The 53,659-nt window shown below is 65.2% G+C and carries 62 protein-coding genes and 1 tRNA gene (2 of these 63 only partly in view); 32 read left to right on the top strand and 31 right to left on the bottom strand.

The features are described 5' to 3' along the window. A protein-coding gene (locus C0V78_RS13605; protein ID WP_101798465.1) for a hypothetical protein crosses the window boundary here: on the top strand, nt 1-277 show its 3' portion. 113 nt of this gene lie to the left of the window's left edge; 277 of the gene's 390 nt are visible here — the last part of the coding sequence; the start codon falls outside the window, past its left edge; its stop codon occupies nt 275-277. Between the two features lie 252 nt (nt 278-529). Further along, on the top strand, nt 530-1,798 hold the full coding sequence (locus C0V78_RS13600) for an MFS transporter (RefSeq protein ID WP_101798464.1): 1,269 nt from the start codon (nt 530-532) through the stop codon (nt 1,796-1,798). On the opposite strand, the gene rsmD is transcribed toward C0V78_RS13600, so the two are convergent. Continuing rightward, nucleotides 1,770-2,324 carry a 16S rRNA (guanine(966)-N(2))-methyltransferase RsmD gene (rsmD, locus tag C0V78_RS13595; RefSeq protein WP_173843452.1) on the bottom strand — a complete coding sequence of 185 codons (555 nt, stop codon included), beginning with the start codon at nt 2,322-2,324 and terminating at the stop codon, nt 1,770-1,772. The two genes, C0V78_RS13600 and rsmD, sit on opposite strands and share 29 nt — an antisense overlap. Further along, nucleotides 2,321-3,274 (bottom strand): pseudouridine synthase, encoded by a 954-nt coding sequence (locus C0V78_RS13590; RefSeq protein ID WP_101798463.1) that lies wholly within the window; start codon nt 3,272-3,274, stop codon nt 2,321-2,323. The genes rsmD and C0V78_RS13590 overlap by 4 nt, the downstream gene beginning before the upstream one ends. Nucleotides 3,275-3,374: 100 nt before the next feature. On the opposite strand from C0V78_RS13590, the gene C0V78_RS13585 reads away from it, so the two are divergent. Further along, nucleotides 3,375-4,943 carry an MFS transporter gene (locus C0V78_RS13585; RefSeq protein WP_144039921.1) on the top strand — a complete coding sequence of 523 codons (1,569 nt, stop codon included), beginning with the start codon at nt 3,375-3,377 and terminating at the stop codon, nt 4,941-4,943. Here the strand turns inward: C0V78_RS13585 and C0V78_RS13580 are convergent. Genes C0V78_RS13580 through trpB form a run of 4 tightly spaced genes read right to left on the bottom strand, consistent with a single transcriptional unit; the run spans nt 4,921 to nt 9,075 of the window. Beyond that, nucleotides 4,921-6,225, bottom strand: a complete 1,305-nt coding sequence (locus C0V78_RS13580; protein WP_101798462.1) for a folylpolyglutamate synthase/dihydrofolate synthase family protein — start codon at nt 6,223-6,225, stop codon at nt 4,921-4,923. The two genes, C0V78_RS13585 and C0V78_RS13580, sit on opposite strands and share 23 nt — an antisense overlap. Next, complete coding sequence (gene accD, locus C0V78_RS13575; RefSeq protein ID WP_101798461.1) at nt 6,222-7,070, bottom strand: acetyl-CoA carboxylase, carboxyltransferase subunit beta; 849 nt, start codon at nt 7,068-7,070, stop codon at nt 6,222-6,224. Before accD ends, C0V78_RS13580 begins: the two co-directional genes overlap by 4 nt. A gap of 8 nt (nt 7,071-7,078) precedes the next feature. Then, entirely contained in the window at nt 7,079-7,864 is a 786-nt protein-coding gene (gene trpA / locus C0V78_RS13570) for a tryptophan synthase subunit alpha (protein ID WP_101798460.1), read from the bottom strand. Next, on the bottom strand, nt 7,861-9,075 hold the full coding sequence (trpB, locus tag C0V78_RS13565; RefSeq protein WP_101798459.1) for a tryptophan synthase subunit beta: 1,215 nt from the start codon (nt 9,073-9,075) through the stop codon (nt 7,861-7,863). Before trpB ends, trpA begins: the two co-directional genes overlap by 4 nt. A 231-nt stretch (nt 9,076-9,306) precedes the next feature. Here trpB and C0V78_RS13560 point away from each other — a divergent pair, with 231 nt between their 5' ends. Further along, a complete protein-coding gene (locus C0V78_RS13560; RefSeq protein ID WP_101798458.1) occupies nt 9,307-9,768 on the top strand; it encodes an outer membrane protein in 462 nt (153 codons plus the stop codon). Between the two features lie 53 nt (nt 9,769-9,821). On the opposite strand, the gene C0V78_RS13555 is transcribed toward C0V78_RS13560, so the two are convergent. The 5 genes from C0V78_RS13555 to purB form a co-directional block, all read right to left on the bottom strand. Continuing rightward, nucleotides 9,822-10,466: a phosphoribosylanthranilate isomerase gene (locus tag C0V78_RS13555; protein WP_101798457.1), complete on the bottom strand. Its 645-nt coding sequence runs from the start codon at nt 10,464-10,466 to the stop codon at nt 9,822-9,824. 26 nt (nt 10,467-10,492) lie between these two features. Beyond that, nucleotides 10,493-11,248: an SIMPL domain-containing protein gene (locus tag C0V78_RS13550; RefSeq protein WP_101798456.1), complete on the bottom strand. Its 756-nt coding sequence runs from the start codon at nt 11,246-11,248 to the stop codon at nt 10,493-10,495. Between the two features lie 72 nt (nt 11,249-11,320). Continuing rightward, nucleotides 11,321-11,998 (bottom strand): orotidine-5'-phosphate decarboxylase, encoded by a 678-nt coding sequence (gene pyrF, locus C0V78_RS13545; RefSeq protein ID WP_101798455.1) that lies wholly within the window; start codon nt 11,996-11,998, stop codon nt 11,321-11,323. A 10-nt stretch (nt 11,999-12,008) separates the two neighbouring features. Then, nucleotides 12,009-12,314: a lipopolysaccharide assembly protein LapA domain-containing protein gene (locus tag C0V78_RS13540; RefSeq protein WP_101798454.1), complete on the bottom strand. Its 306-nt coding sequence runs from the start codon at nt 12,312-12,314 to the stop codon at nt 12,009-12,011. Nucleotides 12,315-12,377: 63 nt separating this feature from the next. Next, nucleotides 12,378-13,691, bottom strand: coding sequence for an adenylosuccinate lyase (gene purB / locus C0V78_RS13535; protein ID WP_101798453.1), 1,314 nt, complete (start codon nt 13,689-13,691; stop codon nt 12,378-12,380). A gap of 75 nt (nt 13,692-13,766) precedes the next feature. On the opposite strand from purB, the gene C0V78_RS13530 reads away from it, so the two are divergent. Further along, nucleotides 13,767-14,570, top strand: a complete 804-nt coding sequence (locus C0V78_RS13530) for an alpha/beta fold hydrolase (protein WP_101798452.1) — start codon at nt 13,767-13,769, stop codon at nt 14,568-14,570. Here the strand turns inward: C0V78_RS13530 and C0V78_RS13525 are convergent. Beyond that, a complete protein-coding gene (locus C0V78_RS13525) occupies nt 14,567-15,292 on the bottom strand; it encodes an NRDE family protein (protein ID WP_101798451.1) in 726 nt (241 codons plus the stop codon). The genes C0V78_RS13530 and C0V78_RS13525 overlap by 4 nt on opposite strands. Nucleotides 15,293-15,308: 16 nt before the next feature. Next, complete coding sequence (radC, locus tag C0V78_RS13520; RefSeq protein WP_371514447.1) at nt 15,309-16,028, bottom strand: DNA repair protein RadC; 720 nt, start codon at nt 16,026-16,028, stop codon at nt 15,309-15,311. A gap of 68 nt (nt 16,029-16,096) precedes the next feature. On the opposite strand from radC, the gene C0V78_RS13515 reads away from it, so the two are divergent. The 10 genes from C0V78_RS13515 (at nt 16,097) to C0V78_RS13465 (ending at nt 24,143) form a co-directional block, all read left to right on the top strand. Further along, the gene (locus C0V78_RS13515; RefSeq protein ID WP_101798449.1) at nt 16,097-19,306 is read left to right on the top strand and encodes a YdbH domain-containing protein; all 3,210 of its coding nucleotides are present in this window, start codon (nt 16,097-16,099) and stop codon (nt 19,304-19,306) included. A 47-nt stretch (nt 19,307-19,353) separates the two neighbouring features. Beyond that, nucleotides 19,354-19,584, top strand: a complete 231-nt coding sequence (locus C0V78_RS13510; RefSeq protein WP_254049949.1) for a YnbE family lipoprotein — start codon at nt 19,354-19,356, stop codon at nt 19,582-19,584. After that, nucleotides 19,584-20,003, top strand: coding sequence for a YdbL family protein (locus tag C0V78_RS13505; protein ID WP_101798448.1), 420 nt, complete (start codon nt 19,584-19,586; stop codon nt 20,001-20,003). Before C0V78_RS13510 ends, C0V78_RS13505 begins: the two co-directional genes overlap by 1 nt. Nucleotides 20,004-20,198: 195 nt before the next feature. Continuing rightward, a complete protein-coding gene (locus C0V78_RS13500) occupies nt 20,199-20,519 on the top strand; it encodes an AtpZ/AtpI family protein (protein ID WP_101798447.1) in 321 nt (106 codons plus the stop codon). A gap of 93 nt (nt 20,520-20,612) precedes the next feature. Next, nucleotides 20,613-21,374 (top strand): F0F1 ATP synthase subunit A, encoded by a 762-nt coding sequence (locus C0V78_RS13495; protein WP_101798651.1) that lies wholly within the window; start codon nt 20,613-20,615, stop codon nt 21,372-21,374. Between the two features lie 48 nt (nt 21,375-21,422). After that, nucleotides 21,423-21,650: a F0F1 ATP synthase subunit C gene (locus C0V78_RS13490; RefSeq protein ID WP_101798446.1), complete on the top strand. Its 228-nt coding sequence runs from the start codon at nt 21,423-21,425 to the stop codon at nt 21,648-21,650. A gap of 80 nt (nt 21,651-21,730) precedes the next feature. Beyond that, entirely contained in the window at nt 21,731-22,222 is a 492-nt protein-coding gene (locus tag C0V78_RS13485) for an ATPase (RefSeq protein WP_101798445.1), read from the top strand. After that, a complete protein-coding gene (locus C0V78_RS13480; RefSeq protein WP_144039920.1) occupies nt 22,215-22,769 on the top strand; it encodes a hypothetical protein in 555 nt (184 codons plus the stop codon). Before C0V78_RS13485 ends, C0V78_RS13480 begins: the two co-directional genes overlap by 8 nt. Nucleotides 22,770-22,888: 119 nt before the next feature. Further along, the gene (locus C0V78_RS13470; RefSeq protein ID WP_144039919.1) at nt 22,889-23,833 is read left to right on the top strand and encodes a hypothetical protein; all 945 of its coding nucleotides are present in this window, start codon (nt 22,889-22,891) and stop codon (nt 23,831-23,833) included. Between the two features lie 10 nt (nt 23,834-23,843). Further along, on the top strand, nt 23,844-24,143 hold the full coding sequence (locus C0V78_RS13465) for a hypothetical protein (RefSeq protein WP_101798442.1): 300 nt from the start codon (nt 23,844-23,846) through the stop codon (nt 24,141-24,143). Between the two features lie 12 nt (nt 24,144-24,155). Here the strand turns inward: C0V78_RS13465 and gloB are convergent, their stop codons facing one another. The 5 genes from gloB to aroA form a co-directional block, all read right to left on the bottom strand. Next, nucleotides 24,156-24,917 (bottom strand): hydroxyacylglutathione hydrolase, encoded by a 762-nt coding sequence (gene gloB / locus C0V78_RS13460; RefSeq protein WP_101798441.1) that lies wholly within the window; start codon nt 24,915-24,917, stop codon nt 24,156-24,158. A gap of 100 nt (nt 24,918-25,017) precedes the next feature. Continuing rightward, nucleotides 25,018-26,724, bottom strand: a complete 1,707-nt coding sequence (gene rpsA / locus C0V78_RS13455; protein ID WP_101798440.1) for a 30S ribosomal protein S1 — start codon at nt 26,722-26,724, stop codon at nt 25,018-25,020. A gap of 262 nt (nt 26,725-26,986) precedes the next feature. Beyond that, nucleotides 26,987-27,334 (bottom strand): cytochrome c, encoded by a 348-nt coding sequence (locus C0V78_RS13450; RefSeq protein WP_101798439.1) that lies wholly within the window; start codon nt 27,332-27,334, stop codon nt 26,987-26,989. Between the two features lie 10 nt (nt 27,335-27,344). After that, entirely contained in the window at nt 27,345-27,971 is a 627-nt protein-coding gene (locus C0V78_RS13445; protein ID WP_101798438.1) for a d(CMP) kinase, read from the bottom strand. Continuing rightward, nucleotides 27,968-29,296 carry a 3-phosphoshikimate 1-carboxyvinyltransferase gene (aroA, locus tag C0V78_RS13440; RefSeq protein WP_101798649.1) on the bottom strand — a complete coding sequence of 443 codons (1,329 nt, stop codon included), beginning with the start codon at nt 29,294-29,296 and terminating at the stop codon, nt 27,968-27,970. The genes C0V78_RS13445 and aroA overlap by 4 nt, the downstream gene beginning before the upstream one ends. 188 nt (nt 29,297-29,484) lie before the next feature. Here aroA and C0V78_RS13435 point away from each other — a divergent pair, with 188 nt between their 5' ends. From C0V78_RS13435 to C0V78_RS13410, 6 genes are all read left to right on the top strand, one after another. Continuing rightward, entirely contained in the window at nt 29,485-29,799 is a 315-nt protein-coding gene (locus C0V78_RS13435; protein WP_101798437.1) for an FYDLN acid domain-containing protein, read from the top strand. A gap of 97 nt (nt 29,800-29,896) precedes the next feature. Then, nucleotides 29,897-29,972, top strand: a tRNA-Ala gene (locus C0V78_RS13430). A gap of 85 nt (nt 29,973-30,057) precedes the next feature. Next, entirely contained in the window at nt 30,058-31,545 is a 1,488-nt protein-coding gene (gene ffh, locus C0V78_RS13425; protein ID WP_101798648.1) for a signal recognition particle protein, read from the top strand. 41 nt (nt 31,546-31,586) lie between these two features. Continuing rightward, the gene (gene rpsP, locus C0V78_RS13420; RefSeq protein ID WP_101798436.1) at nt 31,587-32,060 is read left to right on the top strand and encodes a 30S ribosomal protein S16; all 474 of its coding nucleotides are present in this window, start codon (nt 31,587-31,589) and stop codon (nt 32,058-32,060) included. A 6-nt stretch (nt 32,061-32,066) separates the two neighbouring features. Beyond that, nucleotides 32,067-32,558 carry a ribosome maturation factor RimM gene (gene rimM / locus C0V78_RS13415; protein ID WP_101798435.1) on the top strand — a complete coding sequence of 164 codons (492 nt, stop codon included), beginning with the start codon at nt 32,067-32,069 and terminating at the stop codon, nt 32,556-32,558. Nucleotides 32,559-32,585: 27 nt separating this feature from the next. Beyond that, the gene (locus C0V78_RS13410) at nt 32,586-32,876 is read left to right on the top strand and encodes a hypothetical protein (protein ID WP_101798434.1); all 291 of its coding nucleotides are present in this window, start codon (nt 32,586-32,588) and stop codon (nt 32,874-32,876) included. Here the strand turns inward: C0V78_RS13410 and C0V78_RS13405 are convergent. Then, on the bottom strand, nt 32,873-33,721 hold the full coding sequence (locus tag C0V78_RS13405) for an N-acetylmuramoyl-L-alanine amidase (RefSeq protein WP_158241565.1): 849 nt from the start codon (nt 33,719-33,721) through the stop codon (nt 32,873-32,875). The genes C0V78_RS13410 and C0V78_RS13405 overlap by 4 nt on opposite strands. A gap of 80 nt (nt 33,722-33,801) precedes the next feature. Between C0V78_RS13405 and trmD the strand changes: the two genes are divergently transcribed. From trmD to C0V78_RS13385, 4 genes are all read left to right on the top strand, one after another. Beyond that, nucleotides 33,802-34,539 carry a tRNA (guanosine(37)-N1)-methyltransferase TrmD gene (gene trmD, locus C0V78_RS13400; protein ID WP_101798432.1) on the top strand — a complete coding sequence of 246 codons (738 nt, stop codon included), beginning with the start codon at nt 33,802-33,804 and terminating at the stop codon, nt 34,537-34,539. A gap of 6 nt (nt 34,540-34,545) precedes the next feature. Continuing rightward, a complete protein-coding gene (gene rplS / locus C0V78_RS13395) occupies nt 34,546-34,914 on the top strand; it encodes a 50S ribosomal protein L19 (RefSeq protein WP_101798431.1) in 369 nt (122 codons plus the stop codon). 122 nt (nt 34,915-35,036) lie between these two features. Continuing rightward, the gene (locus tag C0V78_RS13390; protein WP_101798430.1) at nt 35,037-35,648 is read left to right on the top strand and encodes a DUF1287 domain-containing protein; all 612 of its coding nucleotides are present in this window, start codon (nt 35,037-35,039) and stop codon (nt 35,646-35,648) included. 53 nt (nt 35,649-35,701) lie between these two features. After that, on the top strand, nt 35,702-36,727 hold the full coding sequence (locus tag C0V78_RS13385; protein WP_101798647.1) for an aspartate-semialdehyde dehydrogenase: 1,026 nt from the start codon (nt 35,702-35,704) through the stop codon (nt 36,725-36,727). Nucleotides 36,728-36,778: 51 nt separating this feature from the next. Here C0V78_RS13385 and C0V78_RS13380 read toward each other — a convergent pair whose 3' ends face one another. Further along, complete coding sequence (locus C0V78_RS13380) at nt 36,779-37,435, bottom strand: hypothetical protein (protein WP_101798429.1); 657 nt, start codon at nt 37,433-37,435, stop codon at nt 36,779-36,781. 115 nt (nt 37,436-37,550) lie between these two features. Between C0V78_RS13380 and C0V78_RS13375 the strand changes: the two genes are divergently transcribed. Both C0V78_RS13375 and C0V78_RS13370 read left to right on the top strand, forming a co-directional pair. Further along, nucleotides 37,551-38,306, top strand: a complete 756-nt coding sequence (locus C0V78_RS13375) for an alpha/beta fold hydrolase (RefSeq protein WP_101798428.1) — start codon at nt 37,551-37,553, stop codon at nt 38,304-38,306. 123 nt (nt 38,307-38,429) lie between these two features. Then, nucleotides 38,430-40,235 carry a M2 family metallopeptidase gene (locus tag C0V78_RS13370; RefSeq protein WP_101798427.1) on the top strand — a complete coding sequence of 602 codons (1,806 nt, stop codon included), beginning with the start codon at nt 38,430-38,432 and terminating at the stop codon, nt 40,233-40,235. 46 nt (nt 40,236-40,281) lie between these two features. On the opposite strand, the gene C0V78_RS13365 is transcribed toward C0V78_RS13370, so the two are convergent. Continuing rightward, complete coding sequence (locus tag C0V78_RS13365; RefSeq protein WP_101798426.1) at nt 40,282-41,715, bottom strand: AMP nucleosidase; 1,434 nt, start codon at nt 41,713-41,715, stop codon at nt 40,282-40,284. Between the two features lie 92 nt (nt 41,716-41,807). On the opposite strand from C0V78_RS13365, the gene C0V78_RS13360 reads away from it, so the two are divergent. Then, nucleotides 41,808-42,347 carry a pseudouridine synthase gene (locus tag C0V78_RS13360; RefSeq protein ID WP_101798425.1) on the top strand — a complete coding sequence of 180 codons (540 nt, stop codon included), beginning with the start codon at nt 41,808-41,810 and terminating at the stop codon, nt 42,345-42,347. A gap of 10 nt (nt 42,348-42,357) precedes the next feature. On the opposite strand, the gene C0V78_RS13355 is transcribed toward C0V78_RS13360, so the two are convergent. The 6 genes from C0V78_RS13355 to C0V78_RS13330 form a co-directional block, all read right to left on the bottom strand. Continuing rightward, complete coding sequence (locus tag C0V78_RS13355; protein WP_101798424.1) at nt 42,358-42,669, bottom strand: hypothetical protein; 312 nt, start codon at nt 42,667-42,669, stop codon at nt 42,358-42,360. Between the two features lie 134 nt (nt 42,670-42,803). Continuing rightward, nucleotides 42,804-43,412, bottom strand: a complete 609-nt coding sequence (gene rplI / locus C0V78_RS13350; RefSeq protein WP_101798423.1) for a 50S ribosomal protein L9 — start codon at nt 43,410-43,412, stop codon at nt 42,804-42,806. Nucleotides 43,413-43,426: 14 nt separating this feature from the next. Continuing rightward, nucleotides 43,427-43,651 carry a 30S ribosomal protein S18 gene (rpsR, locus tag C0V78_RS13345; RefSeq protein ID WP_101798422.1) on the bottom strand — a complete coding sequence of 75 codons (225 nt, stop codon included), beginning with the start codon at nt 43,649-43,651 and terminating at the stop codon, nt 43,427-43,429. Between the two features lie 3 nt (nt 43,652-43,654). Beyond that, nucleotides 43,655-44,017: a 30S ribosomal protein S6 gene (gene rpsF, locus C0V78_RS13340; RefSeq protein WP_101798421.1), complete on the bottom strand. Its 363-nt coding sequence runs from the start codon at nt 44,015-44,017 to the stop codon at nt 43,655-43,657. 228 nt (nt 44,018-44,245) lie between these two features. Beyond that, complete coding sequence (locus tag C0V78_RS13335) at nt 44,246-46,660, bottom strand: TonB-dependent receptor (protein ID WP_101798420.1); 2,415 nt, start codon at nt 46,658-46,660, stop codon at nt 44,246-44,248. A 159-nt stretch (nt 46,661-46,819) separates the two neighbouring features. Next, on the bottom strand, nt 46,820-47,341 hold the full coding sequence (locus tag C0V78_RS13330) for a hypothetical protein (protein ID WP_101798419.1): 522 nt from the start codon (nt 47,339-47,341) through the stop codon (nt 46,820-46,822). 240 nt (nt 47,342-47,581) lie between these two features. On the opposite strand from C0V78_RS13330, the gene C0V78_RS13325 reads away from it, so the two are divergent. Next, a complete protein-coding gene (locus tag C0V78_RS13325) occupies nt 47,582-48,256 on the top strand; it encodes a response regulator transcription factor (protein ID WP_158241564.1) in 675 nt (224 codons plus the stop codon). 77 nt (nt 48,257-48,333) lie between these two features. Beyond that, a complete protein-coding gene (locus C0V78_RS13320) occupies nt 48,334-49,281 on the top strand; it encodes a DUF808 domain-containing protein (RefSeq protein WP_101798417.1) in 948 nt (315 codons plus the stop codon). A 4-nt stretch (nt 49,282-49,285) separates the two neighbouring features. On the opposite strand, the gene C0V78_RS13315 is transcribed toward C0V78_RS13320, so the two are convergent. From C0V78_RS13315 to C0V78_RS13300, 4 genes are all read right to left on the bottom strand, one after another. Next, the gene (locus C0V78_RS13315; protein ID WP_101798416.1) at nt 49,286-50,365 is read right to left on the bottom strand and encodes an alpha/beta hydrolase; all 1,080 of its coding nucleotides are present in this window, start codon (nt 50,363-50,365) and stop codon (nt 49,286-49,288) included. A gap of 79 nt (nt 50,366-50,444) precedes the next feature. Then, complete coding sequence (locus tag C0V78_RS13310; protein WP_101798415.1) at nt 50,445-50,807, bottom strand: PilZ domain-containing protein; 363 nt, start codon at nt 50,805-50,807, stop codon at nt 50,445-50,447. A gap of 64 nt (nt 50,808-50,871) precedes the next feature. After that, nucleotides 50,872-51,312, bottom strand: a complete 441-nt coding sequence (locus tag C0V78_RS13305; RefSeq protein WP_101798414.1) for a hypothetical protein — start codon at nt 51,310-51,312, stop codon at nt 50,872-50,874. Next, nucleotides 51,312-52,727 (bottom strand): glutamate ligase domain-containing protein, encoded by a 1,416-nt coding sequence (locus tag C0V78_RS13300; protein ID WP_254049948.1) that lies wholly within the window; start codon nt 52,725-52,727, stop codon nt 51,312-51,314. Before C0V78_RS13300 ends, C0V78_RS13305 begins: the two co-directional genes overlap by 1 nt. Before the next feature lie 54 nt (nt 52,728-52,781). Between C0V78_RS13300 and C0V78_RS15190 the strand changes: the two genes are divergently transcribed. Both C0V78_RS15190 and fabD read left to right on the top strand, forming a co-directional pair. After that, complete coding sequence (locus C0V78_RS15190; RefSeq protein ID WP_254049947.1) at nt 52,782-53,606, top strand: LD-carboxypeptidase; 825 nt, start codon at nt 52,782-52,784, stop codon at nt 53,604-53,606. A 36-nt stretch (nt 53,607-53,642) separates the two neighbouring features. Then, a protein-coding gene (gene fabD / locus C0V78_RS13295; RefSeq protein ID WP_101798413.1) for an ACP S-malonyltransferase crosses the window boundary here: on the top strand, nt 53,643-53,659 show its beginning. The gene runs 919 nt beyond the window's last position; 17 of the gene's 936 nt are visible here — the first part of the coding sequence; its start codon is at nt 53,643-53,645; its stop codon lies off the right edge, out of view.

Genomic DNA, 53,659 nt, shown 5'->3' with positions numbered 1-53,659 from the left:
ATTGCCCCCGGTCCAGCCGGTTGAGCCGCCTGCGCCACCTGCCGCTCCGCCGGTGATCCAGGCCAACCCGACCGGCCCCGGTGTGCCGAGTGCGACCCCGCCCAATCCGGCAACGGCCAATTCGCCGGTTCCCCCGGCCATGCCGGCCGACCCGAACTATCGCGGCGGCCCCTATGTCGGTGCACTTACGGCGCCTCCGCCCGAGGCCTTCAACAAGGTCTACCCGGTCTGCACCCGCAATTTGCAGGATAATTGCCGCAATCCGGGCGGAAAATAGCAGGGCCTCGTGGTGAGGTTACGGGTGAACAGATTTACAACTTTCAACAAGCTGTTCTCTTACAATTCATCCGCGCGGCTTTATTGGGCCAATTGCCATCCGCGGATGGCCCGAGCCCTGAAGGGTCGCAAGGGAGGGGCGGGATCTTGTGGTCCCGCCCCTTCTTTTCGGGGGAGAGGGCGTCAGCCTTGGCTGGCGTCCTCTCATTCGTGCGGTTGACAGGTACGCGCCAAGCGGCGAGGCATCCGCGCCATGCAACCCGTCCGCCAGAACGCCCGCGTCCTTTCCGCCGCCCTTGCCGGGACGGCCGTGGAATTCTACGATTTCTACATCTATGCGACCGCTGCGGCGCTGGTGTTCGGTCCGCTGTTCTTCCCCGAACAGTCGCCCGCCGCGCAGCTTGCCCTGTCCTTCCTCACCTTCGGCATCGCCTTTTTCGCCCGTCCGGTGGGAGCCATAGCCTTTGGCCATTTCGGTGACAGGGTGGGGCGCAAGTCCACGCTTGTCGCCTCACTGATGCTGATGGGGGGCTCGACGCTCCTGATTGCCTTCCTGCCAACCTATGCGCAGGCTGGGTGGATCGCCCCGGCCCTGCTTTGCCTGCTGCGTTTCGGCCAGGGCTTCGGCCTCGGCGGCGAATGGGGTGGGGCTGCCCTGCTGGCCGTGGAGAATGCGCCCAAGGGCTGGGAAGCGCGCTTTGGCGCTGCGCCGCAGTTTGGCGCGCCGCTGGGCTTCCTGGCTGCGAACGGACTGTTCCTGGCGCTTGGCCTGTGGCTGCCCGAGGCGGAGTTCAAGGCTTGGGGCTGGCGAGTGCCCTTCCTGCTCAGCGCGGTGCTGGTCGGCCTGGGGCTGTGGGTGCGGCTGAAGATCGGCGAAACCCCGCAGTTCCGCGAGGCTCTGGAGCGCGAAGCACCGCCCGCCGTGCCGCTTGCCCGCCTTTTCGCGCGTCACGGCTGGGCCGTTATCGCGGGAACGGCAGGCGCCGTGGCGTGCTTTGCGATCTTCTATCTTGCCACTGCCTTCGCGCTTGCCGTTGGCACCTCGGCACTGGGTTACAGCCGCACCGAGTTCCTCTCCACCCAGCTGGTCGCCAACCTGTTCCTTGCGCTCGGCATCGGGGTCGCGGCATGGCGGTCCGACAGGAAGGGCAGCCGCTCGACGTTGGCCATCGGAGCGGTTGCGACAGTGGCGCTCGGCTTTGTGTTCGGACCCGGCCTGCAATCGGGATCGCTGCTCGCGGTTTTCCTTACGCTGTCTGCGGCGCTGTTTGTCATGGGCTATGTCTATGGTCCGCTGGGGGCCTGGTTGCCGACGCTCTATCCGCCGCTGGTGCGTTACAGCGGCGTTTCGGTGGCGTTCAACGCCGGCGGCATCGTGGGCGGTGCGCTCACCCCGCTCGTGGCGCAGGCGATGGCGACATCGGGCAACCTGATCTTCGTCGGCACGCTGATCAGCCTGGCCGGGCTGGTCACGCTTGTTGGCGTGCTGACCGCTAGGCAGCAGGCAGTCGCGCCAGCGTAATCCGCGCTTTGCCGACCTTGCGATCGGCCTCAACGGCAAAGTTCTTCAGCGCCGGCACTTCATCGGCAGCCGTTTCAAGACTGATCCAGGTGCCCGGGCCGATCCAGCCGAGGCGGCGCAGCTTGTCGAGCGCAACTTCACCCGCACCGGTGCCATAGGGCGGATCAAGGAACACAAGGTCAAGCGGAGCCTTGGCCGGTCCAAGGGTGAGGACCGACGAGGCCCGCACGTCGCTTTGCCCCTGCGCCTTGAGGTTCGCCAGATTGGTGCGGATCGCGCGCACTGCGGCAGGATACTGCTCCACGAACAGGCAGCTTGCCGCCCCGCGCGACAGGGCTTCCAGCCCCAGGGCTCCTGAACCTGCGAAAAGGTCCGCCACGGCCAGTCCTTCAAAATCGCCGATGCGGCTGACCAGCATCGAGAACAGCGTCTCGCGCGTGCGATCGGCGGTGGGGCGGGTGGTATCGCCGGCAGGCGCGGCGAGCTTGCGACCGCGCCATTGTCCGGCAACGATGCGCAGGCTCATCGGCGCGGTCCCCTACTGCTCCCGCTGCCGCCGCCTGGGCGCGGCTTTCCGGCACCGGGGCGACGCTGCGGAGAGCGGGGCGCATCGCGATCGACCGGGCGCGAGGGATCAGGCTTGCGCGGTCGGCGGGCGGCTCCCGGAGGACCGGAGCGCTTGGGCGCAGGCTTCGCGCCGGTGGGGTGGGGCGGCTGCTTGGGCAGCTTTGGCAAGGTGGCGGCGAAACGCTCGACATCCTGCGGGCGCACTTCATAGGCCTGTCCGCGCGGCAGCTCTCCCAGTTCGAACGGACCATAGCGGGTGCGCAGCAAGCGGCTGACTTCCAGCCCCAGCGCTTCCAGCACGCGGCGGACTTCGCGGTTCTTGCCTTCGGTAAGGGTCAGTTCGATCCACTGGTTGCGGCCCGTGCGGCGCTCCATGTTGGCATCGATCCGGCCATAGTGGACGCCGTCCACTTCCATTCCCTCCATCAGGCCTTCCAGCTGCTCCTGCGTCACCGAACCGTATGTGCGGGCGCGATAGGTGCGGGGGATGCCGCTGGCCGGCAGTTCCATCGCCCGCTTCAGCTCGCCATCATTGGTCAGCAGCAGCAGGCCCTCGGTATTGAGGTCGAGCCGCCCGATCGGCATCAGGCGGGGCGCATCCTTTGGCAGAGCGTTGCGCAGGGCGGCATAGATCGTCGGGCGACCCTGCGGATCACGCTCTGCGGTCAGCAACCCTGCCGGCTTGTGGAACACGAACAGCCGCGCAGCATCGGGCGCCTTCACCTCTTTGCCGTCCACGGTCAGGCCGTGCAGCGTGGTGAGCAGCGTGGCGGGCGTGGTAACAACCTCGTCGCCGATCTTCACCCGGCCTTCGGCAATCATCCGCTCCACCTCCCGGCGCGAGGCGACACCGGCGCGGGCGAGCAGCTTGGCGATGCGTTCGCCTTTTTCGGGTGGGGAATTTTCCATGGCCAGCCCTTAGCGGGATGGGGCAAAACCGTCAAAGAGGGGCTGGGCATCGCCGCAAATATGGCTAGCGTGCCGCGCGACCACAGGGAGAAGGGTTCGCATGTCGGTTGATCTCATCCGTTTCCTGATTTTCGCAGGCGTGCTGGTGGCGCTTGTCCTGATCGCGACAACCAGCAAGACCTTCCGCCCCTATATCCGCAAGGCGCCGCTGGTGGCCTTCCTGCTCGGCATTTCGAGCGGCTTCCCGCTGACCCTGCTGATCGCGACGATGACCTTCTGGCTCGCCAAGGTGGGGATAGACACGGCCACCATCGGTTTCGCCGTGGCGCTGGGCATTCCCTATACCATCAAGTTCCTCTGGGCCCCTCTGGTCGACAAGCTGCCGCTGCCATTCCTGACGCGCACCTTCGGCCAGCGCCGCGGCTGGCTGTTCCTGATCCAGGGCCTGCTGTTCGTCTCGGTCTGGCAACTGGGCGCGAGCAATCCGCAGCCCGGAAACATGGGCCTGTTCGCGGTCTGGGCGCTGATCACCGCCTTCCTCTCGGCAACGCAGGATATCGTGATCGATGCCTACCGCATCGAAATCCTCGACGAGGAAGAGTTCGCCCACGGCACGGCGACCAACCAGTTCGGCTATCGTACCGGCAACCTGATCGCGGGTGCCGGGACGATCTATTTCGCCTCTGCCGAAGGGCTGGGGCTGGGCTGGGCAACCGCCTATGGCCTCACTGCCTTCTGCATCGTGCCCGCCATCCTTGGCGCGCTGTGGATCGGGCCGGGGCGCTTCATCGATCGCTATTCGCACGTCAGCGGGATGAAGGCGGGCCAGTTCCTGACCGAAGCCGTCATCAACCCCTTCCGCGAATTCCTCGGCCGCCACGGCGCCTTCCTGATCCTCGCCTTCGTCCTCGTCTACAAGGTGGGCGATGCCATGGGACAGGCGATGCTCAGCCCCATGATCGTGGACCTGGGCTTTGCCGACCTCGATTACATTTCGGCCAACAAGCTCTGGGGTTTTGCTGCCCTGATCGTCGGCTCGGCACTGGGCGCGCCGTTCATCCTGTGGCTCGGCATGGGACGCGCGCTGCTGGTGTCCGGCCTGATGATGATGCTGTCGAACGTGATGTTCATGGCCCTGGCGGCCACCGGCAACAATTACTGGATGCTGGTCGCCGCGATCGGCACCGAAAACCTTACGAGCGGCATCGGCCTTACCGTGTTCACCACCTACCTCTCCGGCCTGTCGTCGATCGCCTATACCGCCACGCAGTTCGCGCTCCTTTCCTCCTTCGCGGGCGTCGGTCGCACCTTCATGGCCGGGCCTGCGGGGATCGTTGCCGAAAAGGTGGGCTGGGTGGGTTTCTGGGGCTTCACGGTGGTCGCCGCGATCCCCGGAATGCTGCTGCTCTGGGTACTGTGGAGCAAGGGCTACGTCGTCCAGGGCATCCGCCAGACCGAGGGCGTAGATGAGCGGACGCTCAAGCAACCCATCGGTGCTGTTCGGGCCTTCGGGTTCCTGCTGGTGACGGTCGGGCTGGTCGGGGTCTTGCTGTCGCAGCCGCTGAAGTGGGCCAATTCGACCGCGCTGATGTTCCTTGCCGTGTTGCTGCTTGGCGGGGTGGTCGCCTGGCTCGGCAAGGCAAAGGTCAGTCCGGCAGCTCCCCGTTGAGGCGCAGTACCTCGCCGGCGAGGTAAAGCGACCCGGCGATAAGCACCGGGAGGCCATCGTCCGGCACGGCGGCAAGGGCGGCGGGTACATCGTCAAACGCGCGTGCCTGCGGGCCGAAGGCCTTGGCCGGGTGCCATTCGTGCCCCGGCACGGGGACGGCGGCGATTGAGGCAATGCTGGCAGCCAGCGGCCCGGTGAGCGAGCCCGGATCCTTGTTGGCCAGCATACCCATGATGAGGTGCAGGCGGCGTCCTTTGAAATGCGTACCCAGCGCAGCCCCGGCCGATGGGTTGTGCCCGCCATCAAGCCAGACCTCGCGATCGCCGGTCAGCGGTCCCCCGTTCAGGCGTTGCAGCCGTGCGGGCCAGCGGGCAGCGCGGATGCCAGAACCCATCGCCTGCGATGAAACCGGCAGCGCTGACTGGTGGCGCAACATTGCGACCGCAAGAGCTGCATTGTCCGCCTGATGCTCGCCGGCGAGCAGGGGCAACGGCAGGTGCAGCTCGTCAATGCCATCCCGACCGGTCCCGTCGCGGTACAGCAGGGTATCGGGCAGCGGCCGGGCCGACCAGTCCCGGTCCCGCAGGACCGCGATTGCCCCCGCCTTGCGCGCCTGTGCCATGACGGCGCGGGCAACGTGGTCCGGGTAGGCCTGCGTCACCAGCGGTACGCCGGACTTGGCGATCCCCGCTTTTTCGAAGCCGATCCGCGCAAGGGGATCGGTAGGAACCCCATCCTCGGGCACCAGCAGGAAGCGCTCGTGGTCCAGCCCCAGCGCGGCGATGCCGCAGACTGCCGGATGTTCGATCACGTTGGTTGCATCGAACCGACCGCCAAGCCCGACTTCCACCACGCAGGCATCGGCGGGCACACGGGCAAATTCGGTGAAAGCCGCAGCGATGGTGACTTCGAAGAAGCTGGGCTGCAGGTCCTCGCCCAGATCAAGAACCTGCTCCAGCAGTTCTGCCAGCCGCGCGTCGGATATGAGGTTCCCGGCGATGCGGATCCGTTCGTTGTAGAGGACAAGGTGGGGGCTGATCGTGGCGTGGACGGCATAGCCCTGCGCCTCAAGAATGGCGCGCAGGAAGGCTGAGGTCGATCCCTTGCCGTTGGTTCCCGCGACGTGGAACACGGGCGGAAGGCGCTTGTGCGGATCGCCCAGCCGCGCCAGCAGGGCCCGGATCGTATCGAGGCCAAGGCGGCCTTCGGGGACGGAGAGGGCGCCCAGCCGATTTAGCTGGGCCTGAACCGCCGGACTTTCCGACCGGGCGAAATCCTTCACGCTGCCTTGGCGGGCTGCAGGAAATCGAGCAGGCTGGCCAGCGTTCCCTTCAGGTCCTTCCTCGGCACGACCATGTCCACCATGCCATGGGCGTGGAGATATTCGGCGCGCTGGAAGCCTTCGGGCAGCTTTTCGCGGATCGTGTCCTGGATCACCCGCTGGCCGGCAAAGCCGATCAGGCAGCCCGGCTCGGCAATGTGGATATCGCCCAGCATGGCATAGCTGGCAGTGACGCCGCCAGTGGTCGGATCGGTAAGCACCACGATATAGGGCAGGCCCGCCGCCTTCAGCCGCCGGGTGGCAACCGTGGTCTTGGGCATCTGCATCAGGCTGAGGATGCCTTCCTGCATGCGGGCACCGCCCGCTGCCGTGCAGATGACATAGGCGCAGCGGTCCTTGATCGCCCGCTCGGCCCCGGCGACGAAAGCCTCGCCCACGGCCATGCCCATTGATCCGCCCATGAAGGCGAAGTCCTGTACGCCAAGCACCACCTTATGCCCGTCAATCGTACCTGTGGCATTGGTCAGCGCATCGGGGTGCGGGTTGGCGGCGCGGGCGGCCTTCAGGCGCTCGGGATACTTCTTGGAATCGCGGAACTTCAGCGGGTCTTCCGCAACCTTGGGGCTAGGCAGAACGGCATAGCCCGGATCGAGCAGCTGCGAGAACCGCGCATCGGCACCGATGCGGCCATGATGGTCGCAGCGCGGGCAGACGCTGAGGTTTTCCTCGTATTCCTTGGTGAACAGCATTTCCTTGCACGAAGGGCACTTGATCCAGAGGTTATCCGGAGTGTCGCGCTTCTTCAGGTTGGAAAGCGAATTGCGGACTTTTGTGAGCCAGGACATGGCAGGCCTTATCGCGCGGAATGGACCGCTTCGGCAAGGGCGCGGGTCAGTTCTTCCACCGGACCGGCGGCATCGGCGCCATGCTTTGCTACCAGGTCGACAAGCGCAGAGCCGACGACAACGCCGTCTGCCACCTTGGCAATGGCCGAGGCCTGTTCGGGCGTGCGCACGCCGAAGCCGACCGCGACCGGTATCGTGGCCGAAGCCTTGAGCCGCGCTACCGCTTCCTCGATCGAGGTCTGCGCTGCCTGCTGCATGCCGGTGATCCCGGCGACCGAGACATAGTAGAGGAACCCGCTTGATCCTTCGAGCACGACGGGCAGGCGGGCCGCATCTGTCGTAGGCGTGGCGAGGCGGATCAGCGAGACACCGGCCGCGCGCAGCGCCGGGCCAAGCTCGGGGTCTTCCTCGGGCGGGATATCGACGCAGATGACGCCGTCGACGCCGGCCTTCCGGCACTGGTCAGCGAACCATTCCGGCCCGCGGATCGTCATCGGATTGGCATAGCCCATCAGCACCAGCGGCACCTCTGGGTGGCGGGCGCGGAAATCGGTGGCGATGCGGAACAGGTCCGCCGTCTTTGTGCCGGCCCCCAGCGAGCGCAGGTTGGCAAGCTGGATCGCCGGGCCATCGGCCATCGGATCGGTGAACGGCATGCCCAGCTCGATCACGTCCGCCCCGCCGGCGACCAGCGCGTCGAGAATGGCCGGGGTCGCATCCGGCGTCGGATCGCCGCCGGTAACGAAAGTGACGAGGGCAGGGCCGCGCGAGAAGGCCTGGGCGAGGCGGCTCACAGCGAGACCCCCAGGTGTTCGGCGACCGAGAAGATGTCCTTGTCACCGCGTCCGCACAGGTTGACGAGCACGATGCTGTCCTTCGGCATGGTCGGCGCGACCTTTGCCACCGCGGCGATCGCGTGGCTCGGCTCAAGCGCGGGGATGATGCCCTCGGTCCGGCAGAGCAGCTGGAAACCGTCAAGCGCCTCGGTGTCCGTGACCGAGGTATATTCCACCCGGCCGATTTCCTTGAGCCAGGAATGTTCCGGCCCGATGCCCGGATAGTCCAGGCCCGCCGAGATCGAGTGGCCTTCGGTGATCTGGCCGTCCTCGTCCTGCAGCAGGTAGGTCTTGTTGCCGTGGAGGATACCGGGGCGCCCGCCGGCGAGCGAGGCGGCGTGTTCCTTGTCCAGCCCATGTCCTGCCGCTTCGACGCCGAGCATCCTCACGTCTGCATCGTCAAGGAAGGGGTGGAACAGGCCAATGGCGTTCGACCCGCCGCCGATGGCGGCCACGAGCAGGTCCGGCAGGCGGCCGGTGCGGGCGAGCATCTGGGCGCGGGCTTCCTTGCCGATCACGCTCTGGAAATCGCGGACCAGTTCCGGATAGGGGTGCGGGCCGGCGGCCGTGCCGATGATGTAGAACGTGTCGTGCACGTTCGCGACCCAGTCACGCAGCGCCTCGTTCATCGCGTCCTTCAGCGTGGCTGCACCGGCGGTGACAGGCACCACTTCTGCGCCGAGCAGCTTCATGCGGAACACGTTGGGCGCCTGGCGGGCAACGTCGGTGGCGCCCATGTAGACCACGCAGGGCAGGCCGAAGCGCGCGCAGACGGTGGCCGTGGCAACGCCGTGCTGGCCTGCGCCGGTCTCCGCGATGATGCGCGTCTTGCCCATGCGAATGGCCAGCAGGATCTGGCCGATGCAGTTATTGATCTTGTGCGCGCCGGTGTGATTCAGCTCGTCGCGCTTGAACCAGACCTGGGCACCACCAAGTTCTTCGGTCAGGCGCGGGGCGAAGTAGAGCGGACTGGGCCTGCCGACATAATGTTCCAGCAGGTCGTCGAACTCTGCCTGGAAGGCCGGATCGGCCTTGGCGGCGCGATAATGCTTTTCCAGATCGAGGATCAGCGGCATCAGCGTTTCAGCAACGTAACGCCCGCCGAACTGGCCGAAATGGCCGCGCTCGTCCGGCATGGTGCGGAAGGAATTGGGGGTCGGCGCGTTCATGGCCCGGCGATTGGCAGAGGTGGGCGACCGTGTCCAGCCTTGCAGCGCAACCGTGTTGATTCCGGCGGGATTCCGAAATTGTACAAACCCGACAGAAAATGTTGCAAAGCAGCAACAGTCTGTTGCGATGCCGCATTTATGACACGTTTTGTTCATTGCGGTTAAATCTTTCCCCGTCTAACCGGCCCTCGCCCCCGGAAAGAAGGGGCGTTGAATCTCAGGAGTTTAATTATGAAGAAGCTCGTTCTCGCGCTGGCCGCTTCGGCCGCTCTCGCCGCTCCCGCAATGGCTAACGAAGCCCGCATCGAAGCCCGTGGCGGCGTGATCTGGGACGGTGGTTCGTCGGAAGACGTGTGGGGCATCGCCGCTGGCTATGACTTCGACCTCGGCAGCTCGGCTTTCGCCGGTCTCGAAGTTTCGGGCGACAAGATCGGCGCCGCTGGCCAGAAGGTCGCTTTCGGCCTGACCGGTCGTCTCGGCACCAAGGTTGGCGAAAAGACCAAGCTGTACGTTGACGGCGGCTACACCACCGAAAACTGCGACCTGTGCGAAGACGCCATTCACGCTGGTGTCGGCGTTGAGCACACCATCGCTGGCAACGTGTACGGCAAGCTTGCTTACCGCCACTACTTCGTTGGCAACGGCTTCTCCGATCTGGACACCGTTGTTGCCGGCGTCGGCATCAAGTTCTGATCTGAACGATCAAGCTTAAAGCAGGGGCGGTCCGGAAACGGGCCGCCCTTTTGCTATTGGGTGCGGGCAGCGGCGCAGAAGGCGGCGATGCGGCTATTGTCCTTTATCCCCGGCTGCGTTTCCACACCCGATGAGGTGTCGACAAAGCGCGCACCAGTCATGCCCATGGCTTCGCCCACATTTCCGGCGTGAAGCCCGCCCGCCAGGATCCAGGGCAGGGGATGGGTGTGGCCCTGCATCAATGACCAGTCGATGCGCAGCCCGGTGCCGCCGGGAAGGTCAGCGCCCTCGGGCGGCTTGGCATCGTAAAGCACACGCGTGACCGCGCCCCTGTAGCGCGTCGCCTCGTTCAGGTCCGCGCGCTTGCGAACACCGATGGCCTTCCACACCTCGCGCGCCGTGGCGGCGGCCACCTGGGCGCAGAGTTCGGGCGCTTCCTTGCCATGCAACTGGATCACGTCGAGCGGGACCTGCGCCAGCGCCGCCTCGACCTGTCCGGGCGCAGGATCGACGAACAGGCCGACGACCTGCACCCGCGATCCCGCGCGCGCGGCAAGTGCGGCGGCCTGTCCGATCTCGATATTGCGCGGGCTCTTGGGGAAGAACACCAGCCCGACGTGCGTCGCGCCGGCGGCAATGGACGCATCGAGCGCCTCAGCCGTGGTGATGCCGCAAATCTTGATGCCGATATCGGACAACGAATCGATCCCCCATGCCTTCCCGATCAGGGCGCCAGTTCGAAGGCGACATTGACCGACACGCTCATGCTCACCTCACCGGAAGCAACCGGGGTGGGCGCGCCGGCAAAATCCTCGGCAGCCATGCGGGCATTGACCATCATCGGCTGCGGCACATAGCCGCCGCTTTCGCTGATCGAAACGATGCGGACCACCTTCATGCCGGCAGCTGCGGCATAAAGGTCGGCACGTGCCCGGGCCTTCCTGACGGCTAGGGTCCGGGCCTCATCTGCAACGGCATCGGCCTTGTCGATCTCGAAACGCGGTCCGTCGATCTGGTTGGCTCCTGCCGCGACAAGGGTGTCGAGCACGCGCCCGAATTGCTTGAGGTTACGCTGGCGGACGGAAACCGTATTGCTGGCGCGATAGCCGACGACCTGCGGCTGTTCCGGCTCCATGCGCCCGTCGGGAAGGGGGCGCTGCTGGCCATAAACCGGGCTGAGGCTGAGATCGCTGGTCTGGATATCGCGCTCGGCAATTCCGGCGGTCCTGAGCGCGGCGATCACGCGGTTCATCTTCGCCGAATTGTCGGCCAGCGCTTCGGCCGCGGTCCTGGCCTGGCTCATCACTCCGGCGGTGAACACGGCAATATCGGGAGCCCGTGCCACGCGACCCTGCGCGGTGAGGGTCAGCAGCGTGTTGCCGGGGGCGATTGCCGGCGCGGCCGGATCATGGGCATGGGCAGCCGTGCCAAGGGGGACGGAAAGGGCCAGTGCCGCGAGTGCAAGATGGAGGGGTTTCATCGGCTTTCTCCTTCGTTGCACGGGGCTTGCAGGCCTCCGGCTGACCGGGGCCTGAACCCCGGCAGCGCAGACTCAGAGCGTGGCTTCGATGGCCCGGGCGGCGGCCACGGGATCTTCCGCACGGCTGATCGGCCGCCCGATGACGAGCACCGATGCACCCGCATCGCGCGCCTGTCGCGGGGTTACGATGCGCTTCTGGTCGGCGTGGTTGTTGTTGCCATTGGCCGGACGCAGGCCGGGAACGACAAAGAAGCCGTTTTTCCAGCGCTTGTGCACTTCACCCACTTCGTGCCCGGAACAGACGATGCCATCGAGCCCCGCGTCATGCGCGAGGTCTGCAAGGCGTAGCACCTGATCGTGCGACGAGCCGGCAACACCGGTGGCGGAAAGATCACCATCATCGAGGCTGGTCAGCACGGTCACGCCGACGACCTTGGTGTTCTCTCCGGCTGCGGCCTTGGCATCCTCCATCATGGCGCGGCCACCGCCCGCGTGGACGGTGACGATTGCCGGCTCCAGCACGTGGATTGCCTGCATGGCCGAAGCCACCGTGTTGGGGATGTCATGCAGCTTAAGGTCAAGGAAGATTGGCAGGCCGACATGGGCCAGTTCGTGAACGCCGTGGTGGCCGTGGGCACAGAAGAATTCCAGCCCCAGCTTCAGCCCGCCGACATGGCCCTTCACCTTCTGCGCAAGCGCGAGCGCGGCGTCGAGGCGGGGAAGGTCGAGGGCAAGATAGATCGGGTTCACATTGGCTCCGTCAGTTGGCGGGATTGTCGGGGTTGGCTTCGGCCAGGTTGGTCGTCGAAAGCGACGGCGCGACAGCTGCGTTGGCGGCGTCCTGCAGGCTGGAAATCTGGCGATGCAGCCGCCAGCGCGTACCCTTGTGCAGCAGCCACATGGGCAGCAGGCCGAGCAGGAAGGCAACCAGCACCAGCACCGGCAGCTTGGTTTCCAGGACCAGGTTTTCCCAGATCTTCACCTGGACGACGTTCCAGTTGTTCACCGCGAAGATGACCAGCGCGATCACCAGCACGACCCAGACGACCGTTCGGAATATCTGCATGGGATCAGACCCTTTCCCGTTCGTTTGCGGCAGATGCTAGGCCGGTTGCCCGGCCGGGGCAAGCTACTCGCCGAACACCCGCGCGAAGATCGTGTCGATCGCCTTGAAGTGATAGTCCAGGTTGAACTTCTCTTCCAGTTCGGCGGCAGACATCACGGCGCTGACTTCGGGATCGGCCTTGAGCAGTTCGAGCAGCGAGAGCTGGCCGTCGCTTTCCCAGACCTTCATCGCGTTGCGCTGGACCAGGCGGTAGCTGGCGTCGCGCTCAAGTCCCGCCTGCGTCAGGGCCAGCAGCACGCGCTGGGAGTGGACAAGCCCGCCCATCTTGTCGAGGTTCTTCTGCATCCGCTCGGGATAGATCACCAGCTTGTCGACCACGCCGGTCAGGCGGGCGAGGGCGAAATCCAGCGTGATGGTGGCATCCGGGCCGATGTAGCGCTCGACCGAGGAGTGCGAGATATCGCGCTCGTGCCACAGCGCCACGTTCTCCAGCGCCGGGGTGACGGCGGAGCGGACCACGCGGGCAAGGCCGGTGAGATTTTCGGTCAGCACCGGGTTGCGCTTGTGCGGCATGGCCGACGAGCCCTTCTGGCCGGGCGAGAAGTATTCCTCGGCTTCCAGCACTTCGGTGCGCTGGAGGTGGCGGATCTCGGTGGCGAGGCGTTCGATGCTGCTGGCGATCACGCCCAGCGTGGCGAAGAACATCGCGTGCCGGTCGCGCGGGATGACCTGGGTCGAAACCGGCTCGACTGAGAGGCCAAGCTTGTCGGCGACATATTCTTCCACCGAGGGATCGATGTTGGCGAAGGTGCCGACCGCGCCCGAAATCGCACAGGTTGCCACTTCGGCGCGGGCGTTCTGCAGGCGCACCTTGCACCGGCTGAATTCGGCATAGGCCTCGGCCAGTTTCTTGCCGAAAGTGGTCGGCTCGGCATGGATGCCGTGGCTGCGGCCGATAGTGGGGGTGTACCTGTGCTCATAGGCGCGGCGCTTGATCGCGGCGAGCAGGGCGTCGAGGTCCTCGAGCAGCAGGTCCGCGGCGCGGGCGAGCTGCACGGCGAGCGTGGTGTCGAGCACGTCGGAGCTGGTCATGCCCTGGTGCATGAAGCGCGCTTCCGGGCCGACCTGCTGGGCGACCCAGTCAAGGAAGGCAATCACGTCGTGCTTGGTCACAGCCTCGATCGCGTCGATGGCGGCAACGTCGATGGCCGGGTTGGTCGCCCACCAGTCCCACAGCGCCTTGGCGCCCGAGGGCGGGACCACGCCGAGTTCGCCGAGCTTCTCGGTGGCGTGGGCTTCGATCTCGAACCAGATCTTGTAGCGCGCTTCCGGTTCCCAGATGGCGGTCATCGCGGGGCGGGCATAACGGGGGACCATGTTCGACTCCGGTTCGTTTGGACTATCCGCGACGAGCCGCTAGGGGGGCACGGACATTTAAGCAAGGGGAGAGCCATGCTGCTGAAGGCGCCAAGCCACACCATTTGCTTTGACAGCGTTGGCGATGATGCCTTGCCGGTGGTCTGCCTGCTGCACACGCTTTCTTCCGACATGGGCATCTGGGCGGACCAGGTCGGGCCCTTGCTGGGGGCGGGTTATCGCGTGTTGCGCGTGGACATGCGCGGGCATGGCGGCTCGGGCGCAACCGCAGGCAGCTATGACATGGGGGAGCTTGCAGCGGACGTGGTGACGGTGCTCGACCACCTGGGGATAGGCAAGGTCCACCTCGGCGGCGTGTCGATCGGCGGGATGATCGGCCAGCAGTTCGCACTGGATCATCCCCACCGCCTGCATTCGCTGCTGCTTTCAGGCACGTCGGCGCGCTCTGTCCCTGCCGGCAAGGACATCTGGGATGCCCGCTTCGCAGCGATTGCCTCCGCAGCGTCAGTCGGCGCGATAGCCGATGATACGATGGAGCGCTGGTTCACCGCCGGCTTCAGGACGCGTCGGCCCGAGCGCTGGCGGCAAGTGCACGGCACGGTCAGCGCCTGCCCGGTGGCGGGCTATGTTTCGGGCGCCCATGCGATCTTTGCCTTCGATGTGGTGGATCGCCTTCCACGGATTTCCGCGCCCACGCTCGTCATCTGCGGGGACGACGATCCCGGCACCCCGGCTGAGGGCAACCGCCTGATCGCCGATCGCATTGCGGGTGCGCGGTACCATGAAATTGCCGAGGCACGGCACATCCCCATGGCCGAGCATCCCGAACTCTACAGCCGGCTGATGCTGGACTGGCTGGCCGCAAACCCTGCGCGCTAGCTGCCCGGCCAACTGAAGCCGATGGCGGTGATCCCGCTGCATTCGCCCTGCGGCGACCAGCGACGCTCTTCGATCACGCCATTTCCGTCGCTGCCGACGGCCACGATGGTCGAACAGCGCGTGCCGTAGATTGGATCGCGGATGAACACGCCGGATAGGCGCGGCTCTGGATCGGTCTGGTGGCTGTCGACCGGTTCCCGCGCAGTCTCGTCGCGCAGCGCGGCGAACAGGGGATCGAACGAGCTACCGTCCGCCTCCAGCCACCCGCCAAGTGCCGCACACAGCTGCTGGGCCTTGGGCCATGGGCGGTCGAACGGGCCATTGGAGATGCCGTGCAGGCCCGCGGGCAGGTGGATATCCTCATCCGGCCAGTTGGTCACAAAGAGCAGGCCACGCTCATCGGCGCAGAACAGGTTGAACGGGTTCATGGCCGCAGTTTGCCCCAGACCCGATCCGTCCAGCCAGCCGGTGACCACCCCGCCGCGGCTCAGCCGGTCGGGCTTTGGATAGCCTTCAACGCGGTGGTTGGTGACCAGCGCGAATCGTCCCGCTTCGTTCACGCCCAACCAGGTGCCGCCGGCGCGCAGGTCGCGTCCGGCGAGGGTGCCATCGGGCCAGCGCTCAAGCGGAGCCGTGGGGCGTTCGTGGAACTCGTCGCGGTTGGCGATCACGACCAGCCGCCAGCGCGGATGCGCGTTCCAGGCAAGGGCGGCTACGCACATGGCAGGATCGGGTGCATCAGATCAGCCCCTTCGCCTTCAGGCTGACATGGCCCTGGGTTCCGATGATGACATGATCGTGCACGATCACGCCGAGCAGCCGTCCCGCCTCGGCAATGCGGTTGGTGATCTGGATATCGGCGCGACTTGGCTCGGGCGAACCTGACGGGTGATTGTGGACGAGGATGATCGCACCGGCGCCAAGATCGAGTGCGCGGCGGATCACCTCCCGCGGATGGATCGCGGCCTCATCAAGGCTGCCTTCGCCCTGCACCTCGTCGGCAATGAGGCGGTTGCGGATATCGAGGAACAGCACGCGTACCTGCTCAACCTTCAGGTGCGCCATGGCGATGGTCAGGTAATCGATCAGCGCCTGCCACGATCCCAGCACCGGCTGCTCCTTCACCGCAGCCCGGGCCATTCGGCGGGCTGCGACGGCAACGATCTTCATTGCAGCAGCGCTCGTCTCGCCCATGCCGGGATGGTTGGCCAGCGTGCGGGCATCCGCGTTAAGCACGCCCGCCAGCCCGCCAAAGCGCTCCACCAGCGTGCGGGCCAGCGGCTTTACATCCCGCCGCGGAATTGCCGTCATCAGCAGGTATTCGATCACTTCATGGTCGGCGAGTGCATCTTCACCCCCAGCGATCAGCCGCGCACGCAGGCGCGATCGGTGGCCGCCGGCATCGTGCCCCGGCTTTTTCGTATCGTCGCCCGTGTCAAACAGTTCGCCCTCGGCCAAGGGTTCAGCTCCCCGCAATCCGGCGGGCAGCATTGCCTTTCCAAGGGCTTGGGCGCAAGTGTGAGACGATGACGCAAGAGACGGTCGAGACTGCCGGGGAGCCGCAGGAGGCGGAGGCGAGCCTGCGCCCTCGTCGCTGGCCGCGCGTCCTCGGCCTCGTCGTGCTGGTCCTTGCCTTCCTACTGGCAGTTGCCTGGCTCAATCGCGAGAAGATTGCCGACAACATCATCGGCAACGAGCTGGAAAAGGCCGGTCTTCCCGCAAGATACAAGATCACCGAGATCGGCCCGGGACGGCAAGTGCTGACCGATCTCGTCATCGGCGATCCCGTCCGACCAGACCTGACCATCGAGCGCGCCGAGGTAGCGATCGCCATGCGCCTCGGCTGGCCTTCGCTGGGTGAGATTAAACTCGTCCGGCCAATGCTTTACGGGTCTTACCGCAATGGCAAGCTGAGCTTTGGCAGCCTCGACAAGGTGCTGTTCGAGGGCGAGCCGCAGGCGCCGTTCCGCCTGCCGGACATGGAACTGGCGCTTGAGGATGCCCGGGCCCGGATCGATGGAGATATGGGGCCTGTCGGCATCAAGCTTGAGGGCAAGGGCAACCTGCGCTCCGGTTTCGCCGGGGAAATCGCCGCGATTGCGCTGCGCCTGTCGCTGGCCGGTTGCACTGCCGAAGGCGCCTCGCTCTATGGCAGGCTGGAAACCGCATCGGAAAAGCCGAAGTTCAAGGGGCCGCTGCGTCTTGCCTCGCTCGCCTGCACCGGGGCGGGTGCGAGCCTGCGACAGGCTGCGGTGCAGGTTGACGGGACGGTCGATGCAGATCTTCGCGGCGCCGATGCCCGGATGGTGCCGCTCGTTGCCTCGGCCGGCTATGGCGATGCGCGGCTGGACCAGGTGGGCGGCTCCGTCGACCTGACCTATCGCAAGCAGGCGCTTACCGCCCGGTACGATCTGAAGGCCCGCGCGCTGGCATCGCCGCAGCTTTCTGCCTCCGCAGTTTCACTCAAGGGCATGGTTCGTGGCGCCGATGCCCTCGCACGCCTTGAAAGCGACGGCACGCTCGATGCCGCGAACCTGCAGATGGGCCGGCAGGTCGATGGCGCGCTTGCATCGGCGCAAGGCTCGGCGAAGGGCACATTGGGCGAGCCCCTGCTGGCGCAGCTGCGTGGAGCGCTGGCACGCCATGCGCCGGGCAGCCGCCTGCGGGCCGAATACTTGCTGCGGCAGACCGGGCAAGTCACCAACCTGATCGTGCCGCAAGCGGCGGTTACCGGCGGCACCGGGCAGGTGATTCTTGCCGTTTCCAGCCTCCAGCTTGTCAGCGGTGGCGCACCGGCGCCGCGCGTGGCGGGCAATTTTACCACGGGCGGTGTGGGCATGCCGCGCATTACGGGCCGGATGGAGCGGCGCGCGCGCGGCACGACGCTGATCCGCATGGCAATGGCCGACTATGCCGCCCGCGATGCCCGGCTGGCTCTTCCCGAACTGGCGCTCGCGCAGGCGGCGGACGGTACAATCGGATTTGTCGGCAAGGCCCGCTCCAGTGGAGCGATCCCCGGCGGCCGGGTGCAGGATCTCGAACTGCCGATCGATGGCAGGTGGGTGCCGGGCCGCGAGTTTGAGGTGTGGCGTGGCTGTCGCCAGTTGCGCTTTGCTTCTCTGACTTATGCCGGACTGGTGCTGAACCGCGATTCGCTGGATCTTTGCCCCGGCGCGGGCGGGGCCATTGTTCGTTCCGGCGGGCGCGGCACCGCCATATCGGCTCGCGCGGCGCGAATCGAACTCGCCGGGCGGCTCAAGCAGACCCCGATCACCATTGCCAGCGGTGCGGCGACCTTCTCTAACCCCGGCACATTATCCGCAGACAATCTGGTCGTGACCCTGGGGCAGGGGGAAAGCCCGGTGCGTTTCGCCATCGGTACGCTGAAGGCAGATGTCGGGCGCGAATTCTCCGGCACGTTCGCCGATACGCAGGCGTGGATCGGCACCGTCCCGCTCGACATCGCCGAAGCGCGCGGCAAGTGGCGCTTTGCCGCCGGCAGGCTCAATCTCAGCGAAGGCGAATTCCGCCTGCTTGACCGCGAGCAGGTCGATCGCTTCAACCCGCTGGTGGCGCAAGGCGCAGTCCTGGAGCTGGCCGACAACAGGATTACCGCCGAAGCCCTGTTGCGCCATCCGGCAAGCGGCCGGCCGGTGGTCGAGGCGAAGATCGCTCACGACCTCGACACTCAGGCGGGCAGTGCCGGCCTGTCAGTGCCGGGAATCACCTTCGACCGCCAGCTTCAGCCGGACGATCTCACCCCGCTTGCGCTTGGCGTGATCGCCGATGCGCGCGGCATCGTGACCGGTTCGGGGCAGGTCGACTGGTCAGGCTCGACCGTTTCCAGCAAGGGCACCTTCCAGAGCGAAGGCCTCGATTTCGGCGCCGCATTCGGTCCGGCCAAGGGCGTGGCCGGCACTGTGACCTTCACCGATCTGCTCGGCCTCGTCACGGCCCCCGATCAGGAACTGCGCATCGCCTCGATCAATCCCGGCATCGAAGCCGTTGACGGCCGCATGAGGTTCGAGCTGCGCCCGGGTCGGGTTCTGGCGATAAACCACGCGAAATGGCCTTTCCTTGATGGCACGCTCGAACTGCTGCCCACGCAGATGACGCTGGGGGTGGCAGAAGTGCGCCGCTATGTCCTCAAGGTCGAAGGGATCAGCGCCGAACGGTTCATCGAACAGTCGGAAATGGCGAACATTTCCGCCACGGGCCTGTTCGACGGCGCACTGCCGCTGGTGTTCGATGAAAACGGGGGACGGGTCGAAGGCGGTCGCCTCGCTTCGCGCCCGCCCGGAGGCAATGTCTCCTACATCGGCGAGCTGACCTACAAGGACCTCTCCGCCATGGGCAATTTCGCCTTCGAGGCGCTGCGTTCGCTCGACTACCGGACGATGCAGATCAGCCTGGACGGCGCACTTGCCGGGCAATTCGTCACGCGCATCCGCTTTGACGGGATTTCGCAGGGCAAGGCCGCGAAGAGCAATCTCATCACGCGGCAGGTTGCCCGGCTGCCACTGCGCTTCAACGTCAACGTGCGCGGGCCGTTCAATGAGGTGCTGTTCGGCATGCGCCTGCTGACCAATCCGGAAAGCCTTGAAACCTATGTCCGCAAGAAGGTGGAAGAGGTGCAGCAAGACGCCACGCTGAAAGGGCTTGTGCCGAAGAATGGCCCGGTCCTCGAAAAGCCGGACGCCGTCATTCAGTCTCCAGAAAGCGAGAAGAAGCCATGAAGCAACGAGAATTGACCGGAAGCGTCCGGCTTGCGAAAGACCTGCCCATGCAGGGATTTGGCAAGGCAGGGCGGCTTTCGGGCCGGAGCAGAAGTGCGATGGCGGTGAAGATGGCCGGCGCGATGATGGCGACGGGTGCGCTTTCCGGGTGTGTCTCGGTAAATGCGCCCGACAAGCCGATCGTCATCGAGCTGAACATCAACATCAAGCATGAACTCATCGTCCAGCTGGCGCAGGATGCGGCACGGACGATGGATCAGCACAAGGATATTTTCTGATGACTGCCCGTTTGTCTCTCCTGAAGGCCTCTGCCGCGATTGCCGTGGCGACCGGCATTTTCGGTGCGAGTGCGGCGCTTGCCGATCGCGATCCCGCCTATGCCGCAGCGCGCGCCGCAGGCGAGGTGGGCGAGCGCATGGATGGCTATCTCGGCGCGGTTGGCACCCCGCGTCCCGAGATCAAGAAGATGGTCGCCGACATCAACATCCAGCGCAAGAAGGTGTTCTTCGAAGCCGCGCAGGAACTGAAGAAGACACCCGAAAACTACGCTTTCGCAGCGGGTTGCGTGGCGATCATGCGGACCGAGCGGGGCGAAAAGTACCAGGCGCCCGATGGCTCGTGGGCCACTCGCACGGGGGCTCCGCCGCAGTTGCATCCATCGTGTCCCAAGTCGCTCGATGCGGATGGCGCGAACTGACCAGACAGGGCCCCGTCGATCCGGCGGGGCCTTTTTCTTATGCACAGGCCATTTGCCGGGAACCTTTCCATCGCGCGGGCGCTCTTTCGCAAGTGCAGCGCAGCGTGTTGACTCAAGGGGCACCTCTGCTAAGGGGGCGGCGCCCTCGGCGGGCAGCCGTTGAGCGTGCCTAACTTTCCTGAAAGGGGAACTGGCATGAACGATGAGTCGCCCGCACGGGACCCCATTGCCGAGGATGCGCGGATCGATTCGCTCGAAAAGCGGCTGCAAGCCGCGAAAGAGCGGGAAGAACAGCGCAACCGGCCGGCTCCTGGCACAGGCACCGATGCGAACTATCGCATGGGTTCCAAGGTGCTCTCGGAGCTTGTTGGGGGTATCGGAGGCGGCGCGTTGATCGGCTGGGTCATTGACCGGTTCGCCAATACGTCGCCCTGGGGTCTGTTGGTGATGCTGTTCCTCGGGATCATCGTCGCCTTCAGGAACATCATCCGGATTTCGAACCGGCGTCCCGACTAGGCTCCCGACAAGGGGGCTGCTAGGGGTGCCGCGTTCGCACAGGCAGGCAAGAGGGCAAGGCGCGTGGCAGCCGAACAGGGCAAAGTTGATCCGATGCACCAGTTCACGATCGAGCCGATGTTCGGCACCGATCACTGGCAGATTGCGGGTTTTGACATCCCCTTCACCAATTCTTCGCTGTGGATGGCGATTGCCACCGTGGCGCTGTTCATCTTCGTCTGGGGCGGCATGAAGCGCCAGCTGGTGCCGGGTCGCTGGCAGATGGCGGTCGAAAGCATGACCGGCTTCATCGACAGCCTGCTCTCGGCCAACATCGGCAAGGCCGGCAAGAAGTACGTTCCCTACGTCTTCTCGCTGTTCATGTTCATCCTGTTCGCCAACGTGCTGGGCCTGCTGCCGCTGGGCCTCATCCCGGGCGTCCATCCCTTCACCTTCACCAGCCACTTCACGGCGACGGGCGTGCTTGCCATCCTGTCGTTCGCGATCGTGCTGATCGTCGGCTTCTGGAAGCACAAGCTGCACTTCTTCAGCCTGTTCGTGCCGCACGGCACGCCGCTGCCGATGATCCCGCTGATCTTCGTGATCGAGCTGGCTTCGTTCCTGGTGCGTCCCTTCAGCCTCGGCCTGCGACTGTTCGTGGCCATGATGGCAGGTCACGTGCTGCTGGAAGTGCTGTCCGGCTTCGTCATCTCCGGCATCAACGCCGGCATGGGTATCGGCCCGGTCGTCTCGATCCTCAGCTTCGCGCTGATGGTGGCGATCTGCGCGCTGGAAATCCTTGTTGCCGGCATCCAGGCCTACGTTTTCGCGCTGTTGACCTCGCTGTACATCAACGACGCCGAACACCTTCACTAAGCTGTTATTTTCCTTCCAACACGAATTTGAGAAAGAGGAGTTAGTACCATGGAACCTGCAAGCGCCAAGCTGATCGGTGCTGGTCTCGCTGCCATCGGCGCCGGCATGGCCGCCATCGGCGTGGGCAACGTCTTCGGTTCGTTCCTTGAAGGCGCGCTGCGCAATCCGGGTGCGGCTGACGGCCAGCAGGGCCGCCTGTTCATCGGCTTCGCCGCCGCGGAACTTCTCGGCCTGCTCTCGTTCGTCGTCGCGATGATCCTGATCTTCGTCGCCTGACCTTCGATTGCACCTGACTTAGCCGGCCGGGGTCCGCTCCGGCCGGTCAGTTTCCGGATTCGCCCGCACGGGACTCGACAATGCCCCAGATAGCGCAGCTCGCCGAAACCTATGCCAGCCAGATTTTCTGGATGCTGGTCTTCTTCGGCATCGTATTCTTCGTCATCGGCCGGGGCATGGTCCCCAAGGTGATGGCGACCGTCGAAGCGCGTGACAGCCAGATCGCAGCAGACCTTGCCGCGGCCGAAGCTGCCCGTACTCAGGCCGACGCCGAGGAAGAAGCCTGGCGGGTCCAGTCGAACGCCCAGCGTGCCGAAGCCCAGGCGTTGATCGCCCAGGCCAAGGTCAAGGCGGCAACGGCTACCGAAAAGAGCCTGGCCAAGGCCCAGGAAAAGATCGATGCCCAGCTCGCCGAAGCGGAAGCCCGCATCGGTGCGGCCAAGGACAAGGGCCTCGGTGAAATTGCCGGTATCGCCAGCGATGCCGCCGGCGAGATCGTCTCGCGCCTCACCGGTTCGGCGGTCGATGCCAAGCTGGCCGACAAGGCCGTGAAGGAGCTGCTCAATGCTTAAGCTCGCTCTCCTCGCTGCCGGCCACGGTGCTGCGGCTGCTGCGGAACATGGCGGTGAACACGCCGGCCCCGTCGCGCTCGGCCTGACGCCTTCGATGTGGGTTGCCCTGTCGATGGCGGTGCTGATCGGCATCGCCCTCAAGCTCGGCGTGCCCAAGATGCTGACCTCGGGTCTCGATGCCTCGATCGCCGAGATCAAGAAGCAGCTCGACGAAGCCAAGGCCCTTCGCGCCGAAGCGGAAGCCCTGCGCAAGGAATATGCCGACAAGATCGCCAATGCCGAAAAGGACGCGGCGGAAATGCTCGAGCATGCCAAGGGCGAGGCCGAGGCCATTGTCGCCAAGGCTTCTGCCGATACCAAGGCGATGATCGCCCGCCGCGAAAAGATGGCGCAGGACAAGATCGCTGCCGCCGAACGCGGTGCGGTCGACGAACTGCGCAACCGCGCTGCGGAAGCAGCAGCCGCTGCGGCCGCCCGCCTGATCGCCGACAATCACGGCGCCAAGGCTGACAAGGCCCTGGTTGACGAGGCCATCGGCTCGATCTGATATCCCAGTTTTCAGCGACGGCTGAATTCGGAAGGCCCCCGCTTCGGCGGGGGTTTTCTGTTTTAGGCCAGCAGGCTGCGCTGATTGACAAAGCTGCGGACCTGCCGGACATCGGCGCCATGGCCGAAGGCATCATGGCAATCGAGGGCGGCAGTCTCCCTGAGACACGGATAGCCGTAGAGCAGCTCCTGGAGACGATCGCCCCCGGCGTTCTCGACCACCATCCTCCTGAGCGCTTCGTCGCTGCTTTCCGTGCCCTGCCTGCGCACCGCCCGTTCTCCGTAGTGCCGGACGAAGCACGCGAAATGGCGGCTGCTCTCGAGACGAGTGCAGGCTCCGAGGCGTTGCAGGCTTGGCTCAGCCTGGCCTTGCTGGTCATGCTTCAGCACGGCCCTGACCGCTCCGTTTCGCTGCCGCAAGACGTGGCAGCGCTTCATGCCGCAGAGGTCGAGCGCATGGCCGGTGCCATAGCCAACCCCAAGCCCGGATACTTCAGCCTCGGTCGTCCAGCCTTCCTGCGCGACCTTGGCCTGGCGCGCGGCAAGCTGATTGCCTGCGGCGTAGAAGCGTTAGACCCTTGCGCCGGGGTCCCCCGCCGCCTGCTGGCATCGGGAGGAGCAGGGCAGGCGTTTGGTGCGGCATGGCACATGCTGGTCCGCTGCGGCGGCTTCCGGCAGATGATCGAACTGCATTTCGATCGTCAGGCCATCGGGGACTTCAACGCGGAAGGGTATCTGTTGCTCTACCGCCGGCTTGCACAGGTGCTCAGCGCAAATCCCCGGATTCGCGGCGTCATGAGCGCCAGCTGGTGGCATGACCCGGCACTGGCGGCCTTCGGTCCGGACTTCGAATTCATCAACGGTCCGCCGCGCAGCGCCGGTGCGGCCTTCTTCAGGGTCGGTGCAGATCCCCGCGCCGCCGCCGATGCCCTGCGCTTTTCGCCGCAGCGCCGGCAACTCCACGCCGAAGGTCGTTACCGGCCCGAAGTGTGGATGATGGTCTGGCCGCGCAAGGCCTTGCTGCGCTGGGCGCAAGGGATGGCCTCCGGCAGCGCATTGGGGTAACCTGCCAGCCATGAGCACGATCTACGACGATAACCTGCCCCAGCAAACCAGCCGCCTGCGCCTTGCGCTTTGGGGGCTTGCCGGTTTCATGCTGCTGCTTCCGGCAGTGGCCATGCAAGTGACGCCGGAGGTCAACTGGGGGCCGGAAGATTTCCTTGCTGCGGCCGTGCTTATCGGCGGGGCAGGTCTGGCTATGGAGCTGGCCGTCCGCTTTATCCGCACCCGCGCGGCCATGTTTGCGACGATCGCGGCTGTCGCGCTGGCGTTCCTGCTGGTGTGGGCCGAACTGGCCGTCGGCATCTTCGACTAGGCCAGCCCAGCTTCAGAAGTTGTTCTTCGCCTCTCGCAGCGCGGCGAAGGTGGCGACGGCATCGCCCGGATGGCCCCAGCGTGCCTGCAGCGCTGCATCGTCGGCGCGCAGGAAGGGGTTGGTTGCCAGTTCGCGGGCAAGGCTGAACGGCACGGTAGGCCGGCCCGCGGCTCGCGCCTTGTCGATGGCGGCGGCATAGTCCTGCAAGGCGGCATTTTCCGGATCGGCATGGAGTGCGAACCGGGCATTGCTCGCGGTGTATTCGTGCGCGCAGTACAGCGTCGTATCGGCCGGAAGGGCTTTCAGCCGCTGCAAGCTTGCCCAGAACTGCGGGGCCGTGCCTTCGAACATCCGTCCGCAACCGAGGGCAAACAGCGAATCGCCAACAAAGGCAATGTGCGCGCCCGGCAGGTGATAGGCGCAGTGGCCATTGGTGTGCCCGCCCACGTCAAGCACAACGGCCTGGCAATCGCCCAGCATGACAAGCTCCCCGGGCTTGACCACGCGGTCCACCGCCGGGATCTTTTCGGCGTCGCCAGTCGGGGCGATCACCGTGCAGCCCGTTACCGCCTTGATCGCCTCGTTGCCGCCGGCGTGGTCGGGATGCCAGTGCGTGTTCCAGATTGCGGTGATCTGCCAGCCTTTTGCCCCCGCTTCGCGCAGGTAGGCAGAGGCATCGGGAGTATCGATGCAGGCGGTTTCGCCGCTCAGGCTGTCGTGAACGAGGAAGCCGTAGTTGTCATCGAGACAGGGGAACTGGTGGACTTCGATCATGGCGCACCTCATGCCACATCCTGCGCCCGGTAGGAAAGCAAAAGCCCGCCCGGAATGTTCCGGACGGGCCTTGCTTTGAGCCTGACCTTTCGGTCGGGGCTTACTTCTTCGCCTTGAGCGCTTCGCCCAGGATGTCGCCGAGCGAGGCACCCGAATCCGACGAACCGTACTGTTCCACGGCTTCCTTTTCTTCGGCCAGCTGGCGGGCCTTGACCGAGAAGTTCGGCTTCTTCGAACGGTCGAAGCCGGTGATCATCGCGTCGAGCTTCTGGCCAACCTGGAAGCGGTCGGGGCGCTGCTCGTCGCGGTCGCGGCCGAGGTCCGAACGCTTGATGAAGCCGGTGGCGCCATCGTCGCCAGCCTGGACTTCGAGGCCGCCATCGCGGACTTCGAGGACGGTGACGGTGACGACCTGGTTCTTCTTCAGGCCCGAGGAGGCAGCGGCGACGCCAGCAGCCGGAGCACCCTTTTCAAGCTGCTTCATGCCGAGGCTGATGCGTTCCTTCTCGACGTCGACGTCAAGAACGATGGCCGAAACCTGCTCGCCCTTGCGGTGCAGGGCCAGAGCGTCCTCGCCCGAGATGCCCCAGGCGATGTCCGACATGTGAACCATGCCGTCGACGTCGCCATCGAGGCCGATGAACAGGCCGAATTCGGTCGCGTTCTTGACTTCGCCTTCCACGGTCGAACCGACCGGGTGCTTCTCGGCGAAGGCTTCCCAGGGGTTCTGCTGGGCCTGCTTGAGGCCAAGGCTGATGCGGCGCTTGTCGCTGTCGACCTCGAGCACCACGACATCGACTTCCTGCGAGGTCGAGACGATCTTGCCGGGGTGGACGTTCTTCTTGGTCCACGACATTTCCGAAACGTGCACCAGACCTTCGATGCCGGCTTCCAGCTCGATGAAGGCGCCGTATTCGGTGATGTTGGTGACAGTGCCCTTGAGCTTCGCACCGACCGGGTACTTGGCGACGACGCCGTCCCACGGATCCGATTCCAGCTGCTTCATGCCGAGGCTGATGCGCTGGGTATCCTGGTTGATGCGGATGATCTGGACCTTCACGGTGTCACCGATATTGATGACTTCGTTCGGGTGGTTGACGCGCTTGTAGCTCATGTCGGTGACATGGAGCAGGCCGTCGATGCCGCCGAGGTCGACGAAGGCACCGTAGTCGGTGATGTTCTTCACGACGCCGTCGATGATCTGGCCTTCCGCCAGGTTCATGATCAGGCCCGAACGCTGTTCGGCGCGCGTTTCTTCGAGGACGGCGCGGCGCGAGACAACGATGTTGCCGCGGCGACGGTCCATCTTGAGGATCTGGAAGGGCTGCGGGATATCCATCAGCGGCTGCACGTCGCGAACCGGGCGGATATCGACCTGCGAACCGGGCAGGAAGGCCACGGCGCCGTCGAGGTCGACGGTGAAGCCACCCTTCACGCGGCCGAAGATCACGCCTTCAACGCGCTTGCCTTCGCCGAATTCGTTTTCGAGCTTGTCCCAGGCGGCTTCGCGGCGGGCGCGGTCGCGGCTGAGCATCGCTTCGCCGTCGGCGTTCTCGACGCGGTCGACGTAGACTTCCACTTCGTCGCCCACGGAAAGGCCGTGCGGCTGACCAGCCATGGCGAATTCGCGCAGGGCCACGCGGCCTTCGCTCTTCAGGCCGACGTCGATGACAGCCTTGTCGCCTTCAATTGCGGTGATGGTGCCCTTGACGACACGGCCTTCAAAACCGCCGTTGGCGGCGCCGCCGAGAGATTCGTCGAGCAGCGCGGCAAAATCGTCGCGCGTCGGATTGGCAGAAGATGCCATAGGTTGAGTTTCCTCTATCGTTGTTTCCGGCCAAGCGGTTGTATCCGCTGGTCTTTTCTCCGCATCGGGACCATCCCGGTGCGGGCCAAAAGGGCCGAGATCCCCGCCGGGCCGGATGCCGCAGCGAAGGTCCTTTCCAGCCAGGGCTTTCGGGGACCGGCGGCGCTTAGGCGCTGAATGCCGGAAAAGCAAGGATTTTGGGGTGAGTTGCGCCGGACCTGCGCCTGGCATTCGGCCACAGCGGCGGGAGCGGGCGAAGCCGCTAGATCTCCGGCTTGTAGCCCTTGCGCTTGAGCGTGGCGATGTAGTTCGCGAGATCCCGGATATGCCCCGGCTTCATGGTGAACTTCATGGCCGCGGGATAATTGTGCGAATCGCGCAGGAATCGCCGAAGGGTTACGCTGGTCGTGCCCGGGCGATTGGCGATGTCCTGCCAGGTTGGCGCTTCCGGTTCGGGCGAGGTGGCATTGGCCGTCACGCCGTGGCAGGCGGCGCAGCGCGCTTCGCCAAGGGCAAGGCCGCGGCGCGCCGAATCGGAGAGCGCTCGGGCGTTGGCCGGGGTGCCGGACAGGATCAGCGAGAGCAGGGCGAGGGGAAGGGCGGCTTTCATTGCCAAGGCCTTATCGCTTTGCGGCCTGCAATTCCACCAGCGCGATGGCCCTTGCGATCGCCTCGTCGCGGGTGAGCAGCGATGTATCGAGCACGACGGCGTCCTCGGCGGCGAGCAGGGGGGCGGTCGCCCGGGTGGCATCGCGGCGGTCGCGCGCCTCCAGGTCGGCGGCGATATCGTCAAGGCTGGTTGCGCGCCCCTGCTCCTGCATCTCGCGGAAGCGGCGTTCGGCACGCGCCGCCACGCTGGCAATGACGAACAGCTTAACCTCGGCCTCGGGCGCGATGACCGTGCCGATATCGCGCCCGTCGAGCACCGCGCCGCCGGGCTGCGTGGCGAAGGCGCGCTGGCGTTCGTAAAGCGCCTGGCGCACCGGCGGGTGGATCGAAACCCGGCTGGCAAGTCCGCCGCTCGCTTCGCTGCGCAGTTCGGGATCGGCCAGCAGGCCATCGGCAAAGGCGCAGGCGGCAAGCGCGTCGGCAGGATCGTCGGGATTGCCGCCATTCAGCGCGCACTGCCTGCCAACCGCCCGGTAGAGCAGGCCGGTATCGAGGTGCGGCAGGCCGAAATGGGCCGCAAGCGCCTTGGCAATGGTGCCCTTGCCCGATGCCGTGGGGCCATCGACGGCGATGATCATTGTGCCGCCTCGCTGTCGGTTGCCTTGGCCAGGAGTTCTTCGAACAGCGGGAAGCTGGTGGCAATGGGCCGAGTATCGTCCACCTCCACGCCCCGGACGCTCGCCAGTCCGGCGACCGCCATCGACATGGCAATGCGATGGTCGAGATGCGTGGCGATGGCGCCGTCCGTGCCCGCCAGCGGCTCTCCGCCGGTGCCATCGATAGTCAGGCCATCCTCGCTCTCGCTCACACGTGCGCCTGCGGCAGCAAGTGCAGCTGCCATAACGGACAGGCGATCGCTTTCCTTGACGCGCAGTTCGTCGAGGCCGGACGTCACGGTGCGCCCTTCGGCAAGTGCAGCGGCAACGAAGAACACCGGGAACTCGTCAATCATGCTGGGTGCCACCGCAGGATCGACCGTGATTCCGGTGAGCGCGCTGTGGGACACCAGAAGATCGGCAACGGGTTCGCCGCCCACTTCGCGCCGGTCGACTTCCTCGATCCGGCCACCCATGTCGCGCAGCACTTCGATCAGGCCGGCGCGAGTCGGGTTCAGGCCGACATTGCGGACCAGCAGCTTGCTGCCCGGTACCACCAGTGCGGCAACGATGAAGAAGGCTGCCGACGATGGATCGCCCGGCACCTCGATCACCTGCGGCTTGAGCTCTGCCTCGCCATGCAGGCGAATCACGCGCTCGCCTTTGACTTCATCGACCGAAAGCTGGGCGCCGAAGCCGCGCAGCATCCGTTCCGAATGGTCGCGGGTGGGAACGGGTTCGATCACCGTGGTCACGCCCGGCGTGTTGAGCCCGGCGAGCAGGATGGCGCTTTTCACCTGAGCCGAGGCGACCGGCAGGCGGTATTCGATCGGCACGGCGGGAAAGGCCCCGCGCACGGTCAGCGGCAGGCGGCCGCCCTCGCTGGCCTCGAAGGCGGCACCCATCAGACCTAGCGGTTCCATCACGCGGCCCATCGGGCGCTTGGAAAGGCTGGCATCGCCAATGAAAGTGGCGCTGATCGCGTGGCTGGCGACAAGGCCCATGAGCAGGCGGGTGGACGTGCCGGAATTGCCCATGTCGAGCGGGGCTTCGGGCTGGAGCAGGCTGCCGACGCCGACGCCGTGCACGCTCCATTCGCCGATATCGCTGCGCTCCACCGTCGCGCCCATGGCCCGCATGGCAGCGGCCGTGGCGAGCACGTCCTCACCCTCAAGCAGGCCGGTCACGCGAGTCTCGCCGACGGCTAGCGCACCCAGCATAATCGAGCGGTGGCTGATCGACTTGTCGCCCGGAACGCGAATCTCTCCCCGCAGCGACCCGGCGGGGCGGAAACGGCGGGGGCGCATCTGGGAAGGATCGGCAGGGCTCAAGAGGATCGGCCTTTGGCAGGAAGGGGGTGAAATGCGCGCGGCTTTTGACAGCGCGGGCTCTCTATGGCAAGGCGCGCGCCGCGCTGGGACAGGCGCAACCTGTTTCCCATAGGATTTGCATAGGTTCGCTTCGCCACACACGGCGGGCACATCGAGGAATTGACATGGTCAAGGCTGAATGGGGCGCCAAGCACGGCTGCCCGAAATGCGGCACCCGCTTCTACGATCTGGGCAAGGATGACCCGGTCACCTGCATCGAATGCGGCTATGCCTGGCATCCCGAGCCGGTGCTCAAGTCCAAGCAGCCGATTCCCTATGAGGAAGTCCAGAAGAAGGAAGGCGAAGTTGCCGACGTCGATCTGGCGGAAGACCTCGACATCGATGAAGACGGCGACAGCCCGGACAACGACGTCGATCTCGGCGGCGATGACGACCTTGGCGTCGGCATCAACGAAGATGGTGACGGAGACGAAAATTAAGCTCTTGCCAAGCGCGGAGGCCGCAACTAGAGGGGCGGCCTCTCGCTGATGCGGGAGAGAAGGTTGGCCTCCCAGGGCTGGCCGGATGGAATGGTACGGGGCCGTAGCTCAGCTGGGAGAGCGCTACAATGGCATTGTAGAGGTCAGGGGTTCGATCCCCCTCGGCTCCACCAGTCCTGATGAATTAGATTGCAGATTTTCACGCTGGTTGACGAGGTTTCGTCCACCGGCGTTTTTCGCGTTTTGGAGTTTTGGTCCATGTTCGACACCTTGTCAGACCGCCTCGGCAGCGTCTTCGACAAGCTGCGTGGGCGCGGTGCGCTCAACGAGCAGGACGTGCGCGATGCCATGCGCGAAGTGCGAATCGCGCTGCTGGAAGCCGATGTCGCCCTGCCGGTGGCGCGCCGCTTCATTGACGAGGTTACCGAAAAGGCGGTTGGCCAGTCGGTCCTGAAGTCGGTCACGCCCGGCCAGCAGGTCGTGAAGATCGTCAACGATGCGCTGGTCGAGATGCTCGGCGGCACCGAAGTGCCCGGTCTTGATCTTGCCGCAGCGCCGCCGGTGGTGATTCTCATGGTCGGCCTGCAGGGCTCGGGCAAGACGACGACCACCGCCAAGCTGGGCAAGCTGCTCAAGGAAAAGCACGGCAAGAAGGTGATGATGGCGTCGCTCGACGTCAATCGTCCCGCCGCGCAGGAACAGCTGCGCGTGCTGGGCGAGCAGGTGGACGTGCTGACCCTGCCGATCGTTGCCGGCCAGCAGCCGGTCGACATCGCGACTCGCGCCTTGCAGTCGGCAAAGCTGCAGGCGGTTGACGTGCTGCTGCTCGATACGGCGGGCCGTCTCCACGTCGATCAGGCGCTGATGGAAGAGATGAAGGCGGTTGCCGCCATCTCTGCCCCCAAGGAAACGCTGCTCGTCGTCGATTCGCTCACCGGCCAGGATGCGGTGAACGTGGCGCAGAGCTTTGCCGGGCAGGTCGACCTGACCGGCGTGGTCGTCACCCGCATGGATGGCGATGCGCGCGGCGGTGCGGCGCTTTCGATGCGCGCGGTCACAGGCAAGCCGATCAAGTTCGCCGGCATGGGCGAAAAGCTCGACGCGCTGGAAGTCTTCCATCCCGGCCGTGTCGCCAGCCGCATTCTCGGCATGGGCGATATCGTCTCGATCGTCGAAAAGGCGGCCGCGACGATCAAGGAGGAAGAGGCCGAGGCCATGGCCAAGCGCATGGCCAAGGGTCAGTTCGACCTCAATGACCTGCGCACCCAGCTTCGCCAGATGCAGTCGATGGGTGGCCTCGGCGCGCTTGCCGGGATGCTGCCGGGCATGAAGAAGGCCAAGGCGGCGATGGAACAGTCCGGCATGGACGACAAGGTGCTGCTGCGCATGGATGCGATCATCGGTTCGATGACGCCCAAGGAGCGCGCCCGCCCCGACCTGCTGAACGCCAAGCGCAAGATCCGTATCGCCAATGGCTCCGGCACCCAGGTGCAGGACGTCAACAAGATCCTGAAGATGCATCAGGAGATGGAACGCGCGATGAAGCAGATCAAGAAGATGGGCGGACTCGGCGCGCTCGGCAAGCTGTTCGGCAAGGGCCTGCCCGGCATGGGCGGCGGCGGCATGGGCGGCATGGGCGGCATGGGTGGCCTTGGTGGCGGAATGGGCGGTGCTGGCCTGCCCGGACTGGGTGGCCCCGGTGGCCCGGGCCTGCCGTCAAACCTCAACGATCTTCTGAAGAAATGAGTTCAACCGTATTAATCTGATTGCTTTGAAAGGTAGTTCAAATGTCTGTTTCCCTTCGTCTTTCGCGTGGTGGCTCCAAGAAGCGCCCGTACTACAAGATCGTCGTTGCCAACAGCCGCGCCCCGCGTGACGGCAAGTACCTGGAGCAGGTCGGCACCTACAACCCGCTCCTCGCCAAGGATGACGCCAACCGCGTCCGCTTCGTCGAAGACCGCGTGAACTACTGGCTCGGCGTTGGCGCCCAGCCGACCGACCGCGTTGCCCGCATGCTCGACAAGGCCGGCCTCAAGGAACGCGCGCCGACCAACAACCCCAAGAAGGGTGAGCCCGGCCAGAAGGCCAAGGACCGCGCCGAGGAAAAGGCCGAGAAGCTGCGTGAAGCCGAAGAGGCCGCCGCCGCTGCTGCTGCTGCCCCGGCCGAGGAAGCTCCGGCTGCTGAAGAAGCCGCTCCGGCTGAAGCTGCTGCCGAGGAAGCTCCGGCTGCCGAAGCCACTGAAGAGCAGGCTGAAGGCTAAGCACCCTTGGGCAAGGACCGTCCCGTCACGCTTGCCGCCATCACCGGTGCGCACGGCGTTTCGGGCGAGGTTCGCCTGAAGCTGTTCGGTGAAGGCGTGGATTCGCTTCGGCGATTCCGCGCCTTCAACGATTCGGCCCTCAGCCTCGAAAAGCTGAAGGACGACGGCAAGGGCGGCGCCATCGCCCGCTTTGCCGAAGTGAAGGACCGCACCGCCGCCGAAGCCCTGCGCGGCACGGCGCTGACGGTGCCGCGCACAGCCCTGCCGGCACTGGGCGAGGGTGAATACTACCACGCCGACCTGATCGGCCTTGCCGCCCATTCGACCAGTGGCGAGGTGCTGGGCGAGGTGATCGCGGTGGAGAATTATGGCGCAGGCGATGTGATCGAGATCCGCCGCGCCAACGGCAAGCGCTTCATGGTGCCGATGCGCGCCGAAGCCGTGCACGAATGGAACGATGAGCGCCTGTTAATCGCCGAGGCCTATACGCTCGACTGACGGTTTGCCGATTCGAAAGGTCAGGCCATGTCCTCGCTGCTGATGCTCGCCTGCCTGTTCCTGCTGCCTGCGCTGCTTACCTGGATATTGACCAGGCTGCTCTTGCGCTCGGAAGCGATGCAGCGCCGACAGGCCCTGGTCATCGCGGTGCCGCTGGGCGCCCTGCTGCCGCTGCTGCCTTTCGCCATAACCGTGGGCCGCGCCGGCAATATCGATAACCCGGTGCCGATCGCAATTGCCGCAACGCTGATGGCTGCCGTGGTGATCGCACTGTGCGTCTGCCTTCCGGTCGGGCTTGCCGCCAGCCGCGGACGTTAACGCAGCAGCCTTTCAAGCTCCTTGCCGAAGGCCTTCAGGTCGAAGTTCTGAGGGTCGTCGTGGGCGTCGGGAATGCCAGCGTCAACTGTGTTGTGCTGCGCCGGGATCAGCCACTTGCCCGCGCGTGCGCTGACATAGACGTAAAGCGCCGCCAGCATCCGGTATTGCGCCTTGGTGAAGCCCGGCTTCGGACCTTCGGTGCGTGCGCGGGTGGTGGCATCGCCGACAAACCGGCGCGGCTGCACGGTCTCGATATGGACGAAACGCCCGCGCGCCCGTGGCCCGACGACGCGGCTTTCCAGCTTGGTTGCCCGCCAGCCTTCGCGGAATTCGTGCCCCGCCCAGATCTGCCCGACGCGGTTGAGGAAGATATGGGCAACCGGTTCGCGCGCGAAGGTGCCGTCCATGTAAGGCTGGAAGGCATTCACTTGCGGATCGTTGTTCAGATTCCGGGGGAACGGCGCATATTCGTAGAACGGCGTCGAGGTGTCGTGAATCACGAAATATTGCAGCGGATGCCCTTCCTCGGTCTGCGAAACCGGCGCATCGGCATGCTCGGTTGCATAGGAGCGGTAAGGCTCGGGAAAGGCGGCCAGGGCCGCTGCTTTCTGTGCGGCGGTGGGAGCGCCGCCATCGCGCATCAGCCCCGCGATCACCTTGGGAAGCGGTTGCGGCTTGCGCTCGGCAAACAGCTCGATCTTGCGCAGCAGGCAGGTGGCCTGCTCCAGCGGGGTCCCGGCAAAGGCCAGCCTGTCGCGATCGAACCGGCACTCGCCGATCTCCTCGGCAAGGGCCGGGACGGGAGCAATGACAAGGGCGAGCGTCAAAACCAGGGACTTGCGCATGGCCATACCATTGCCTGCAGGGATGGCGCGGGCAAGTGAGCATTTGCACCGGCCCGCGATTTGGACGAAAGGCACGTTCCATGACTTTCGCCGCCACCGTCCTGACCCTCTATCCCGAGATGTTCCCCGGGCCGCTTAGCCTCAGCCTTGCCGGTCGCGCGCGCGAGGAGGGGAAATGGGCGCTTCAGACAGTGCAGATCCGCGACTTTGCGATCGACAAGCACAAGACGGTTGACGACACGCCTGCGGGGGGCGGGGCCGGAATGGTGCTGCGCGTGGACGTCCTCGGCGCTGCCATCGACCATGCCCGGACGCTCAATCCGGATGCGCCGGTAATCGCCATGACGCCGCGCGGAAAGCCGCTCAGCCAGGCCCGCGTGCGCGAGCTTGCGGCCGGTCCCGGAGTGATCGTTCTGTGCGGGCGGTTCGAGGGATTCGATGAGCGGATCTTTGAAGGCCGGCAGGTAGAAGAAGTATCCGTTGGCGACATCGTGCTTTCGGGCGGCGAACCGGCGGCGATCATGCTGTTAGACGCTTGCATTCGGCTGCTTCCCGGCGTAATGGGCGCGGCTTCGAGCGGGACCGAGGAGTCGTTCGAGAACGGCCTCCTCGAATACCCGCACTATACCCGACCCGCTGAGTGGGAAGGGCGCACGATCCCTGAAGTGCTGCGATCGGGGGATCATGCGAAGATCGCGGCCTGGCGGAAACTCCAGTCCGAGATCGATACACGGTCACGCAGACCGGACCTTTGGGAGCGTCATGAGGACGCTCGGGTCCAGCCTGCCTCTGGCGCGCGGCGCGAAAAGAAGGACTGAGGACCAGTGAACCTGATCCAGCAGATCGAGGCCGAGGAAATCGCCAAGGCCGCCAAGGATATTCCCGAATTCCGCCCGGGTGACACCGTGCGCGTCGGCGTGAAGGTCATCGAAGGTGAACGCACCCGCGTTCAGAACTACGAAGGCGTTTGCATCGCCCGTGCCAACAAGGGCATCGGTTCGAACTTCACCGTCCGCAAGATGAGCTTCGGTGAAGGCGTTGAGCGCGTATTCCCGCTCTACTCGCCGAACATCGACAGCATCACCGTCGTCCGCAAGGGCGTGGTGCGTCGCGCCAAGCTTTACTACCTGCGCGGCCGCACCGGCAAGCGCGCCCGTATCGCCGAGCGCCGCGACGTCCGCAACGAGGGCTAAGGCTCTCGCCCATGCGGCGGAAATCAAAGGGGCTCCGACTGCGGTCGGGGCCCCTTTTGCTTGCACGGACAGCCGCCGTTCAGGCATGATGGACGAGGACCCTCGCGGAGCGAGGAGGAGCCATGCCCAAGCCAGTCGATCGCCGCCAGGTGCTTGCCGGCGGGCTTGCCTTCGGCCTTGCGGCCTGCACCCCTGACTCCGTCCGCGCCGAGCCTCGCGCTGCCAGCCCGCGTGCACGCGCCCTGATCGAGGCGGCTCGGCGCCAGATCGGCGTGACGCTGACCTACGATCCTGCCTACACCGTGCTTGCCTATCCCGGTGGCGATGTGCCGCGGATCAAGGGCGTGTGCACTGATGTCGTCATCCGCGCCTATCGCGATGCCCTGGGCATAGACCTGCAGGCAGAGGTCCACCGGGACATGGCCAGCGCCTTTTCCGCCTATCCGCGCCGCTGGGGGCTCAACCGGCCGGATCGCAGCATCGATCACCGCCGCGTGCCCAATCTCGAACGCTTCTGGGACCGCGCCGGCGCGCGCCAGCCGCTTGCGGACTGGCAGCCGGGCGATGTCTTTTCCTCGCTCGTTGGCGGCAGGCTGCCCCACACCGGCGTGGTCTCTGATCGCCTCTCGCCGCATGGCCAGCCCTTGGTGATTCACAATATGGGGCAGGGCACGCAGGAAGAGGAGCTGGCCTCTGCCGGGCGGATGATCGGGCGTTTCCGCTGGAAGGTGTGACCGCGCTGTTCTAGAGGCGCGGCGAAGACATCAATTTTCCGAAAGGCATGGACATGGGATACCGCGTGGTAGTCGTCGGCGCGACAGGCAATGTCGGGCGCGAGATGCTCAATATCCTTGCCGAGCGTGAGTTCCCCTGTGACGAGGTGGCCGCGGTCGCCTCTGCCCGGTCGACCGGTGACGAGATCGAATTCGGTGAGACCGGACGGATGCTCAAGGTCAGGAACCTCGAGCATTTCGATTTCACCGGCTGGGACATGGCCCTGTTCGCCGTCGGATCGGAAGCAACCAAGACCTTTGCACCCAAGGCCGCTGCCGCCGGCTGCGTGGTGATCGACAACTCGTCGCTTTACCGCATGGACCCGGACGTGCCGCTCGTCGTGCCCGAGGTGAACCCCGATGCGGTTGACGGGTACAAGGTGAAGAACATCATCGCCAACCCTAACTGCTCGACCGCGCAGATGGTCGTGGCGCTCAAGCCGCTGCACGATGCGGCGAAGATCAAGCGCGTCGTCGTCGCCACGTACCAGTCGGTCTCCGGCGCGGGCAAGGAAGGCATGGACGAGCTGTTCGAGCAAAGCCGCAACATCTTCGTCGGCGATTCTGCCGAACCGAAGAAGTTCACCAAGCAGATTGCCTTCAACGTGATCCCGCACATCGACAGCTTCCTGGACGACGGTTCGACCAAGGAAGAATGGAAGATGGTGGCCGAGACCAAGAAGATCCTCGACCCGAAGATCAAGGTCACCGCCACCTGCGTGCGCGTGCCGGTCTTCGTTGGCCATTCCGAGGCGCTGAACGTGGAATTCGAGGAGGAAATCTCCGCCAAGCAGGCCCAGAACCTGCTGCGCGAGGCCCCCGGCGTGATGCTCGTCGACAAGCGCGAGGATGGTGGATACGTCACCCCCGTGGAGTGCGTGGGCGACTATGCCACCTTCGTCTCCCGCGTGCGCGAGGATCCGACGGTCGACAGCGGCCTCTCGCTGTGGTGCGTTTCCGACAACCTGCGTAAGGGCGCCGCGCTCAACGCCGTGCAGATCGCGGAACTGCTGGGACGGCGGCACCTGAAGAAGGGGTAAGGCAGGCGCGCGATCGGTGTTGGCCCTGCCTGAAACAGGCAATGGCTTTATTCAGGTAGCCATCTGCGCCACCCGCTCATGCTCCGACTTCAGCCGCTCCGCATCGAAGGCGTGGCGGGCATAGGGGCCGTCGCGTTCGACCCAGAACAGGAACAGGTGTGCTGACCACCGGTTGGGATTGGGCTGGACGCGGGCGTGGCGGCGGTCGATGCCGCGGTAAAGCACGCCGTCGCCGGGCTGCATCTCGACCGAAGTGTATGGCTCGTCACCCCACGTATCCTCGCAGGGCGTGACCTCGGTAACGTGGCGGGAGCCCACTTCTAGCGGCCAGGGCTTGCCATCGCTGTAGGCCAGGGTGAGTGAAATGCTGTGCTCGCTCGAAGGGCGGTCGGCATGGACGCGGCACACGTCGTCCTGCAGGTAGATGCGGAAGAAGTCATAGCTCGGCAGCAGGTCCTTGCCCGTCACATGGCTGACAATCGGCGTCAGGCCCCAGAGGAAGGTTGTCAGCGGGCGATAGAAGTGGCCGGATATGTCGACCGTTTCGTGCCGCGAGAGCGCCTGCGTCACGGCGAAGTCCTGGAACGAGCGGCCTGCTGCTGCCAGGTCGATCTGGATCTGCTTGTAGAGGTAGGTCGCCACCTCTCGCGGGATCAGGTCACGGATCGTGGCAAAGCCGTCTGTCGCGTAATCGCCTTCGATGTGCATGAAGCGCCTCCCCTTGCCCGGCGGCCTTGCTGGCATTTTTTGCAGGCGTCACGCAATGGCAAATGGTCCGAGGCGTGCTAACCGGCAAGGAAGGTGCGCGACTGGAGATGCCGAAGTGAGCGAAGTGAAGACCGATTTCATTGAAGGTATCGGCGGTACCCGCCTGGCCATTCACCGCATGGGTGAGGGGCGTCCGCTGGTGCTGCTGCACGGGCTGTTTTCCAGCGCGGAAGTCAACTGGATCAAGTTCGGCCACGCCGACCGTATCGCCGAGGCCGGGTTCGAGGTGATCATGCCCGATCTCAGGGCCCATGGGGCCAGCGCTGCCCCCCATGATCCCGCGGACTATCCGCATGACGTGCTGGTTGGCGATCTGCAGGCCCTGGTCCGCACGCTCGGCCTGTCCGACTATGACCTTGGCGGGTTTTCGCTTGGCGCACGCACCTCGTTGAAGGGCGTGCTGGCAGGGCTTTCCCCGCGCCGGCTGGTGCTTGGCGGCATGGGCCTTGAGGGGCTGGTCAAATGGGGCGGACGCTCGGCCTTCTTTCTCGACGTGATCGACCGGTTCGGTTCCATCCCGCGCGAAGACCCGGCCTATTTCGCGCAAAGCTTCATGAAGACCATGAAGATCGACCCGGTGGCGGCCCGGCTGCTGCTGGAATCGATCGAGGGAACCGGGATCAGCGACTTTGCCGCCGTGACCATGCCGACGCTGGTCGTCTGCGGTGCGCAGGATCGCGATAACGGATCGCCCAGCGCGCTTGCGGAGGCCCTGCCGCAGGGACGCCACGTCGAGATACCCGGCACGCACATGAGCTGCGTTTCCCGCCGCGAACTTGGCGAGGAGATCGCGCGGTTCCTCGCTCAATAGGCAAGGACTCGGCGGCCGGCGCACCGGGATCGACGAACCACCCTTGACCTCGCGCCATGGCGGCCTAAGCGAGGGAGTAAGCCGTTTCGGCTGAAACCACCTGAGTCTGCTTGAGGATCTGCCATGAGGAAATTCGTGTCGCAGGCGGCAATGGCCGCCGCGCTGGTCGCTACTCCCGCCTATGCCCAGTCCACGCCTGCCGAAGTCGATGCCTGGGTGAAGACGGCCGACAAGGCCTACGCCGACGAAATCGTGGAGGTCAGCCAGGCCGACTGGGTCTATTCGACCTACATCAACGATGAAAGCGCCGCGCTTTCCGCCCGCGCCAATGCGGACTTCACCAAGCTGCAGGTGGCCAATGCCGCCAAGGCGGCCGAAGCGGCCAAGGTGCCGGGCCTTTCTGCCGAGACGCAGCGCCTGCTGGGCATGTTCCGCACCCAGATCGTCAACCCCGTGCCCTCCACCCCCGGCGCGGCGGACGAATATGCCGGCCTCGCCGCCAAGCTTTCGGGCATTTACGGCAAGGGCAAGGGTACGCTGAACGGCAAGCCGATCAACGGCAGCGACATCGAAGAAGCGATGGGCACCAATCGCAACCCTGCCGAGCTGAAGGAGATGTGGCTTTCCTGGCATGACAATGTCGGCAAGCCGATGAAGACCGACTACGTCCGCATGGTGGAGATCGCCAATGCCGGTGCGAAGGAACTGGGCTACGCCGATCTCGGCGCGCTGTGGCGCTCCAACTACGACATGACGCCCGAGGCCTTTGCCGCCACCACCGAGCGCATGTGGAACGAGGTGAAGCCGCTTTACCAGCAGATCCACTGCTACACCCGCAAGAAGCTGAACGAGAAGTACGGTGATGCCGTCCAGTCGCGGACCGGTCCGATCCGTGCCGACCTGCTTGGCAACATGTGGGCGCAGGAATGGGGCAACATATACGATATCGTGGCGCCGAAGGGGGCGGGCGATCTTGGCTATGATGTCACCGAGCTGCTCAAGGAAAAGGGCTATGACCCGGTCAAGATGGTCAAGGCTGGCGAAGGATTCTTCACTTCGCTTGGCCTCCAGCAGCTGCCTGCCAGCTTCTGGGACCGCTCGCAAATCACCAAGCCGCGCGATCGCGAGGTGATCTGCCATGCTTCGGCCTGGAACCTCGACAACAAGGACGACCTGCGCATCAAGATGTGCACTAAGGTCAACGGCGACGATTTCGTCACCATCCACCATGAGCTGGGCCACAACTTCTACCAGCGCGCCTACAACGGCCAGCCCTATCGCCTGTACATGGAGGGCGCGAACGACGGCTTCCACGAGGCGATCGGCGATACTGTCGCCCTGTCGATGACGCCGGAATACCTCGTGCAGATCGGCCTGCTCGATCCGGCCAAGGTGCCCAGCGCCGACAAGGATACCGGCCTGCTGCTACGCCAGGCGATGGACAAGGTGGCATTCCTGCCCTTCGGCCTGCTGATCGACCGCTATCGCTGGCGCATCTTCTCGGGCGAGGTGAAGCCGGCCGACTACAACAAGGCATGGACCGAAATGCGCCTGCAGTACCAGGGCATCGTACCCCCGGGCGAGCGCGGCGCCGATGCCTTCGATGCGGGCGCCAAGTACCATATCCCGGCAGTCGTGCCCTACACCCGCTACTTCCTGGCCCGCATTCTGCAGTTCCAGTTCTATGAAGCTGCGTGCAAGCAGGCCGGCTGGAAGGGGCCGCTGCATCGCTGCTCGTTCTACGGCAACAAGCAGGTGGGCGAGAAGCTGAACGCCATGCTGACCATGGGGGCATCGAAGCCCTGGCCCGACGCGTTGCAGGCCTTCACCGGCACCCGCGAAATGAGCGGCAAGTCGATGCTCAACTACTTCGCCCCGCTCTCGAAGTTCCTGAAGCAGGAAACCAAGGGCGAGAACTGCGGCTGGTAAGCTGAAAACCTGAACCCCCGGTGATAGTCTCGCCGGGGGCGCGGGATCAACGGAACGGCGGTTCGTTGAAGGCGCGCAGCTTGCGGCTGTGCAGCCTCGGCCCCTCCGCCTTGAGCAGTTCGCAAGTCAGCACGCCGATCTTGAGGTGGGCGGCAATGGCTTCCTCGTAGAACCGGTTGGCCTGGCCCGGCAGCTTGATCTCGCCGTGCAGCGGCTTGTCGGACACGCAGAGCAGCGTTCCGTAGGGCACGCGGAAGCGAAAGCCCTGCGCGGCAATGGTCGCGCTTTCCATGTCGATGGCAATGGCGCGGCTCTGGCTGAAGCGGAATGCGCTGTCGGTATAGCGCAGCTCCCAGTTGCGATCGTCGGTGGTGACGACCGTGCCGGTGCGCATCCGCTTCTTGAGATTCGCGCCGGTATCGCCGCTCACCGTCTCGGCCGCCTGCGCCAGCGCCACCTGCACTTCGGCAATGGCGGGGATGGGGATTTCCGGCGGCAGCACGCAATCGAGCACGTGATCGTCGCGCAGGTAGGCATGGGCGAGTACGTAGTCGCCGATGCGCTGGGTATCGCGCAGCCCGCCGCAGTGGCCGATCATCAGCCAGGCTTCCGGGCGCAGGACCGCCAGGTGATCGCAAATCGTCTTGGCGTTCGAGGGGCCGACGCCGATGTTGACGAGAGTGATGCCCATCCCGTCCTTGGCGATCAGGTGATAGGCCGGCATCTGGTGGCGCCGCCATGCCGTGTCAGACAGGCGATCGCGGGCATTGTCGGTCGGCTGGTCGAGCAGCAGCCCGCCGGCGCCGGAAAGCGCCACGTAATCGCCCTTGCCCAGTTGCTTGCCTGCCCAGTCAACGAATTCATCGACATAGCGGTGGTAATTGGTGAACAGGATGAACCGCTGGAAGTGTTCGATGGCCGTGCCGGTGTAGTGGGCAAGACGGGCAAGGCTGAAATCGGTGCGAAGCCCGTCGAACAGGGCCAGCGGGATATCGGCATCGGGTCCGGAAAGGTCGATGCCGTCAGCCAGTTCGTCGCCGATCAGCGCCAGTTCGGTTGCCGGGAAATGCCGCGCCATGTCCTGCGCGCGCAGCGTGCCGAGGCCCGAGCTGGCATCGATGACATAGGGGAAGGGAATTTCCTGCGTCGATCGGCCAACCTCTACCTCGATCTCGTAATCATCGGCGATGAGCGAGAGCTGTTCGGTGAGGTAATCGGCAAAGAACGCCGGGCGCGTGACCGTCGTGGCGAAGGTGCCCTTGTGACCGAGTCGACCGAAGGCACGGGCGAGGTCGGGCCGGTTCTCGACACCCGAATAACGGATGCGCAGTTCCGGATAGCACCAGGCGCGGGTTTCGCGGCGATCTGCGGGGGGAAGGGTGCCGTCGGCTGCGAATGCCTGGATATCGGAGCGGAGGGTTTCGACGGCGGTTTCATAAACGCGGACCAATTCCGCGATGGTCTTTTCTATCATGTTCATCGCAAGCCTATAGCGCCCCGGCGATTACATTTCAATTGCAACCGGTTTGCTGCCGCTTTGACAGTGCCGGGCCATCCTGCGAGGAGGCGGCGATGGCGCTGATCCTGTTCAACAAGCCCTACGGCGTGCTTTGCCAGTTTTCCCCGGAACGTGGCGGTCCGCCGCGCCCGACGCTGGCCGATTTCGTCAAGGTTCCGGGCGTCTATCCTGCCGGCAGGCTCGATACCGACAGCGAAGGGCTGCTGTTGCTCACCGACGACGGCAGGCTCCAGGCGCGGATTGCCGATCCGCGTTTCAAGCTGCCCAAGACCTATCTCGTCCAGGTGGAAGGCGAGCCCGACGAAGCGGCGCTCGGCAAGCTGCGGCGCGGCGTGATGCTGAAGGACGGGATGACCCTGCCGGCCGGGGCGGAGCGTATCGACGATCCGCAGCTATGGCCGCGCGACCCGCCGGTGCGCTTCCGCAAGACCGTGCCCGACAGCTGGATTGCGCTCACCATTCACGAGGGGCGAAACCGCCAGGTGCGCCGCATGACCGCCGCGGTCGGCCTGCCCACGCTGCGCCTGGTGCGCTGGCGCGTGGGGGAATGGAGCCTTGAAGCATTGCCGCCCGGAGAGTGGTGGCAAGTCTGAGCTCAAGCCATCAACCGGGCCTGTACTCCAGCACCATGATGATCACGGCCAGTACCGCTACCAAGGTGAGCAGCGTCCACTTCAGACGGGTGTGTCGGGCGCGCAGGTGCAGGTCATAGGCGGCGACATCGAGCCAGAACCGATCCCCGCCGACGCGGTGGATGACGCCCGCAGCTTCGAGCTTTTCGAATTGGCGCGCCTCGGCATGGTTCGAGGGGGCGAAAGGCACCGCCCGGTCAGCCCGCACGGCGTCCGCCGAAAAGAAGTGATGCTGGATCTGGCGCCGCGCTTTTGCGACGACGGCTGCTGCGGCTGTGGCCATGGACTTTCCCCTTTTGCCAAGGAAAGGATATGGAAAAGCACTGGTTTGTCAAAGGCAGCGGGTGATCGACCCGGTCCAACGAAAAAGGGCGCCCCCGCAGGAGCGCCCCGATTCTTGCCGCAATGGGGAAGCGATCAGGCTTCGTCAGCAGCCGCAGCAGCATCTTCCGCCACGTCGGCCGGGATTTCACCCGGTTCGGCGTTGGGGTCGAAGGCTTCGGTGAAGCCGACGGGCTTCGCTTCTTCTTCGAACATCTGGGCAAGGACGTCGACGCCCTGGGCCTGCTGTTCGGCTTCGTCCGGCGAGCGGGCGACGTTGACCTTGACGTTGACCGACACTTCCGGGTGCAGGGCAACCTTCACGTCGAACACGCCGATGGTCTTGATCGGACGCTCAAGCACGATCATCGACTTGGTGACCTGGGCGCCATCGGCAACCAGGGCATCGACGATGTCACGCACCGAAACCGAACCGTAAAGCTGGCCGGCGTTCGACGAGGCGCGGATCAGGACGACCGACTTGCCTTCGACGTTGCCCGATTCGGCTTCGGCAGCCTTGCGGCGCTCGGCGTTGTCGGCTTCGATCTTGGCGCGGTTGGCTTCGAAGACCTTGCGGTTGGCTTCGTTGGCGCGCAGCGCCTTCTTGTTGGGCAGCAGGAAGTTGCGGGCGTAGCCGTCTTTCACGGTCACGACATCGCCGATCCCGCCCAGCTTCTCGACACGTTCGAGGAGGATGATTTCCATGTTCCGTACTCCCCTTACTTCACGAGGTAGGGCAGCAGGCCCAGGTGACGGGCGCGCTTGATGGCCTGGCCCAGTTCACGCTGCTTCTTGGCGGAAACGGCGGTGATGCGGCTCGGCACGATCTTGCCACGTTCGGACATGAAGCCCTGAAGCAGGCGCGTGTCCTTGTAATCGATCTTCGGCGCGTTCTTGCCCGAGAAGGGGCACGACTTGCGGCGGCGGAAAAATGCGCGTGCCATGGATCAAAACTCCTCGCGTTCACGGCGCTTGGCGCGCTCGCGGTCATTCTTGCGCATCTGAACCGAGGGGCCCGATTCATGCTCGTCGACGCGGACGGTCAGCCAGCGGATCACGTCTTCGTTGATCGCGGTCTGACGCTCGAGTTCGGCAACGACGCCGGCGGGGGCATCGATGTTGAGCAGCACGAAGTGCGCCTTGCGGTTGCGGGCGATCTTGTAGGCGAGGCTCTTGAGGCCCCAGGTTTCGGTCTTGGTGACCTTGCCCTGGTTGGCTTCGACGATCTCGGTGGCGGTAGCAGCCAGCGCATCAACCTGCGCCTGGCTCAGATCCTGGCGTGCCAGGAAAACATGCTCGTACAACGGCATGTGCAGCCTTTCTCTAATCTAACCGATCGCTGGCTGATCCGCGGGATTGCGGGGCCCCTCCGGCTTTCTTCGGGTATCCGCGCGGACGCGGAAGTGGCGGCCCTTAGCGGATTTGCGCCGCTTTGCAAGCGCAAACCCGGCCTGAAGGCCACAAAAGGAGGGCGGGCAGCCATGCCGACTGCCCGCCCCAAGGGTGGAAGGATTAAGGGAGGACCTTCCTGTGAAACCTCAGAAGTTGATCGTCACATCGCCGCCGAAGGTGCGCGGGGCGTTGAAGTTGGCATAGGCGCCTAGCGTGTTGTTGTTGGCGTTAGAGCGGCGATAGTAGTGCGTTTCGTCGAACAGGTTGCGCGCCCAGACCGAGAAGGTGACGAGCTGGCCGCCATTGCCCATCGGCAGGTCCACCAGCGCCACGCGGGCATTGGCGATGAAGCTGGGCTGAGCGAGGACGTCCTCGTCCTGGAAGCTGTACTGCTCGCTGGCGTAGTTGCCGTCGATGTGGAAGCGCAGCTTGGAGCCGCTGTCATTGATCGGCAGATCATAGTCGATGTAGCCCGAGGCCGCGTGCTTCGGCGTGAAGGCGGTGAACACCTTGGTCAGCGGGTTGCCCGGCAGGAACGGGTTGGCGATCGCCGGTACATCGACGTGGGTATAGGCATAGGACGCACCCAGCGTCAGTCCGTCGACCGGACGCGCGGTCAGTTCAGCCTCGACACCGCGGATCTTCGACACGCCGGGGGCGTTTCGGGTTTCCTGGGTGTGGAGGTTGAAGGTCGGGCTGGTCGGGTTGGTATCGACGTTGTCGAAGTCGATCTGGGTGCCCTTGCGGTCCATGATGTAGCCGGCAAGGTTCAGGCGCAGGCGGCGGTCGAGCAGGTCGAGCTTGGCACCAAGTTCATAGGCCTTGACCGATTCCGGACCGAAGGCGGCAAAGGTCTGCGAACGCGCGTTGGCACCGCCGGCGCGGTAGCCGGTCGAGTACTTGGCATAGAGGTTGACCCCGTCCGCCGGTTCCATCGCCAGCGTCACCATCGGGTCGAAGCGGCTGTTTTCGAAGGTGAAGGGGAAGTTCGCCGGCTTGTTCTGCACCTTGGTCAGCGTGCCTTCGCGCTCGTCCTTGGTGTAGCGGCCGCCCACGGTCAGGTGCAGGTTGTCGCGCGGGCTCCAGGTTGCCTGGGCGAAGGCGGCATAGGACTTGGCCTTGGCGTTGCTGTCACGCTGGACCGACCAGTTGGCCTGCTGCCAGGTCATCGCGTCGTTAATGGTATAGCCGGTGCCGGTCGCGTTCCACTTGTTGGTCGAAGGCGTGGCGGCGAATTCGCGGACTTCCTCGGTGAAGTAGTAGAGGCCGACCGCATATTCGAGCTGGTCCATCGAGCCGACAGCCTGGAATTCCTGGCTGAACTGGTCCTGCCTCAGGTTCGACAGGCTGTAGCGGCTGAAGTTGGCATTGGGGGCAAAGATCGTGCGGTGTGCGCCGCCCGAGTTGTCCCACTGGTCGGTGCCGACCGAACGCCATGCGGTGATCGAGCGCAGTTCGAGGCCGGGGGCGACCGTGTACTTGAGCGTGCCGGTCACGCCTTCGGTGCGGTCGATGCTCGGCTGCTGCGGCACGCCGATTTCGGCGGCGGTCTGGCGGGTGTTCTCACCCGTCACCACGACCAGCGGCGACAGCGGGGCGATGCAGCTGGTGGCCGGGGCGGGGCAGGTCAGCGTGGTGCCGACATAGGTGCCGACCGGGCGGTTGTTGGGATTGTAGTTGATCAGCTGGCTGTAAAGCGGGGTGCTTTCGCCCTTGGCCTTGTCATAGGACACTTCGACCGAGAACCCGTCGAACGGCTTCCACAGCGCGGTGACGCGGCCGCCGACGTTGTGGCGATAGTTCCAGCCGGTCTGTCCGGCGAGCGGGTTGGTGACGGTGGCATCCTGGTGGTTGATCAGGCCGTCCAGCTTGACCGAGATGTTCGCAACGGCCGGCAGGTCGACGTGGATCTCGCCGTTGTAGCTGCCGAAGTTGCCGAAGCCGGCGGTGGCGCGGCCACCGAATTCGCCGCTCGGCTTGCGGGTGACGATGTTGAGCGCGCCGCCTTCGGCATTGCGGCCGAACAGCGTGCCCTGCGGCCCGCGCAGCACTTCGACGCGCTGGATGTCGAACAGGGCGGCGTTGAGGCCCTGCTGACGGCCAAGGTAGACGCCGTCGATGTAGACGCCCACGCCCTGGTCACGCGCGGTCTGGTTGGCGTCGGCGGGAACGATGCCACGGATGCCGATGGTGAGAGCAGTCTGGCGCGATTCGAAGGTGGCGACGCGCAGCGAAGGGACGACGCCGTCGGCCATGTCGATCAGGCTCTGCACGTGGCGGTCCTTGATCGCGTCGGGGGCGAGCACCGAAATCGCGATCGGCGTCTTCTGCAGGTTAGTCTCGCGCTTGGTCGCGGTGACGACGATTTCGGTCAGGCCCGAGCTGTAGGTGCCATCCTGCGTCTGTTCATCGGCGGGGACGGCGTCTGCGGACTGCGCTCCTGCAACGGTCACGCCTTCGGCTCCGACAGCGATGGTCGCATGGGCCGCGCCCGGCACGGCGATCAGCGCGCTGGCAATCGCGGCGAGCGAGGCAAAGCGAAGGGTGGAAACGGATTTCATTGGACTGATTCCCTGGACAGTTGTCGGTTTTCCGCCGTGCAGGGTGCTCGAATCGCCCCCTGAGCCCGGCTTCGGCGCCGCTCTAGGAGTCGTTCGTGTCGTCGCTGCGTAAGTTAGGTGACAGCGATGTGACCGGTGTGCGTCAGGGTTGTGTTCGGCCTACTCAAGCCGGGCCGAAGCGAGCAGTTCGAGCCATTGCCGCCGCGCCTCTGGATCGAGCCCCGTCTTTGAATAAACGGAGAGCTGGAACCAGGACCGCTTGCCTGTGACCAGCCGGTAGATCGCGGTGTTGGCCCGTTCGGCGCGGCAATCGGCAGACCGGCGCTCGAAGGTGATGGAGTTTTCGGACTGGGCAATAATTTCGAAGGTCGCCTTGCAGCGAGCCAGTGACTGCTTCTCTATCAGAGCCCTCCAGTCAGCCACCGTCGCCACGTCGCGCGGACGGGCGAGGGCGATGATTTCCAGAGCTTCGGTCCAAGACTTGGCCGACTTGCCCTTGACTGCGATCAGGTCGACCAGCCGCGCAGGGTTGGATGCGTTGAAATGGACCATGCCCTGATCACCGCTGTCGAGCACCTGCTTGAGCGGCGGATAGAGCCGATGGTCGAACTGCAGCCGCTCGGCATGGGCAGGGCTGGCAGCAAGGAGCACGGCGGCGAGCAGTGGCCAGTGAAAACGCATGGACTCTCCTGAATTCCGGCAGACGATTCTAGGCCGCAAATGCGCAGGATTCACGCGGTTTTATGTGACAGTCGTGTGACACGGGCGGGGGCCTGACAGTCTGCGGCAAGTGCGGCAATGGCACCGGTCCGACGGAAAAACTACGTCTCGCAGACAGCAACATGGCTGCCGCATGGCCGTCATGAAACCGTCACCCCGGCAGGGCATCATTCCCCAAACAACATCTCTACGAACATAACCATGATGACAACTGTCCTGATAACCGATCCGCCGCCGCATTTGGTGAGCGAACTGCGCCAGCGGCGCCCGTCGTGGCGCTTGCATGACCTATCCGACCTGCCATCGGCAGATGCTTCGGAAGGCCGGGTCTGGGCCTTCATCGACTGGATCTGCCCGCAGATGTCCGGGCTCGAACTCTGCCGACGCTTGCGTGATGCCGGACCGACCCGGCGCGCGCACCTGACCATGGTGCTGGAAAGCGCCGACATGGAGGCGCGCCGCAGGGCCCTGCAGGCCGGGGCCGATGATTACCTGCTCGGGCCGCTCGATGCAGACAGGATCGTCGAGCGGGTTGACGGGGCCGGCGCACGCACCGCTGCGCTGGCTCCCCGCCAGGTTCACCGCCACGGCGGCATCGCGGTAGATATCGCAGCGCACCAGGTACGCTTTGAAGGCAGCATCGTTTCGCTGCGGCCCAACGAATTCCGCCTGTTCGTCCATTTCCTCGAGAACCCTGACCAGGTCTTTTCGCGCGGGGCGCTGATCGAGCACCTTGGTAAGCACGCTTTGGGTATCGACGAGCGCACGGTGGACGTGTGGATCGGCCGCCTGCGCCGATCGCTGGTGGCGGCGGGCGCGCCCGATCCGCTGCGCACCGTCCGCTCGCTCGGCTATGTGCTCGATTCGCTGGAATAGTCGCACAACCCCTTGATCGACGGGGCTGCCTGCCCCAAACCGCAGGTCAGATCACGTCCATCGGGGAGTTCCATTCCATGCCATCCGGCCTCGTCGCCCTGCTCGACGATATTTCGGTCATCGCCAAGACGGCTGCCGCCTCGATCGACGATGTCGGCGTGGCCGCCGCCAAGGCAGGGTCCAAGGCTGCTGGCGTGGTGATCGACGATGCGGCCGTGACGCCAAGCTACGTCACCGAGTTCACTCCCGATCGCGAATTGCCGATCATCTGGCAGATCACCAAGGGCTCGCTGCGGAACAAGCTGCTGATCTTGCTTCCCGCTGCCCTGCTGCTCAGCCAGTTCGTGCCCTGGGCGATCACGCCGTTGCTGATGCTGGGTGGTCTGTTCCTCTGCTTCGAGGGCGCCGAGAAAGTCGTCGAGAAGCTTGGCGCGGACAAGATCGGCGAGACGCTGGAAGATCCGATCACCGACATGGCCGAATTCGAGCGCGAACGCGTGACCGGTGCGGTGCGGACGGACTTCATCCTTTCCGCCGAAATCATGGCCATTGCCCTGAACGAGGTGGCGAACGAACCCTTGCTCAGCCGTGCGCTGATCCTTGCGGCGGTGGCGATTGCCATCACCGTGCTGGTCTATGGCGCGGTCGCGCTGATCGTGAAGATGGACGACATCGGCCTGCACATGGTCGAAAACCGCCGTACTGCCGCCGCTAAGGCTTTCGGGCGCGGGCTGCTGCTCGCCATGCCAAAGCTGCTGGCGGTCCTGTCCACGGTTGGCACTGCGGCCATGCTGTGGGTCGGCGGCGGCATCCTGCTGCATGGCAGCCACGAACTGGGCTTCCACGCCCCGTCGGATGCCGCCCATGCGGTGCAGCACTGGGTAGAACTGGCCACCGGCCCGCTCGGCGGCCTGCTCGGCTGGCTGAGTTATGCCGTGGCCTCGGCCGTGGTCGGGCTCGTCCTCGGCGGGCTGGTCGCCTGGGTCGTGCACATCCTGCCGCGCAAGGACGGCAAGGCGCACTGACCGGTTACTTCAGGTTTTCCCTGAAGTGCCGGACGATCACCTGCCAGGCGGCCTTCGCCTCGGGCAGGTCCTCGCTGTAGATATAGCAATGGCCCATGCCCTCGCCGACGATCAGGGTTGATCTGACCCCGGCTTCCAGCAGCTTGGAATTGGTGAAGATCGCTGGCGTCATGTCCATCGCGCGCGTGCCGGTGATGACCAGGCTGGGCGGGAATTTGGCGATCACCGCCGGGTGCAGGGCGGGGGAGAGGACATCGTCGCCCATGTCCGCGCCATCGAAATAGCCCTTGGTCATGTCGATGGCCTTCTCGCCGGGTTTGGCGGGGCCGGCGAAGGAGCCGTCGATGGCAGAGGCTATCCATGCCGAATCGCCCGCGCCGAATCGGAGCCCGCCCGCGCCGAAGATGCCGAGCGCTGCGGGTTGCGGCAGGCCGCGCTTGGGCAGCCAGGCACCCAGCTGGGCAGTCAGCGCACCGCCCGCCGAACAGCCGAACACGCCGATCTGGCTTGGCTTGTAGCGCTTGAGCAGGTCGCGATAGACCTTTTCGACGTCTTCCAGTCCGGCAGGATGGCGCGCTTCCGGCCCCATGCGATAGTTGACCGAAATCACCCGGAAATTGCCCGTTCCGGCGATCGGCACCGATTCGATCAGCGAGCAGCTTTCCCAGCAGGTGGAAAAAGCGCCGCCGTGCAGGTTGATCAGCACGCGCTTCGGATCGGCCTTGCCGCCCTTTGGCGCGACGATCCTTGCCGGAACGCCGGCGATGGTCGTTTCGCTGACATCGACCGCGAACATCTTGAGGTAGCGATCCACCTGCGGCTGCAGGTAGCGGGCCAGCGCCTTGCGCGCCTCTACCGCCGACATTTCCCCGCGCGAGCTGTCCATGATCGGCAGGCCCATCCGGGCGCGCGCCTTCTGCTGGGCGAGCGCTTCGGGGCTGAGAAAGGCGGATGGCGGCAGTTCGAAGGCCGGGACTTTTACCGTGCCGTCCTCGGTAAAGACCGGACGCGGTTTCGGATCGTCGGCGTGGGCGGCGGAAGCGCAGGCGATTGCGGCAAGCGCAGGCAGGATCAGGCGGCGCATGAGTTCTCTCCCGGATCGTTGTCCGGTGGAGAGGTTATCCATGCCTGCGCGTCCCTGCCAAGAGCGCCGCAGCGATGGATCACGCCGCGGCGCGCAGGGGTGCCGGCACCGTATCGAACGTCGGGCGCGACCGCGCGTAGTCGCGGACCAGATCCTTGAAGACTTCGCCGTGCAGCGGATGGTCGAATTCGACCCCGGCAGAGCTGCCATCGGCCCAGGCGACAGTCGAATGCTTGGGCTGCAGGCCGGGCAGAAGGAGCGTCACCTCGTCACCCATGCGAAGGTCCGGCAGGCCCTCGATCCGCGCGCCGAAGGGCGTCATGTCCTTCAGCATGATCGTACCGCGAAAGCCCCAGAGGCGGTACTTGACCATCAGGTCGAAGGCCACGCGCTCGGCCCGGCGCAACTGGAACGTGGCGGCTTCCTGTCCATCCGGCATCATCGTTTCCCCCAATGCATGTTAACCATGCACCAGAGGACGGAGGGAGTACCGCAGAATTAAGCGTTTAGCGCGCCGCGCGGCGAAGGGTGCCGAAGCAGTCGCTGATCACGGGGATGCCCTCCGCCGTCATGCCGGGAGGCGGGCAGAGCATCACGTCTCCGCCGTTCATCGGCAGCAGGTAGGTCCGGCGCTCGCTCCTGTCCGGTTTCGCGGTTGAATGGCCGGTGCAATCGGGCTTGCCGTTGGTGGCGATCGCGCGGGTGACCAGCCAGTCGCCGGTCCGGTTGCGCTGGGTGCGGAACTGCTTGTCCACCACTTCCTCGCCGCTGCTGACGGTCATCCTGTCCCCGCCAAAGGTCCAGGTTTCGGTGCAGACGGGCTTCAGGCTGACACTGTCGACTGCGGTGCTGGTGAAGCGGTAGGCACCCTCAAGCCGCAAGGGCGCCTGCGGCGCGGCACTGGCGGATGCTGAAAGCAGGATGGCCAGCGCAGCGCAAATCCTCATCAACTGCTCACCTCGTCAAGAATGCTGCGGGCGAATGCGGAGAGCGTATCGTCGCGCGCGCCCATCACGACAACCCTGTCACCCGGCCGGGCGATGGCGGCGATGCGCTTGCCGCAGTCCTCGCGCGAGGGGACATATTCCGCCTTGCCGCCAGCTTCGGCGATCAGGCGGACAATGCGTTCCGAGCCTTCGGAGCGATCGACCGTGCCGCCGAAATAGACCGGATCGCACAAGATCGTGACATCGTCCGGTCCCAGCATCCGTGCGAAGACCTCGGCCAGTTCGTGGCCCATCTGGCGCAGCGGGCCATAGCCGTGGGGCTGGAAGAAGGCGATCACCCGGCCGGGGTGAGCCTTCAGCGCGGCAAGGGTGGCAGCGCACTTTTCCGGGTTATGGCCGAAATCGTCGATGACTGTGATGCCCGAAGCGCTGGTGCCGACGATGTCGAACCGGCGCGCCAGACCGGCGAAGGAGGACAGGGCCGAAATGCATTCGCCCAGAGAGACCCCGGCCATGCTGGCAGCAGCCATGGCGGCAAGGGCGTTGGCAAGGTTGTGCCGGCCCGGAACGCGCAGTTCCAGCCGGTGGACCGCGCCGTTGCCGCTTTCGCGCACCTGGGCGGCAATGCCTGTCGGGCTTTCAATGATGGAGCCGGGGACGACGGCAATGTCGGCATCCTGCGCCTCGATCGCGAAGGTCCGGCAATGCCCGCGATCTCCCGGAACGAGTGCCCGCACTTCCGGATCGTCCAGATTGACCGCTGCTGCCTTGGCCCGGCGCAGGAAATCGCCGAACAACTCGCGCAGTTCCTCCATCGACTTGTGATCGAGGCTGACGTTGAGCAGCACCGCCACTTCCGGGTTGTAGAGGGCGATCGAACCGTCGCTTTCATCGACTTCGGAGACGAAGACCTCTCCCGATCCGACCCGGGCCGAGGCGAAAGGGGCGTCGGGCGCGACGAAGTTCTTCATCACGGCGCCGTTCATGATGGTGGGCGCGCGGCCGGCCTGTTCGAGGATCCAGCCGGTCATCCCGGTCACCGTGCTCTTGCCGCTGGTGCCGGCGATGGCGATCCCGCAAGGCGCGGCGTTGAACAGGCGCGAGAGCAATTCGGCGCGGCTCATGCGCGGGCAGCCCAATTCACGGGCGCGGACCATTTCCGGCACGGTATCTTCGACCGCCGCCGATGCCACGATCACCTGCCGGTCGCTGGTCACGCCGCTGCCGTCCTGGGGAAACAGGCTGAAACCCAGGCTTTCCAGCCAGGCGAACTTTTCCGGCGTTCGGCCCTGGTCACGGCTGCGGTCGGATCCGGCGACCTGGGCACCGAGGCCCTTCAGGATGAGCGCCAGCGGCAGCATTCCCGATCCGCCGATGCCGGAGAAGAACCAGGGGTGTTGGGTAAGCGATGTCATGCTCGCTCGGTATGCGCCCTTTGCCTTGGAAACAACCTCGGATAGGAGGAAGCGATGATCCGCATCGCCATCTGCGCCCCGGCCTGTCCGATTTCGCACGAGGATGCCGCGCGGGTGGCCGATCTGGCGCGTGGCTGGCCCGGCATCGAACTCACCGTCCACCCGCAATGCTTCGCCTCCGAAGGCCACTTTGCCGGGCCCGACGCGGCGCGCCTTGCGGCACTGGTCGAGTGCGCCAACGATCCCGCTTTCGACGCGGTGTGGTTTGCTCGCGGGGGCTATGGCTCGAACCGGATTGCGCAGGCTGCGCTGGCGGCTTTCGATCACCGCGCGCAGGACAAGGCGTTCCTGGGCTATTCGGACATGGGCTACCTGCTCGGCGGACTGTACCGCGAGCGGATCGGCCGGCCCGTCCACGCGCCGATGCCAGCCGATATACGCCGCACGGGTGGCAGCACAGCGATAGCGCGGGTGTTCGACTGGCTGACCGGCAATGGAGCAGGGCTGGAACCTTCGCTGGATGACCGGCCGACTGTCGCCCTGAACCTCACGACACTGGCCATGCTGGCCGGCACGCCGCTCATGCCGGGGCTGGCGGGCCATGTCGTGCAGGTGGAGGAGGTGAGCGAGCACCTTTACGCGGTCGACCGCCTGTTCTTCCATGCAACCGCCCACCTTGGCGGCATCGCCGGGCTGCGGCTCGGCCGGGTCAGCGACGTGCCCGATAACGACCGTCCGTTCGGCAGCGATGCGGCCCAGATTGCGCGCGATTGGTGCGACCGGCATGCCATAGCGTTCCTCGGTGGGGCCGATATCGGACACGATGCTGACAACAGGATTGTGCCCTTCGGGCTTGTCAGGGGCTTTCGTCAGCCATAGGGGCGCGCCAGCTTTCATTTGGAGGGGACCGCAGCCATGCGCGCATTCGTTTT

The organism is Novosphingobium sp. TH158, assembly GCF_002855555.1.
Taxonomy (GTDB): domain Bacteria; phylum Pseudomonadota; class Alphaproteobacteria; order Sphingomonadales; family Sphingomonadaceae; genus Novosphingobium.
Note: the sequence above shows the minus strand (reverse complement) of the source record. Positions and strands in the feature narration are given on the sequence as shown.

Excerpts from the sequence above, each read along its gene's own strand:
- C0V78_RS15190 (WP_254049947.1), top strand. The coding sequence starts at position 52,782 with ATGATCCGCATCGCCATCTGCGCCCCGGCCTGTCCGATTTCGCACGAG.
- C0V78_RS13530 (WP_101798452.1), top strand. The coding sequence starts at position 13,767 with ATGCTGCTGAAGGCGCCAAGCCACACCATTTGCTTTGACAGCGTTGGC.
- C0V78_RS13485 (WP_101798445.1), top strand. The coding sequence starts at position 21,731 with ATGCCCCAGATAGCGCAGCTCGCCGAAACCTATGCCAGCCAGATTTTC.
- aroA (WP_101798649.1), bottom strand. The coding sequence starts at position 29,296 with ATGCGCCCCCGCCGTTTCCGCCCCGCCGGGTCGCTGCGGGGAGAGATT.
- rpsR (WP_101798422.1), bottom strand. The coding sequence starts at position 43,651 with ATGGCACGCGCATTTTTCCGCCGCCGCAAGTCGTGCCCCTTCTCGGGC.
- C0V78_RS13355 (WP_101798424.1), bottom strand. The coding sequence starts at position 42,669 with ATGGCCACAGCCGCAGCAGCCGTCGTCGCAAAAGCGCGGCGCCAGATC.
- C0V78_RS13515 (WP_101798449.1), top strand. The coding sequence starts at position 16,097 with ATGACGCAAGAGACGGTCGAGACTGCCGGGGAGCCGCAGGAGGCGGAG.
- C0V78_RS13500 (WP_101798447.1), top strand. The coding sequence starts at position 20,199 with ATGAACGATGAGTCGCCCGCACGGGACCCCATTGCCGAGGATGCGCGG.
- C0V78_RS13495 (WP_101798651.1), top strand. The coding sequence starts at position 20,613 with ATGCACCAGTTCACGATCGAGCCGATGTTCGGCACCGATCACTGGCAG.
- C0V78_RS13560 (WP_101798458.1), top strand. The coding sequence starts at position 9,307 with ATGAAGAAGCTCGTTCTCGCGCTGGCCGCTTCGGCCGCTCTCGCCGCT.
- C0V78_RS13300 (WP_254049948.1), bottom strand. The coding sequence starts at position 52,727 with ATGACATCGCTTACCCAACACCCCTGGTTCTTCTCCGGCATCGGCGGA.
- C0V78_RS13320 (WP_101798417.1), top strand. The coding sequence starts at position 48,334 with ATGCCATCCGGCCTCGTCGCCCTGCTCGACGATATTTCGGTCATCGCC.
- C0V78_RS13380 (WP_101798429.1), bottom strand. The coding sequence starts at position 37,435 with ATGCACATCGAAGGCGATTACGCGACAGACGGCTTTGCCACGATCCGT.
- C0V78_RS13510 (WP_254049949.1), top strand. The coding sequence starts at position 19,354 with ATGCAGGGATTTGGCAAGGCAGGGCGGCTTTCGGGCCGGAGCAGAAGT.
- C0V78_RS13590 (WP_101798463.1), bottom strand. The coding sequence starts at position 3,274 with ATGGAAAATTCCCCACCCGAAAAAGGCGAACGCATCGCCAAGCTGCTC.
- trmD (WP_101798432.1), top strand. The coding sequence starts at position 33,802 with ATGACTTTCGCCGCCACCGTCCTGACCCTCTATCCCGAGATGTTCCCC.
- trpB (WP_101798459.1), bottom strand. The coding sequence starts at position 9,075 with ATGAACGCGCCGACCCCCAATTCCTTCCGCACCATGCCGGACGAGCGC.
- C0V78_RS13435 (WP_101798437.1), top strand. The coding sequence starts at position 29,485 with ATGGTCAAGGCTGAATGGGGCGCCAAGCACGGCTGCCCGAAATGCGGC.
- C0V78_RS13410 (WP_101798434.1), top strand. The coding sequence starts at position 32,586 with ATGTCCTCGCTGCTGATGCTCGCCTGCCTGTTCCTGCTGCCTGCGCTG.
- rpsA (WP_101798440.1), bottom strand. The coding sequence starts at position 26,724 with ATGGCATCTTCTGCCAATCCGACGCGCGACGATTTTGCCGCGCTGCTC.
- C0V78_RS13390 (WP_101798430.1), top strand. The coding sequence starts at position 35,037 with ATGCCCAAGCCAGTCGATCGCCGCCAGGTGCTTGCCGGCGGGCTTGCC.
- C0V78_RS13465 (WP_101798442.1), top strand. The coding sequence starts at position 23,844 with ATGAGCACGATCTACGACGATAACCTGCCCCAGCAAACCAGCCGCCTG.
- C0V78_RS13585 (WP_144039921.1), top strand. The coding sequence starts at position 3,375 with ATGTCGGTTGATCTCATCCGTTTCCTGATTTTCGCAGGCGTGCTGGTG.
- C0V78_RS13600 (WP_101798464.1), top strand. The coding sequence starts at position 530 with ATGCAACCCGTCCGCCAGAACGCCCGCGTCCTTTCCGCCGCCCTTGCC.
- accD (WP_101798461.1), bottom strand. The coding sequence starts at position 7,070 with ATGTCCTGGCTCACAAAAGTCCGCAATTCGCTTTCCAACCTGAAGAAG.
- rsmD (WP_173843452.1), bottom strand. The coding sequence starts at position 2,324 with ATGAGCCTGCGCATCGTTGCCGGACAATGGCGCGGTCGCAAGCTCGCC.
- rpsP (WP_101798436.1), top strand. The coding sequence starts at position 31,587 with ATGTCTGTTTCCCTTCGTCTTTCGCGTGGTGGCTCCAAGAAGCGCCCG.
- C0V78_RS13365 (WP_101798426.1), bottom strand. The coding sequence starts at position 41,715 with ATGAACATGATAGAAAAGACCATCGCGGAATTGGTCCGCGTTTATGAA.
- C0V78_RS13360 (WP_101798425.1), top strand. The coding sequence starts at position 41,808 with ATGGCGCTGATCCTGTTCAACAAGCCCTACGGCGTGCTTTGCCAGTTT.
- C0V78_RS13385 (WP_101798647.1), top strand. The coding sequence starts at position 35,702 with ATGGGATACCGCGTGGTAGTCGTCGGCGCGACAGGCAATGTCGGGCGC.
- C0V78_RS13490 (WP_101798446.1), top strand. The coding sequence starts at position 21,423 with ATGGAACCTGCAAGCGCCAAGCTGATCGGTGCTGGTCTCGCTGCCATC.
- C0V78_RS13505 (WP_101798448.1), top strand. The coding sequence starts at position 19,584 with ATGACTGCCCGTTTGTCTCTCCTGAAGGCCTCTGCCGCGATTGCCGTG.
- C0V78_RS13450 (WP_101798439.1), bottom strand. The coding sequence starts at position 27,334 with ATGAAAGCCGCCCTTCCCCTCGCCCTGCTCTCGCTGATCCTGTCCGGC.
- C0V78_RS13550 (WP_101798456.1), bottom strand. The coding sequence starts at position 11,248 with ATGAAACCCCTCCATCTTGCACTCGCGGCACTGGCCCTTTCCGTCCCC.
- rplI (WP_101798423.1), bottom strand. The coding sequence starts at position 43,412 with ATGGAAATCATCCTCCTCGAACGTGTCGAGAAGCTGGGCGGGATCGGC.
- C0V78_RS13540 (WP_101798454.1), bottom strand. The coding sequence starts at position 12,314 with ATGCAGATATTCCGAACGGTCGTCTGGGTCGTGCTGGTGATCGCGCTG.
- C0V78_RS13315 (WP_101798416.1), bottom strand. The coding sequence starts at position 50,365 with ATGCGCCGCCTGATCCTGCCTGCGCTTGCCGCAATCGCCTGCGCTTCC.
- C0V78_RS13480 (WP_144039920.1), top strand. The coding sequence starts at position 22,215 with ATGCTTAAGCTCGCTCTCCTCGCTGCCGGCCACGGTGCTGCGGCTGCT.
- rpsF (WP_101798421.1), bottom strand. The coding sequence starts at position 44,017 with ATGCCGTTGTACGAGCATGTTTTCCTGGCACGCCAGGATCTGAGCCAG.
- C0V78_RS13405 (WP_158241565.1), bottom strand. The coding sequence starts at position 33,721 with ATGCGCAAGTCCCTGGTTTTGACGCTCGCCCTTGTCATTGCTCCCGTC.
- C0V78_RS13370 (WP_101798427.1), top strand. The coding sequence starts at position 38,430 with ATGAGGAAATTCGTGTCGCAGGCGGCAATGGCCGCCGCGCTGGTCGCT.
- C0V78_RS13470 (WP_144039919.1), top strand. The coding sequence starts at position 22,889 with ATGGCCGAAGGCATCATGGCAATCGAGGGCGGCAGTCTCCCTGAGACA.
- purB (WP_101798453.1), bottom strand. The coding sequence starts at position 13,691 with ATGGTCCCCCGTTATGCCCGCCCCGCGATGACCGCCATCTGGGAACCG.
- C0V78_RS13305 (WP_101798414.1), bottom strand. The coding sequence starts at position 51,312 with ATGAGGATTTGCGCTGCGCTGGCCATCCTGCTTTCAGCATCCGCCAGT.
- gloB (WP_101798441.1), bottom strand. The coding sequence starts at position 24,917 with ATGATCGAAGTCCACCAGTTCCCCTGTCTCGATGACAACTACGGCTTC.
- C0V78_RS13445 (WP_101798438.1), bottom strand. The coding sequence starts at position 27,971 with ATGATCATCGCCGTCGATGGCCCCACGGCATCGGGCAAGGGCACCATT.
- C0V78_RS13525 (WP_101798451.1), bottom strand. The coding sequence starts at position 15,292 with ATGTGCGTAGCCGCCCTTGCCTGGAACGCGCATCCGCGCTGGCGGCTG.
- C0V78_RS13310 (WP_101798415.1), bottom strand. The coding sequence starts at position 50,807 with ATGATGCCGGATGGACAGGAAGCCGCCACGTTCCAGTTGCGCCGGGCC.
- C0V78_RS13325 (WP_158241564.1), top strand. The coding sequence starts at position 47,582 with ATGATGACAACTGTCCTGATAACCGATCCGCCGCCGCATTTGGTGAGC.
- C0V78_RS13335 (WP_101798420.1), bottom strand. The coding sequence starts at position 46,660 with ATGAAATCCGTTTCCACCCTTCGCTTTGCCTCGCTCGCCGCGATTGCC.
- ffh (WP_101798648.1), top strand. The coding sequence starts at position 30,058 with ATGTTCGACACCTTGTCAGACCGCCTCGGCAGCGTCTTCGACAAGCTG.
- C0V78_RS13330 (WP_101798419.1), bottom strand. The coding sequence starts at position 47,341 with ATGCGTTTTCACTGGCCACTGCTCGCCGCCGTGCTCCTTGCTGCCAGC.